Genomic DNA, 56246 nt, shown 5'->3' with positions numbered 1-56246 from the left:
GCGCTACGCCGACCTGAAGAACCAGATCCAGCAGGCCGCCGCCGACTACGCGCGCGACGTCAAGGCCCGCACCTTCCCGGGCGAGGCCGAGACTTACTACGCCAAGAAGGGCTAGGGCCGCTTGTCTCGTTGAGGCCGCTCCGCCCCGTTGCGGCTGACCCAGACACGCTATAGGTTCGCCGCCTCGGCGAGCCCGCTCGCCTTTGGTTTTCATCTATGGCGTCAATCTCGGAGCAATCCGGCGTTGCCGCCACCGGGCGCAGTTCTCGCCCCTATCGGAGCCTCGTTCGTGGTCGATGTGTTTGACGAGGTCGAAGAGCAACTGCGCTCCGACCGCTACAAGTCCCTCGCGCTGAAGTCGCTGCCTTGGCTGGGCGTGCTGGCGGCCGTGGCGATTCTCGCCGTCGGCGCCTGGTGGGGCTGGACCCATTATCAGGAAGGCCAGATCGCCAAGGCTTCAGAAGCCTACCAGGCGGCGCTGGAGAGCGAGCAAAAGATCGGCCCGGTCAAGGCGTTCCCGGCCTTCGAGGCGATCTCCAAGACCGGCCCGGCCGTTTACAAGACCCTGGCCCTGATCGAGATGGGCGGGGCGCGCCTTGAAGAGAACAAGACCCCCGAAGCGGTGGTCTATTTCGACCAGGCGGCCAAGCTTGCGCCCAATCCCATCCTGGCCGACCTGGCCGGCCTCAATTCCGCCTTGGCGCTCCTCGACACGGCTTCCTACAAGGATGTCGAGGCGAGGCTGACCCCGTTGATGGGCGAGAAGAGTCCCTATCGCGTTCAGGCGAAGGAAGCGCTGGCGTTCGCCAAGCTGCAGGCTGGTGATCTGGCCGGCGCACGGGCTGACTTCAGCGTGCTTTCCAACTCGCTGGACAACCCGTCGGACGAGGTCCGCCAGCGCGCCCAGGGCGCGATCGCGATGATCGATTCCGGTTCGGCCAAGAATCTCGCCGCCGTCGTCAAGGCCGCCAAGGCCTTGCCGCCGTCGGCCCTGCAGGCGCCGCCCGCCGGCCTTCCCGCCGCCCTCAATTCCGCCCAATGAGCCGCCGCACCATGACTTCAAAGCGTTCCCTGCTTCTCGCCGCGCTGCTGACGACCGCGGTGTCGGTCGCCGGCTGCTCGACGATTTCCAAGATCAATCCGTTCGACAAGAAGGAGGCCAACAAGACCCTGGCCACCCAAGGTCAACGGATTTCGGTCATCGCCTTCGACCAGAAGGTCGAGCCGGCCGAAGCGCTGAAGGGCTCCGATTTCTTCCTGCCCGAAGCAAAGGTGCAGGCCGACTGGCCCCTGCCGGGCGGCAACGCCGAGCAGTCGGTCGAACACGTGGCCGCCGCGGCCAATTTCGACATTGCCTGGCGCAAGGGTTTTGGCCAGAAGGCCAACAGGAAATTCCACGTCACCGCGCCGCCCGTGGCCGCCGACGGCAAGATCTTCGTGATGGACGGCGAGGCCACCGTCGTGGCCATGGACGCCCGCAGCGGCGCGACCGTCTGGCGCAAGGACCTACGTCCCGCCAAGGCGCCGGGCAAGAAGCGCGGCATGTTCGGCTTCGGCGGCTCGGGCGATCGCACCGGCTTTGGCGGCGGCGTCGCCTATGCCGGCGGGAAGCTCTACGTCTCGTCCGGCTTCCGCTTCGTGGCCCAACTGGACGCCGCGAGCGGCGCCGAGGGCTGGCGCCAGGAAACCAGCACTCCCGTCCACTCGGCGCCGACCGTCTCTGACGGCCGGGTGTTCGTTACCTCGACCGACAACGAGCTCCTGACCTTCAATGCCGCCGACGGCGCGCCGGGCTGGACCTATCAAGCCCTGATCGAACCGGCGCGGATCCTGTCCGCCTCGAGCCCGGCGGTCAGCGGCGACACCGTCGTGGCTGGCTTCGCCTCGGGCGAACTGGTGGCCCTGCGCACGACCAACGGCAACGACCTGTGGAGCGAGGCGCTCAGCCGCGCCAGCCGCACCAACGCCCTGTCGGAAATCCGCGACATCGCCGGTCGTCCGGTGATCTTCAAGGGCGACGTCTTCGCCGTCAGCCATTCGGGCGTCTTCGCCGCCACCGACCTTCGCACCGGCCAAGCCCGCTGGACCCTGCCCGTAACCGCCATCACCACCCCCTGGGCGGCCGGCGACGTGGTCTTCGTGGTCGACAAGGCCGGACAGGTGATCTGCGTGTCGCGGGAAGCCGGTCAAGTCTATTGGATCCGCGACCTCAACAACACCGACAAGCTGTCCAAGCGGCAAAAGAAGAAGCGCGCCAAGCATCCGCTGCTGTGGTCGACGCCGATCCTCGCGTCGGGCCGCCTGATCACCGTGTCGAGCGAGGGCGAGGCCGTGGCGTTGAACCCCAAGACCGGCGAGACGCTGAAGACCCTGAAGATCGGCCAATCGGTGCTGCTGGGTCCGATCGCCATGGGCGACGCCGTCTATCTGGCGACCGACGAAGCCAATCTGATCGCTATCCGCTAGACGTTTCGGGCGTCGCCCGAAGCCACAATTCAAGCTGCGCGAACCCGGGCTGGTGCTTACCAGTCCGGGTTTGTCGCTTTTGTCCCCGAAATCGACTAATCACACTCCATGCCTTTGAAACTCGCCATCGTCGGCCGCCCCAATGTGGGCAAGTCGACCCTGTTCAACCGTCTGGCCGGCCGCAAGCTGGCCCTGGTCGATGACCAGCCCGGCGTCACCCGCGACCGCCGGTTCGCCCACGGACGCCTTGGCGACCTGGACCTCGAGCTGATCGACACCGCCGGCTTCGAGGATGTCACCGACGAGAGCCTGGAGGCGCGGATGCGCGCCCAGACCGAGCTGGCGATCGACGAGGCCGACGTCTCTCTGCTGGTGTTCGACGCCCGCGAGGGCCTGACGCCGCTGGACAAGACCTTCGCCGAGATCCTGCGCAAGCGGAACAAGCCGGTGCTGGTCGCGGCCAACAAGTCCGAGGGCAAGGCCGGCGACCACGGCGCGGCTGAGGCCAACAGCCTGGGCCTGGGCGAGCCGATCCAGATCTCGGGCGAGCATGGCGAAGGCATGGCCGAGCTCTATGCCGCCCTGATCGCCATCGCCCCCGAGGAACTGCAGGGCGAGCACGAGGAACTGGGCGACGACAAGCCGATCAAGATCGCCATCGTCGGCCGTCCCAACGCCGGCAAGTCGACCCTCATCAACCGCCTGATCGGCGAGCAGCGGCTGTTGACCGGCCCCGAGGCCGGGATCACCCGCGACTCCATCTCGGTGGATTGGGACTGGGGCGGCCGCAAGGTCCGTCTCGTCGACACCGCCGGCCTGCGCAAGAAGGCCAAGGTCAACGAGAAGCTGGAAAAGCTCTCGACCGGCGACACCATCCGCTCGATCACCTTCGCCGAGGTCGTCCTGCTGATCATGGACGCCACCCACCCCTTCGAGACTCAGGACCTGCAGATCGCCGACCTGGCCGAGCGGGAAGGGCGCTGCGTCGTCTTCGTGCTGGCCAAGTGGGATCTGGTCGAGGACCAGGCCGCCACTCTGAAGGGCTTCGTCGAACACGCCGAACGCATGCTGCCACAGCTGCGCGGCACGCCGGTGGTGGCCCTGTCGGGCGAGACCGGCAAGGGCGTCGAAAAGCTGATGCCGGCCGTGCTGAAGAGCCACAAGGATTGGTCGACCAAGGTCAAGACCCGCGACCTCAACGACTGGCTGCAGATGGCCATGCAGCGTCACCCGCCGCCCAGCGTCGGCGGCAAGCGGATCAAGCCGAAATACATGGCCCAGATCAAGGCGCGCCCGCCCACCTTTGTGCTGTTCTCCAGCCGCGCCGACCAGATGCCCGAGCAGTATCGGCGTTATCTGATCAACAGCCTGCGCGAAAGCTTCGACCTGCCCGGCGTGCCGCTGCGCATCACCATCAAGTCAGGCGCCAATCCCTACGCCGAGGGCGAGGCCAAGGGCCACTCCGGCAAGGGCAAGCGCGAGTTCGAACGCAAGGAGCGCGAGGCCGAACGCATCAAGGCGTCGCGCAACACCGTCAAGAAGTCGGTCCGCCTGGCCGAGGCCGCGGCGGCCGCGGCCGGCGTCGAGTTCGAGCCTGGCCATCAGGAGGCCACCCCGACCAAAGCGGCCGTCCGGATCGCCAGGAAGGCTGGGCCCACCGTGACCAGAACCGCCAAGCCAATCGTTCCGACCAAGGCCGCGCCTGCGGTCGAGCCCGGCAAGGCGGCGGTCAAGTCGGTCAAGAAGCTGGGCCCCAAGGCCCAAAAGAAGTCCGAGACCCCGAGCTACAAGGTTGGCTTCAAGGCGGCTGGCGGCAAGGCGGCGGGTCCGCGCCGTCCGGTGGCCGGTTCGCGCACCGTGCGGGGCAACAAGGCGCCGCCCAAGGGGCGCTAAAATCGTTCCTCGATCGCCGATCGCGATCGACTTCAGGTGGCGCTTCCCCTGACAGCTTGGCTATAGTTGCCGTGTCAGGGGGAGTGGTTACATGTTTCTTGCCGCCGTAGGGTTCGCCGCCGCGCTGAACCAGGCCGACGCCGTCGCTGGCGCGGCGCCGATCGCCAAGCTTTCCAGCCGTATCTGCAGCGCGCCGACGCCGCCGCAAACCATCCGGCCCACCTTGCCGCCTATTCCGAAACTGCCGTCCTGCGTTAATGAGGCCAAGGGCACGCACACCTGTCGGAAAGGCGAACTCGATCGCTACAATGCCAGCATGAAGGCCCGAAACCGCGCGATGGACGAATTCATCGGCGCGGTGAACGGCTATACGGGCCTGCTCAACCAGTACACCCTGGCGGCCAACGAATACGCCCGGTGCGAGATCAGCGAGATCCGCAAGGCCGATGAATAGAGGCGATCACCAAGCGCGTCAGCAACCTCTCAGACGATTGTGCATCGCCGTCGCGGCGATCGACGCCTCGCCCTGGGCCGTGGTGATCTGGTTTAGGCCGCGCACCATATCTCCAGCCGCGTAAAGGCCGGGGATCGAGGTTTGCTGGTGTTCATCGACTACCAGCCGTCCCGACTCGTCGTGGTGGGCGCCGATCGCCAAGGCCAGGCCCGTACGCGGCGTGATACCCAAGGCGGTGTAGAGGGCGTCGAACTCCAGACGAACGCTGTCGGAGAAGCAGAGGGCGCGTGGGCGGTCGATCTGCAGTTCGACGCTCTCGATCGGGGTTTCGACGATCGTGATGTCCGCGCGCGCCAACCGATCACGCTCGTCCGCCGTCAGGGCGTCAGGCGCGCCCACATGGATCAGGGTAAGTTGGTCGGCATAGGTTTGAAGGAACAAGGCCTCCCGCGCGCCCAAGCCGTCGCCGCCGATCACGCCCACGCGCTTGCCGATCACTTCGAAGCCGTCGCAGATGGGGCAGGTGCGGAGCAAGGTTTGGCGCACGGCGCGTTCGACGCCAGGCAGGGCCGGCTCGTTGTCCTCGACGCCGCATGCCAGCAGGACGGTGGGCGACAGCACGGTTTCGCCGTCAATCGACAGGCTGAAGCCTTCGCCGGTCGATGAAAGGGCGTCCACGGTCCCCGACCGGATCTGCGCCCCGTAACGCACAGCATGCCGGCGTTGCAACTCCAGCAAATCCAGGCCGGAAACGCCTTCGGGAAAGCCCGGATGATTGTGGGTCTCGGGGATTCAGGCGGCCCGGCTGTCGCCGCCATCGATGACCAGGACCTGGCGGCGGAACCGAGCCATGTAGAGCGCTGCGGTCAGGCCAGCCGGACCCGCCCCGACGATCACGGCGTCATATGAGGTCTGGCTCATGGGTGGGCGACGGACAGCGAAGGGCAATTCGTCATTGCGGGTCTCCAGCGCCCATAGACGCGCAAGCCCCCCCTGAGGTTGCGTGAAGGGTCTCGCAAAGCGCGCCTTATCCGATGCTGGCCGATTCCTGACCGCGCGCCTTGAACACCACGACGCCTCCGGGCGGCTCCCGGTCGGCGCGAGCCATCTCGACGATCAGCGGCGCGAGGGTGTCGGGGGCCGGCACGCTAAGTGGATCCTCGCCGGGGAAGGCGCCGGCCCGCATGCGGGTGCGCATGGCGCCCGGATCGACGCAGAGGGCGCGGACCGTGGTGTTCTCCATTTCGTCGTTGTAGCAGCCGACAATGGCCTCAAGTCCGGCCTTGGACGCCGCGTAGCCGCCCCAGAAGGCGCGGTGGCTCTTGGCGACGCTGCTGGTGATGAAGATCGCGCGGCCGGCGTCGGCGCGGCGCAACAAGGGGTCCATGGCCCGGATCAGCCGCCAGTTGGCGGTCAGGTTGGTGGCCATGATCATGTCCCAGCCCTTGGGGTCCAGATGGCCCACGGGCGTCAGGGCGCCCAGCACCCCGGCGGCGCCGACCAGGATGTCCAGCTTGCCGAAGCGCGTTTGAAGGGCCGCGGCCAGCTGGTCCAGGCCATCGGCCTCGCGCAGGTCCAGCGGGACTAGCGTGGCGTGTTCGCCGGTGGCGGCGAAGATCGTGTCGTCCAGGGCTTCCAATGCGCCCTGGGTGCGGCCCAGGGCGATGACATGGGCGCCGGCCTTGGCCAGGCCGACGGCGATGGCTTCGCCGATGCCGCGCGTGGCGCCGGTGACGAGGGCGATGCGGCCGGCCAGCGGCGTTGCGGATTCGGACTTCATGAGCGGGTTCTAGTGGCTAAGGCGACGGATTGGAACCGCTGTCAGGCCTCGTCCGCCGGTCGCGCGCCATAGTGCTGGGCGATGACCGAGCAGGCCATCAGCTGGATCTGGTGGAAGATCATCAGCGGCAGCACCAGTATGCCGGCCGTGGCGCCGGGAAACAGGATGCCGGCCATCGGAACGCCACTGGCCAGGCTTTTCTTGGAGCCGCAAAACACGATGGCCACTTCGTCAGCCTTGGAAAAGCCCAGGGCCTTGGCGCCGAACACCGTGGCGGCCATGACGATGGCCAGAAGCACCGCGCAGACGGCCAGCAGCAGAAACAGCTCTGGGATCGACACAATTTTCCAGATGCCGCCAACCACCGCCGCGCTGAAGGCCGAATAGACGACCAGCAGGATCGAACCGCGATCCACCTTGCCGACGATGGCCTTGTGCCGTTCGATCCACGGGCCCACCCACGGTCGCAGCAGTTGGCCGATCACGAACGGCAACAGCAGTTGCACGACGATCGATACGATGGAGTCCAGCCCGCCGCCGGTGTCCCCGTGGGCATGGATCAGCAAGGCCACCAGCACCGGCGTCAGGAATATGCCCAACAGGTTCGAGGCCGAGGCGGCGCAGACGGCGGCGGCCACATTGCCCCGGCCGATCGAGGTGAAGGCGATCGACGACTGCACGGTCGAGGGCAGGCAGCACAGGAATAACATGCCGGTCGAGAGGGTGGGGGACAGCACGCCCGACCTGGCGATCAACAGGCCCAGGAGCGGGAACAGCACGAAGGTGAAGGCCAGGATCAGCAGGTGCAGCCGCCAGTGGATCATGCCCGCCACCACAGCCTCGCGCGACAGCTTGGCGCCGTGCAGGAAGAACAGCAGGGCGATGGCGATCTTGACGATCCAGCCGAGGATCACGGCCAATTCGCCGCGCACCGGAATGATCGAGGCCAGGATCACCATGCTGACCAGCAGCAGGATGTAGGGGTCGATCTTCAGCTTGGCGAGGAGGTCTTTGAACAAGCGCAGCATCCTAGCGGCGACGCCCTGCGTCCTTCGAGGCCGCTGCGCGGCGCCTCAGGATGAGGGATTCAAGATTTGGCTCAACGTTCCTCGTCCTGAGGTGCGAGCCATCGGCGAGCCTCGAAGGACGCAGGGCCTAGGCGCTGACCAGAAGCGACAACTGACGGTCAACCTGGTCGTTGCGGCCCTCGGCGATCTCGCGGTCGGTCAGGCGCGTGGGATAGTCGCCGGTGAAATAGTGGTCGGTGAACTGCGGGCGGGCGGGGTCACGAGGACCGGCCTCCAGCGCTTGATAAAGGCCATCGACCGACAGGAAGCCGAGGCTGTCCACTTCCAGGAACCGGGCCATCTCTTCCAGCGACTTGTTGGCCGCCAGCAGTTGGTCGCGCTCGGGCATGTCGATGCCATAGAAGTCAGGCCACTTGATCGGCGGGCTGGCCGAGCGGAGGTGGACCTCCTTGGCGCCGGCCTCGCGGACCATGCGGACGATCTTCAGCGAGGTTGTGCCGCGCACGATCGAGTCGTCGATCAGGATCACGCGCTTGCCTTCCAGCACGGCGCGGTTGGGGCTGTGCTTCATGCGCACGCCCAGTTCGCGCACGCCCTGGGTGGGCTGGATGAAGGTGCGGCCCACATAGTGGTTGCGGATGATGCCCAAGTCGAAGGGCAATCCGCTCTGCTGGGCGTAGCCGATGGCGGCGGGCACGCCGCTGTCGGGCACCGGCACCACGACGTCGGCCTCGATGCCGGTCTCGATGGCCAGGCGCTGGCCCATGCGCTTGCGCACGTCATAGACCGAGCGACCGTTGACCACGCTGTCGGGGCGGGCGAAATAGACATATTCGAACACGCAGGGGCGAGCTGGCAGGCTGTTGAACGGCTTGGTCGACTTCACCCCGGTCTCGGAGATGACCACCATCTCGCCGTGCTCGACGTCGCGCACGAAACGGGCGCCGATCATGTCGAGGGCGCAGGTCTCGGAGGCCAGAACCGGCTTGCCGTCGAGATCGCCCAGGACCAGCGGGCGGATGCCCAGCGGGTCGCGCACGCCGATCATCTTCTTGTTGGTGATGGCGACCAGAGCATAACCGCCCTCGATCTGGGCGACGGCGTCGATGAAGCGATCCACGATGCGAGCCTTCCGCGAGCGGGCAATCAGGTGGAGGATCACCTCGCTATCGCTGGTCGACTGGAAGATGGCGCCTTCCTGCACCAGCCGCTCGCGCAGGGTCAGGAAGTTGGTCAGGTTGCCGTTGTGGGCGATGGCCACGCCGCCGGTCTCGAGATCGGCGAACATTGGCTGGACATTGCGGATGCCGCTGCCGCCGGCCGTGGAATAGCGGGTATGGCCGATGGCCATACTTCCTGGCAGACGCTCCACCAGGTCATTGCCGGTAAAGGCGTCGCCCACATGGCCCATATGCCGTTCGGTGTGGAAGCGCTGGCCGTCGAAGGCGGCGATGCCGCAGGCTTCCTGGCCGCGATGCTGCAGGGCGTGCAGTCCCAGGGCGGTGATGGCGGCGGCGTCGCGAACGCCATAAACGCCAAAAACCCCGCATTCGAGACGCAGGGTGTCGTCCTCCGGGTCACGCCAAGGGGCGGAGGAAAAGCGGTCGGTCGACTGGCCGAAAGACGTCATCGCGATTTCTCCACCAGCTCGTCGACGGAGCGACGCTGGGTTCTATCATAGCCTGGTTCGCCCGGCTTGGGTTCGGACGGTTTGTCGCTGGCGCCATCATGGACGGCGTCCTCGATGGCGGGCGCCAGTTTTCCGGCAAGGCCGGCGCCCTTGGGGGCAAAGACCTTCAGCACCTTGGCGCTGGCCGTAGATAGGGGGTAGAGCGCCGATTTCGAGACCCAGGCGGGAATGCGGTCGGGCGGTGTGGCCATGTTAAACACCAGATTGAACACCCCCAGCACCACCAGGCCCCGGATCAGGCCGAACGCCATGCCCATCAGCCGGTCCAGGGTTCCCAGCGCGCCGTCGGCGTGCAGCGTCCGGCTGATCGAGGCGCCCAGTAGCCGCAGCAGGATGAAGGCGATGACGAAGGTGACCAGGATGGCGGCCGCCGTGGCCGCCCAGTCGGGGTCCATCAGGCCACGAAACAGCGGTCCGGTGATCCGCAGCCCCAGCAGGGCGACCAGCGCGGCGATGATGAACGACAGGGCCGAGGTCAGCTCGCGGGAGGCGCCGCGCGCGAAGCCCACGATGGCCGAGACCAGCAGGATCAGGCCGAAGATGATGTCGAAAGGCGTCACGTCAGCTGACCCCAGATTTCGTCGCCGATCCGCCGCACCGCGTCGGCCAGTCGCGACACGCCGGCCACCGGCAGGGCGCCGCCGCCTTCGGGCAGGCCCGACAACGGACCCAGGGCTCGACCAAAGCCGAGTTTCGCGGCTTCTTTCAAACGCGTCTCCATACGGCTCACGGGCCGCACCTCACCGGAAAGACTGACCTCGCCGAACACGACGCAGTCCTGCGGCAGGGCGATGTCCAGGGCCGAGGAGGCCAGGGCCGCCGCCGCCGCCAGGTCCGCCGCGGGCTCGGTGATCCGCAAGCCCCCAGCGACGTTCAGATAGACGTCCTTGTTGCCAAAACCAAGTCCGCATCGGCTTTCTAGCACGGCCAGCACCATGGCCAGGCGCCCGGAATCCCATCCGACCACCGCGCGTCGCGGTGTTCCGTACGCGGAGGGCGCGACCAGGGCCTGGAACTCCACCAACACGGGTCGCGAGCCCTCGATGCCGGCGAATACCGCCGCCCCCGCCGCCCGCTCGCCGCCCTCGTTGAGGAACAGGGCCGAGGGGTTTTTGACCTCGCGCAGGCCCGAATCGCCCATCTCGAACACGCCGATCTCGTCGGTGGCCCCGAACCGGTTCTTGGCCCCGCGCAGGATGCGGAACGGATAGCCGCGCTCGCCCTCGAAGCTGAGCACCGCGTCGACCAGATGCTCGACCACGCGCGGCCCGGCGATCTGGCCGTCCTTGGTGACGTGGCCGACCAACAGGATGGCCACGCCCTTTTTCTTGGCAAGGCGCACCAGTTCTTGGGCGCAGGCCCGCACCTGGGTCACCGTGCCGGGACCGGCCTCGTGGGCGTCGCTCCACATGGTCTGGATCGAGTCGATGACCACCAGGTCGAAATTGTCGCGCTTCAGTCCGTCGAGGATGTCACGCAGGCTGCTCTCGGCGGCGAGCTTCACATCGGCATGGGCCAGGCCCATGCGCTCGGCGCGGCCCCGGATCTGGGCCACGGCCTCTTCGCCGGAGATATAGGCGCAGGACGCGCCGCGCATCGAGGCCTTGGCCACCACCTCCAGCAACAGGGTGGACTTCCCCACTCCGGGGTCGCCGCCGATCAGGATGGCCGAGCCCGGCACCACGCCGCCGCCGCACACCCTGTCGAACTCGTCGACCCCGGTGATGATGCGGGGTGGGGCGGGGGTGTCGCTTTCCAGGCCGGTGAACTGCAAACCGCGCGCGCGGCTGGCCTTGGTGACCGACAAGGCCCCTGGGGCGCGAGCGCCGGTTTCCTCGACTAGAGTGTTCCAGCCCTGACAGGCCGAGCATTGCCCCGACCACTTGGTCGTGACCGCGCCGCAGGACTGGCAGGCATAGACGGCGCCGTCTCGGGCCATGGGGTCTCCTGATTCGCGCGTGACTGGAGAGTACAGGGTGCCGGGGCGATGCGCCAAAGCCGGACGTGGCATTCTGCGCCGGTGTCACGGACCAATGTTCTCAGCGACGCAAGGCCGATGGCGCATAGGGCTCACCCTCCCCAAAACTCTCTTCATCCCGGCGAAGGCCGGGATCCAAGCCGAATTTGGCGGTTTCGTTCTGAATCAACGGTTGGCGCAGCTTGGGTCCCGGCCTTCGCCGGGATGAGGGGATGAGGGGGGTGTTGGAGCGAAAGCTTCAACCGCCCTTCACGACCCGCCGCGCCCGGGGCGCGATGCGGGTGAGCAGCTCATAGGCCGTGGTGCCCGCCGCCGCCGCCGCGTCGTCGACCAGGCGGTCGGGGCCGATGATCTGCATCATCGCACCCGGCCTTGCCGCGTCGCAATCGGTGATGTCGACGGCGATCAGGTCCATGGAGACCCGGCCCAGCATCGGCCGCAGGGCGCCGTCGAACCACATCGCCCCGCGCGGATGGGCGGCGCGGGGCACGCCGTCGGCGTAGCCGGCCGCCAGTATGGCGACGCGGGTGGTCTCGGTGGCGGTGAAGGCCGCGCCATAGCCGATGCTCTCGCCGCGCGGCACGACCCGCGCCTGCAGGATCGGCGCTTCCAGGGTGGCCACGGCCTTGATCCGGGCGTCGGGCAGGTCGCGCGGGCCGCCGCCATAGAGGCTGATCCCGGGACGCGCCTGATCGAACTGGTAGTCGCCGCCCAGGAAGATCCCGCCGGAATTGGCCAGGCTGCGACGGGCGTTGGGGAACAGGGCCGCCGCCTCGGTGAAGCGGGATAGCTGCCGGGCGTTCAAAGCATGGTCCGGCTCGCTGGCGCAGGCCAGGTGGCTGATCACGAGGGTGAGGTTGACGTGCTTGAGGCGGTCCATGGCCCCGGTCAGCACGACGGCCTCCTCCGGACGCAGGCCCAGGCGGTTCATGCCGGTGTCGATGTGCAGGGCGGCGTCCAGCACTCGGCCGCGCGCATGGCTATTCCAAGCCTCGATCTGCGGCAGGCTGTTGAGCACCGGCGTCAGGCGCGCGGCCTCGATGGCCGGGGCCGCGCCGGGCGTCACGCCGTCGAGCAGGTAGATCGTGGCGTCCCGATCACCCAAACTCGCGCGCAAGGCCAGGCCCTCCGACAGCCGGGCGACATAGAAGCTCCGCGCGCCTTCGTCCCACAGCCGGCCCGCCACCAAGGCCGCGCCCAGTCCGTAGCCGTCGGCCTTGACCGCCGGCGCGATCTCGGCCCCGCCCGCCGCGGCCTTGAGCACGGCGTGGTTGGACGCCAGGGCGTCGAGGTCGAGGGTGAGCAGGCTGGTTTCGGTCACGGGGCAGGGCGTAACCGAGGCCGCCGTCCAAGGCCAGTGGAGATCGCGCTCAATGGTGGAGCAGAAACTGTGTCGCCAGGTTCTCCACACCGCTGGCCAGGATCTGGACGCCGATGCACAGCAATAGAAAGGCGACCAGACGCGACATCACCCGAGCACCAGAGACGCCAAGCAGGGCCATGACGCGGTCCGAGGCCCGATACAGCAGCCAGATCGACAAGGCGATCGCCACGGCCGCCAGGCTCGCGCCCAGGAAAAATGGCACCACGGTGTGTCCGCCGGCCGGCCTCTGGGAAGACAGGGCGATGGCCACGGCGATCGAGCCTGGTCCGGTGGTGAACGGCATGGTCAGGGGGAAGAAGGCGATGTCCTCGGCGCGTTGCTGGGCCGGCGCGGCGTCGCCGCTCTTGCGGTCCTCGTAGTCTTCTGGATCCATCAACAGGCCCCAGGCGCGGATCGCCACGACCAGCCCGCCAGCCACCCGCAGAGCGCCCAGGCTGACACCGAAGAAGTTGAGGATATAGCCGCCCAGTAGCAGCGAGCCGAGCAGGATGGCCAGGGCGTAGACCGCGATCTTGGCGGCCAGGGCGTGGCGCTCGGCCGGCGTGCGATGGCTGAGCACCTGGTGGAAGATCAACGAGGCGCCGACCGGATTGACGATCGAGAACAGCGCCGGGAAGGCCAGCAGGAAGGCGCCTGCCACGGTGTCCAGGGGCAGGGGGTGGAAGTCCATCGATCAGCCTCGCGATGTGAACGGCGCGACCCTGACCCGTGTTTGTCCGTCAGGTCAAACCTCAGCGCGCCCCTATTCCTCGCTGCCGCTGCGGTGCTGGTGGAAATAGTGGTCGCGGGCCAGATTGCCAAAGCGGGTGGTGTCGCTGTTGAACGACAGGCGCACGGTCCCGATCGGGCCGTGCCGCTGCTTGGCGATGATCACCTCGGCCAAGCCCTGCAGGCGGTCCATGTCCTCCTGCCATTGCAGGTGCTCGGGCGTGCCTTCGCGGGGCTCGGCGCGGCCGACATAGTAACTCTCGCGATAGACGAACCAGACCATGTCGGCGTCCTGCTCGATCGAGCCCGATTCCCGAAGGTCGGAGAGCTGGGGCCGCTTGTCCTCACGGTTCTCGACCTGGCGAGATAGCTGCGACAAGGCGATCACCGGGCAGGCAAGTTCCTTGGCCAAGGCCTTGAGACCCATGGTGATCTGGCTGACTTCCTGAACCCGGTTGGCGTTGGCGCCCAGGTCCGAGCCGGTGACCAGCTGCAGGTAATCGACCACCACCAGGTCCAGGCCCACCTGGCGTTTCAGGCGACGGGCCCTAGCGGTCAGCTTGGCGATCGAGATGCCGCCGGTGGCGTCGATATAGAGCGGCGCCTCCTGCAGCTCGATGGCCGCGTCGCGCACCCGGCCAAACTCCGAGGCGTCGATCTCGCCCTTGCGCAGCCGGTCGCCCGACACGCCCGAGGCGTCGGCCAGCATCCGCAACGCCAGCTGCTCGGCGCTCATTTCCAGCGAGAAGAAGGCGACGACGCCGCCGCTGACCGTCTTCTTGCTGCCGTCTGGCTGGGGTTCCCAGGCATATTTGCGGGCGATGTTGAAGGCGATGTTGGTGGCCAGCGCCGTCTTGCCCATCGAAGGGCGGCCAGCCAGCACCACGAGGTCGGAGGGGTGCAGACCGCCGATCTTCTGGTCCAGGTCGATCAGGTCACAAGCCAGGCCCGACATGCCGCCGTCGCGGCTGTAGGCCTCGGCGGTCATCTCGACCGCGCCGCGCAGGGCGTCACCGAAGCTGACGAAACCGGAGCTGGCCACGCCGCTTTCGGCCAGGGTGTAGAGCTGCTGCTCGGCCGCCTCGATCTGGTCACGGGCCGGAAGCTGCACCTCGCCATGGCCGTGGGCGGTCGTCGAGATCGTCCCGCCGATGCGAATCAGGTCGCGGCGCAGGGCCAGGTCGAACACCGCCCGCGCATAGTCGCCGACATTGGCGGCGGGGGGCGCGCGATCGACGAGGTCGGCCAGATAGCGCAGGCCGCCCAGTTCCTCGAAGGCCGGGTCCTTCTTGAACTCGTCGGCCAGCAGGATCGGCTCGGCCAGTTGGCCCTTGCGAATGTGGGTCTCGATCGCGCCGAACAGCCGGGCGTGGAAGGGCTCGTAGAAGTGACGGCCCTGCAGGCTGTCGGTCAGGCGCTCATAGGCGGCGTTGTCGTACAGCAGCACGCCCAGCAGCGCCTGCTCGGCCTCCAGATTGTGCGGCGCGACAGCGACGATGATCTCGCCCATCGGAGAGAACGGGCGGAGGTCTAGAGCGGGGACGAGCGACATGGGAACAGGTTAACGCGGAGCCTTCCCTCGCACACGGTCCGCATGGCCGACGGCGACAGATGAACGGGGATGTTTTGTGTATGTTCTGCGCCCGGCTTACGACAGACCCGGACGCATGAGAAAGGCGCGGAGATCGCTCTCCGCGCCTTATGGATTGACCCTAGGTCAGCCTACCAGCTGTAGCTGAGGCGGCCATAGACCAGTCGCCCGTTGAAGCCATAGGGCGAGAAGTTGCTGTAGGGCCCCGCACCGCTGGTGTTGAGATTGGGCGGCACCTGGTTGGTGTAGGAGTCGAACAGATTGTCGGCGCCCACCGAGGCCGTCAACCCGATCGGGAAGGTGTAACGGGCTTCGGCGTCGATGACGCCGCTCTTGCCGGTATGCCAGTCGGTGCTGCCGTCATTGGCGGTGCCGGGGGCCAGCACGTCGCCATAGAAGGTCGAGCGCAGGGTCGCTCCCCACTGGTTCTTGCTCCAGTCGCCCTGCAGGGTGACCTTCTGGCGCGGCGTGCCCTTTTCGAAGCGCAGGGTGGCTTGGCGGGCGAACAGCGATTGCGGCTTGGCCAGAGTGGTGGTGACCGGCGTCTTGTCGACGCTGAAGTCGTTGAGATTGCCCGCCAGGGTCAGGTCGAACGTGCCGGCCTGTTCGTCATTGATCCGGTAACGCGCCACCACGTCGATCCCCTGGGTCGAGGTGTCGACGCCGTTGATGAAGATCCGGGCTGCGGTCGTGCCATAGCGCGCGAGCAGGGCGCCGATCTGGGCGGCGTTGGGGTTGGACGCGCTGGCAGCGTTCGAGAACAGTTCCGACAGCACGATGCGGTCACGCACGTCGATCTTGTAGCTGTCGATCGTCAGCTCGAAGGCGCCCTTGCGATAGACCGCGCCGAGCGAATAGTTGGTCGATTTCTCGGCCTCAAGCGGCTTGCCGCCCAGCGCCAGGCCCACCGGGCTGACCGACGGATAGGTGCCGGATTCGAACGGCACCAACACCGTGCCGCCGCCGCCCGGCAGAGCCTGGGCCACATAGGTGATCGAGGTGGCGGTGTAGTACTGCTGCTGGAGGCTCGGGGCGCGGAAGCCGGTCGAGACCCCGCCGCGCAGCGCGAAGGCGGGGGTAAAGTCATAGCGCGCCGTGAACTTGCCCGTCGTGCTGGAGCCAAAGTCCGAATAGTCCTCGTAGCGGCCCGCGACGCCAACGGTCAGCTTGTCGGCGACCTTGCCTTCCAGGTCGATATAGACCCCGACCTCGTGGCGATCGACATCGACAGCGTTGCTCGGCGCGAAGCCGGTGAAGCCGCGTGAGCCGAAGGCCAGAGTCGGCGAGACCGTACCGCGGGCATAGGAAGCGACCTCGCCTGCATTGATCTGGAAGCCTTCGCGGCGGGCTTCCAGACCAAAGGCGACGTTCAGCGGAGCGGCCAGGCCCACCTCGACCTCGCGGCTGGCGTCCAGGCCGAAGGTCAACTGGTCATAGGTCAGGCCGCCGGCCTTGAAGCTGTGCGGCGAGGTCGGGCCATAGGACGGGTTGATCGTGTTCTCGACACCAAAGTCGATGTCGTTGCGGCCATAGACCAGGTTGGTGTCGATCTTGAAGCTGCCCAGTTCGCCGCGCAGGCCGCCGGCTGCCGTGACGTCCTCGGTGTCGGTGGTCACCAGCGGCAGGTAGCCGCTCGGATAGACCGACGGGATGTTCTGGCTGGCGTCGGTGGGCAGGCGGAAGCTGGCGGCGGAGTTGGCGTCGCGCTGCTGATAACCATACCAGCCATAGGCTTCCCAGCCGGCCGCCAGGGGCTTGGCGGCGTTCAGATAGACCGAGACGTCCTCGGTCTTCGGATCGCCGGTGCGGCCGGTGACGCGGGCGGGACTGACGCGCGGGTCGAAATCGGCGCGATTGGTCGGGTCGAGGTCGCGGTACTGGGCCGAGACGGTCAGGAAGCCGTCGCTGCCCAGCTTGAAGCCCTGCCAGCCAGACACGGTGGCCGAGGCGCCGTCGGTGATGTCGCGCTTGCCGCCGTAGAACCCATTCAGCTGGGTCACGTACTCGCCGTAGGTAACGGTTAGGCCGCCGCCGTGATCGGCCTCGCGCAGGCGCAGATTGACGACGCCGGCGATGGCGTCCGAACCGTATTGGGCCGAGGCGCCGTCGCGCAGCACCTCGATACGGTCGATGGCGCTAGTGGGGATGGCGTTCAGATCGACGGCGGCCGAGCCGCGCCCGACCGAGCCGTTGACATTGATCAGGGCCGAGGTGTGACGGCGCGCGCCGTTGACCAGCACCAGGGTCTGGTCGGGACCCATGCCGCGCAGCACCACGGGACGGATGGCGTCGGTGCCGTCGGTGTTGGACGGTCGCGGGAAGGTGATTGAAGGCACGGTGGCGGCCAGGGCGGTGGCGATGTCGGTGGCGCCGCGCTGTTGCAGGGCCTTGGCGGTGACCACATCGACGGGCGCCAAGGTGTCGAGGCGCGAACGGCCAGTGGTGCGGGTGCCGGTGACGACCACCTCTTCGACTGCGGTCTGTTCATCCGGGTTCGGCGCCGTGGATTGGGCGTGGGCGACGCCGGCGAAAGCGGCCACGGACGTGGCGGTCAACAGGAAGCTCTTGAAACGCATGACAGTATTCCCCTCTGGAAGCTCCGGGGGCGTCTCGCGCCTTTTTTCCCGAGGCGGGGAGTTCAGTCTCCCCTGGCTAGAGGATGGGTATCGCGGCGTTCGCCTACAAGCTGAGCATTTCTATGTAATTGCACAGAAAAAAACGGCGCGGATTGCTCCGCGCCGTTTTTCAGGTTTCTCAAGGCGCTACGAGCCGATCAGGACTCGTAGTGGTCGCCTTCGAACGAACCGGCGCCACCGGCGGCCATGTCCGAAGCGGCTTCGGCCTCAGCGGCGCGATCCTCTTCGAACTGGGCGGCGACGACGTTTTCGCCGCGCGCTTGGCGATCGGCTTCATCCTGGCTGCGCGCGATGTTGAGGGTAACCGTGATGGTCACCTCGGCGTGCAGCTTCACCTTCACTTCGTGAAGACCCAGGTTCTTGATCGGCTTGTCGAGGACGATCATCGAGCGATCGATCTTGCCGCCGCCGCCCTTGATGGCGTCGGCGACGTCGCGACCCGCGACCGAACCGTACAGCTGGCCGCTTTCGCCGGCTTGACGGATCATCACATAGGTCGTGCCGTCCAGACCTTCGCCGGCCTTGCCGGCGTTTTCGCGGTTCTTGACGTTGCGAGCTTCGATTTCAGCGCGCTGAACCTCGAAGTTCTTCAGGTTGGCCGAGTTGGCGCGCAGCGCCTTGGAACGCGGCAGCAGGAAGTTACGGGCGAAGCCGTCCTTCACCGTGACCACGTCGCCGAGGACGCCAGTGCCTTCGACGCGTTCGAGCAGGATAACTTTCATCGTGGTGTCTCCCTTACTTCACGACGTAGGGGAGCAGAGCCAGGAAGCGGGCGCGCTTGATGGCCTTGGCCAGTTCGCGTTGCTTCTTGGCCGACACCGCGGTGATGCGCGACGGCACGATCTTGCCGCGTTCGGAAACGTAACGCTGCAGCAGCTTCACGTCCTTGTAGTCGATCTTCGGCGCGTTGGCGCCCGAGAACGGGCAGACCTTGCGGCGGCGGAAGAACGGGCGGCGGGCGCCGGCGCCGGCGGCCGGAGCGGCGGCTTCGGGAGCGGTTGTATCGGTCATGATCTCTCTTCTCCCTTACGCGGCCGGCGCGAATTCGTCGCGCGGGCGCTCGGTGCGCTCGCCACGTTCGCGGTCGCGACGGGCCAGAACCGGCGACAGTTCCAGGTCCAGCTCTTCGACGCGGATGGTCATGAAGCGCAGCACGTCTTCATTGATCAGCAGCTGACGTTCCATCTCCTTGACGGCCGCAGCCGGAGCGTCGATGGCGAGCAGGGAATAGTGGCCCTTGCGGTTCTTCTTGATGCGATAGGTGAGGTTACGCAGGCCCCAGTATTCGATCTTGGCGATGTGACCGCCATTTTCTTCCAGGAGGGCCTTGAGTTGCTCATTCAGAGCTTCGGCCTGTTGCGGCGAGATATCCTGCCGCGCGATGACCACGTGTTCGTAGAACGACATGTTTTCCTTCTTCCGGCTTGGACAGCGGCGTGAGCGACGGCGGAAGTCCGTCGATCACGATGGATCCTGCATGCCGAGCGGGAAATCCCGACCCATAGGGCTGCGTGCAAGACCGCCATCCGTGAGAGGGCGCGCTATTACAGGAAAGCCGGCGGATAGGCAAGGAAGCCGTTGGTCGCCCGGTTTAAAGGCCGTCGTGGCAATATCATACAAACGTGCAGCCTGGCCCCTTCGGTCTGGTGCTAGCGCGTGGTATCGGGCGAACATGGGGTTTCGACCGTCTTCCTTGATCATGGCAGTAGCGGTCGCCCTGGCCGCCGCCGCGCCGGCTGTGGCGGGCGACGTGGTGAGAAAGCCCGACCTGTCGGTCTGGGGCAATGACGGCCACTTTCAGGGCTATTCGGCCGCCTTGCCGCTGGATCTGTCAACCGACGCCGAGAACGCTCGGGTGATCGCCAAGGTGGCTGGCGCGATCGATGACCCGACCTACAATCTCGACCTCAATCTCAGCCAGAAGCCCGACGAGCACGGCCAAGCCAATCGGTCGCTCTCGGCCGGCGCTTCGTGGAACGCGCGCGAAGCGGCGATCCGCTCGTCTCTGGCGCGATCGTTCGGCTTCGGCATTCTGCCCAAGACCAACTATGTGCGGCTGTCGATGGACATGAACGCCACCCAGCCGGTGTATCTACGGGGCCGCACGCCGGTGACCCGGGCCAGTCTTCGCTCCGAACTGACCTTGGATGGCCGGCCGGTGGCCTCCATCGCCGTGGGCGGCGGCACGATGGGCGAGGAGGGCTTCGACGTCAGCCTGACCCGGCCTTTCGACATCCCCGCCGAATTCACCGTCAGCCTGCGCGCCGCCGACGAGCGGGTCCAGGACGGCCGGGTGATGGTCAAGCTGGTCCGGACGACCTGGTAGGGTCCGGTACCGAGCGCGCCGGACCGAAGTCCGACGCTCCCAATGCTACTTCTTGGCCGCCTTGTAGGCCTTAACGGCGTCCATGGTCTGGGTGACGTGGCCGGCGAAATTGCCGTCGCTATAGGCCATCAGGATCTTGCCGTTCGGCGCGATGACGTAGGAGGTCCGGTTTGACAGGCCGCCCGGCATCGGCACGCCGACCGCCTTCAAGCCCACGTCGTAGGACTTGATCAGGCCGTTGGGGGCGGCGGCCACCGCGAACTTGTCGCGGCAGTGTTCCTTGGAAAAGTCCTTGATGCGGTCGACGGCGCCGGCCGTGACACCGATCACCGTGGCGCCCAGCTTTTCGAATTCCGGCGTCGCCTCGGCGAACTCATGGGCCTCGGCCGTGCAGCCCGAGGTGTAGGCGGCGGGGAAGAAATAGAGGACCACGGGGCCCTTCTTCAGCGCCTTGGACAGGGTGAAGTTGAAATCCTTGCCGGCCAGGGCGGCGGGCGCGGTAAAGTCAGGCGCCTTGGCGCCGACCTTGAGGGCGGCCAGGGCGGGCGAGGCGGCGACCAAGGCGCCGCAGAGGGCGAGGCTGGCGAACAGGCGTTGCATGCTTTGGGCTCCAGAGACCTTAGACCACCCGAGCTACGGGTCGGACGGCAATTTGGACGCCCTGCAACGGAAAGCAAGAGAAGTCGGCGACCGCTGTCTCGCTTGCCCGTCGGCGGGCTTTCCCCTAACCCTCCGCGCCTGCAATCTATAAAAGAGAGGCGCGAGCTTCCATGAGCATCGCTTTCATCTTCCCCGGCCAGGGCAGCCAGACGGTCGGCATGGGCGCCGACCTGGCCCAGGCCTTCGCCTCCGCCCGCGAGGTCTTCCAGGAGGTCGACGACGCCCTTGGCCAGAAGCTGTTCAAGCTGATGGTCGAGGGGCCTGAGACCGACCTGACCCTGACCGAGAACGCCCAGCCGGCCCTGATGGCGGTCAGCCTGGCTGTCGCCCGCGTGCTGGAGAAGGAATTTGGCGTCGGCGTCGATCGCGCCGCCTTCGTGGCCGGTCACAGCCTGGGCGAATACAGCGCCCTGGCCGCCGCGGGCGCGATCACCCTGTCCGATACGGCCCGCCTGCTGAAGCTGCGCGGCCAGGCCATGCAGCGCGCCGTGCCGGTGGGCGAGGGGGCCATGGCCTCCTTGATCGGTCCCAAGACCGACCTGGCCCTGGCGGAAGCCGCCGCGGCGGCCGGCTCTGAAGTCGGCGTCTGCGTCGTGGCCAATGACAACAACAACGGCAATGTGGTGATCTCCGGCGAGAAGGCCGCCGTGGACAAGGCCATTGAGAAGGCCAAGGAACTGGGCGCGCGGGCCATTCCGCTGAACGTCTCGGCGCCGTTCCACTGCCCGTTGATGCGGCCCGCCGCCGACGAGATGGAGGAGGCCCTGGCCAACACCCTGATCGTCGCGCCCCGTGCGCCGCTGGTGGCCAATATCACCGCCTCGCCGGTCCATGATCCCGATGTCATCCGCCGTCTGCTGGTCGAGCAGATCACGGGCCGGGTACGCTGGCGCGAGAGCATGACCTGGCTAGCGGGCGAGGGCGGCGTCACCCGTTTCGCCGAGGCCGGGGCCGGCAAGGTGTTGTCGGGAATGGCCAAGCGGATCGCTCCGGATGCGCAAGCCGTTCCCCTGAACAGCCCGGCCGACCTCGAAGCCTTCGCAAAGTCGCTCTAGACCAGGAAATCAGATCATGTTCGATCTCACGGGCAAGACCGCCCTTGTCACCGGCGCCACGGGCGGCATCGGCGGCGCCATCGCCAAGGCTCTGCATGAGCAGGGCGCCCATGTCGTTCTGTCTGGCACGCGCGAATCAGCTTTGTCGGAGCTGGCCGCCCAGTTCGGCGAGCGCGTGTCGTTCGTCGCCGCGAATCTGTCGGACGCCGCCGCCGTCGATGGCCTGGTCGCCAAGGCCGAGGAGGCCGCCGGCGCGCCGCTCGACATCCTGATCGCCAACGCCGGGATCACCCGCGACGGCCTCCTGGTGCGGATGAAGGACGAGGACTGGGACACCGTGATCAAGGTGAACCTGGAAGGCTATTTCCGCCTGTCACGCGCCGCCGCCAAGGGCATGATGAAGCGCCGCGCGGGCCGGATCATCGGCATCACCTCGATCGTCGGCGTCACCGGCAATCCCGGCCAGACCAACTACGCCGCCTCCAAGGCCGGCATGATCGGCTTCTCCAAGGCTTTGGCCCAGGAACTGGCCAGCCGAGGCGTCACGGTCAATTGCGTGGCCCCCGGCTTTATCGCCAGCCCGATGACCGACGCCCTCAACGACGCCCAGAAGATGAGCATTCTGTCGACGATTCCGGCCGGTCGTCTGGGCGAGGGGAGCGATATCGCGGCGGCGTGCGTTTATCTCGCCAGTGACCAGGGCGGCTATGTCACGGGTCAGACCTTGCACGTCAACGGCGGCATGGCCATGATCTGACCAAGTCGTCTTTCCGGGGTTTCACGCCTTTCCGCTTTGAAAGGCCCAGGCCCTGATTTCTAAAGAGTACAGCCGCTAGTCACCCGAAAAAGAACGTGATAGGCGGTGGCCCGACAATTCCCGTGGGGGGTTAGGTTCGCCGAAACCGCCTGCGGAACTGCAAGATTTAAAACGAGGGACTAACAGAATGTCCGACATTCTCGAGCGCGTGCGCAAGATCGTCATCGAGCACCTGGATGCCGACCCGGAAAAGGTCACCGAGAAGGCCAGCTTCATCGACGACTTGGGCGCCGACAGCCTCGACAACGTCGAGCTGGTGATGGCTTTCGAAGAAGAATTCGACATCGAAATTCCGGATGACGCCGCCGAGCACATCCAGACCGTCGGTGACGCCGTGAAGTTCATCACGGAAAAGACCGGCGCCTAAGGCGTCGGGTTCGCAAGGCTCGCGAACAGGACTATCAACCGCCGCGTCGCACGGGCCCTTGCCATCGTGCGCGCGGCGGTTTTCGTATGTGGCCGAGATTCGCGAGCCGGGGGGCGCTGGATTTGTCCGAAATCCCCATATGTCCGCGATGCGAAGGTTGGGAGTGATCCATGCGTAGAGTCGTCGTCACCGGGCTTGGCCTTCTGACCCCTCTGGGTCAGGGCGTCGATGTGACCTGGAAGAATATCCTGGCCGGCAAGTCTGGCGCCAACAGGATCTCGGCCTTTGATCCGACCGAATACGCCTGCCAGGTGGCCTGCGAGGTCCCGCGCGTCGATGGCCGCGGCGGCGGCGGCCCGGATGTCGAGGGGGCCTTCAATCCCGACCTGACGATGAGCCCGCGCGATCAGAAGCGCGTCGACGACTTCATTCTGTACGGGATCGCTGCGGCGGACGAGGCCGTGAAGGACTCCGGCTGGGTCCCGGAAACCGACGAGGACAAGTATCGCACCGGCGTGATCATGGGTTCCGGCATTGGCGGCCTGTCGACCATCGCCGACACCGCCCTGGAACTGGAAGCCAAGGGCCCGCGCCGGATCAGCCCGTTCTTCATCTCCTCGGCTCTGATCAACCTGATCTCGGGCCAAGTCTCGATCCGTTATGGCTTCAAGGGTCCCAACCACTCGGTGGTTACGGCCTGCGCCACGGGCGCCCACGCCATCGGGGACGCCTGCCGCCTGATAAAGTATGGCGACGCCGACGTGATGGTGGCTGGCGGCGCCGAGGCGGCCGTCTGCAAGGTCGGCATGGCCGGCTTCATCGCTTGCCGCGCCGTTTCCACCGATTTCAATGACACCCCTGAGAAGGCCTCGCGTCCCTACGACAAGGATCGCGACGGCTTCGTGATGGGCGAGGGCGCTGGCGCCCTGGTGCTTGAAGAATACGAACACGCCAAGGCGCGCGGCGCCAAGATCTATGCCGAGGTCATCGGCTATGGCCTGTCGGGCGACGCCTATCATATCACCGCCCCGGCCGAGGACGGCGACGGCGGCTTCCGCGCCCTGTCGGCGGCGGTCAAGGACGCGGGCCTGCAGCCTTCGGACATCGACTATATCAACGCCCACGGCACCTCCACCATGGCCGACGGCATCGAGGCCGGCGCGGTCGAGCGGTTCCTGGGCGATCACGCCAAGAACGTGGTGATGTCGTCGACCAAGTCGATGACCGGCCACCTGCTGGGCGCGGCCGGCGCCATCGAGGGGATCTTTTCGATCCTGGCCATCCGCGACCAGATCGCGCCGCCGACCATCAACCTGGATAACCCGAACGTGACGGTCGCGATGAACCTGGCGCCCAACAAGGCCGTGCCGATGAAGATCGAGGTGGCGGTGTCCAACAGCTTCGGCTTTGGCGGCACCAACGCCTCCGTCGTGTTCCGCAAAGTCTCGTGAGCCGCAAGCCCGCACCGCTCCGCAAGGCCCCCGCGCCGCGCAAGGCCCCCAAGAAGACCGGGGCGCGCCGGCGCGAGACCGCCTCAATCGGCCGCCGCCTGATCGCCATGGGCGTGGGCGGGCTGACCATACTGGGCGTCGTCGCCATGCTGGCCGTGTTGGGTGGCCTGTGGGTTTATCAGGGTCCGGGTCCCGCCGCCAAGTCGGGTGAGGCGACCAATGTCGTCCTGCGGCGCGGCGCCAGCCTGCCAGAGATCGCCTCGACCCTTGAACAGGCGGGCGTGATCCGCTCGTCCTCGCTGTTCCTGACCGCCGCCCAGACCACCGGCGCGGCGCGACGCTTGAAGGCCGGTGAGTACGAATTTCCGACCCACGCCTCGCTGCGCGAGGTGCTGGCCAAGATCCGCGACGGCAAGATCGTCCGCCACCACGTGACCGTCGCTGAGGGCCTGACCTCCGACATGGTGGTCGACATCCTGATGCGCGCCCCGGAACTGACAGGCACCGTGCCTACCCCGCCGGAGGGCTCGATCCTGCCCGAGACTTACCAAGTCGTGCGCGGCGAGGACCGGGCGGCGGTGCTGCAGCGGATGATGGACGACCGCGACGCCTTGCTCGACAAGCTGTGGGCCGACCGCCAGCCGGGCCTGCCCTTCGCGACCAAGGACCAGGCCGTGACCATGGCCTCGATCGTCGAAAAGGAAACCGGCCTGGCCAGCGAGCGCCCGCACGTGGCGGCGGTGTTCATCAACCGCCTGCGCCAGGGCGTCCGCCTGGGTAGCGACCCGACGATCATCTATGGCCTGACCCGCGGACGGCCGCTGGGCCGGGGCATCCTGCTGTCTGAACTGCAACGCCAGACTCCCTACAACACCTATCTGATCGACGGCCTGCCGCCGACCCCGATCGCCAATCCTGGCAAGGCCGCCCTGGCCGCCGTGCTCAATCCGATGAACAGCGACGACCTCTACTTCGTCGCCGACGGCACGGGCGGGCACGTGTTCGCCTCGACCTATGAGGAACACGAGCGCAATGTCGCCAAATGGCGCCAGGTGGAGCGGTCGAAAGCGGCCGCCACACCCCAGAAGACGCCGCTGAGCGGAGGCTAGGATGGCGCTATCGGGCATGACCGGCTTCGCCCGCGTCGAGGGCGCGCACGGGGCCTGGTCGTGGGCGGTGGAGGCGCGCAGCGTCAACGGCCGCAATCTGGAGACCCGGTTTCGGGGCCCGCCGGGCTTCGAGAGCCTCGACAAGGCCGCCCGCGACGGCGCCCAGGCCCGGTTTCAGCGCGGCCAACTGACCGTGAACCTGCAGGCCAAGCGCGCCGAGACCGCTGGGACCACCCAGGTCAATGTCGAGGTGCTGGAGCGGTATCTGAAGGCCGGCGGTCCCTATGTCGCCACCGGCATGGTCGGCAAGCCGTCACTGGACGGATTGTTGGCGCTGCGCGGGGTCATTGACGCTCGCGAAGAGGAAGACGCCGCCGAGGACCGCGCCATGGTCGAGGCCGCCATGGCCGCATCGATCGGCCAGGCCCTGGACGGCCTGAAGGCCGCGCGGCTGGAGGAGGGCGCCGCCCTGACCCCGATCCTGGCCGGCGCCGTCGATCGCATCGACAACCTGACCAGCCTGGCAGATCAGGAGGCCGCCGGCCAACCGGCGGTGCTCAAGGAGCGCTACGCCCGGCGCCTGACCGACCTGATCGGCGAATCGGCCTCCGAAGAGCGCATCGTCCAGGAAGCCGCAGCCATGGCGATCAAGGCCGACGTCCGCGAGGAGCTCGACCGCCTGGCCAGCCACGTGGTCGCCGCCCGCGCCCTGATGAACGGCGAGGCCGCCGCCGGCCGCCGCCTGGACTTCCTCAGCCAGGAATTCATGCGCGAGGCCAACACCCTGTGCAGCAAGTCGGCGCTGACGGCGCTGACCACGCATGGTCTCGATCTGAAGGCGACGATCGAGCAATTCCGAGAACAGGTCCAGAATGTCGAATAACCCGCACGGACGCACGCGCGGCCTGCTGCTGATGGTCGTGGCCCCCTCGGGCGTCGGCAAGACCTCGCTGACCCGCCGCCTGGTCGCCGACCACAACGACCTTCACCTGTCGATCAGCGCCACCACCCGCGACGCGCGGCCGGGCGAGCACGACGGGCGCGACTATCACTTCGTCACCCAAGGTGCGTTCCAGGTGATGATCCAGGACGACGCCTTCCTGGAATGGGCCGAGGTTTACGGCAACCACTATGGCAGCCCGCGCGGCCCGATCATGGACGCCTTGGAGCGCGGCGAGAGCGTGTTGTTCGACATCGACTTCCAGGGCGCGATGAAGGTCCACGCCCAACTGCCGGACGACTCGGTGCTGATCTATGTGTTGCCGCCGTCCCTGGCCGAGATGAGCCGCCGCCTGCACGCCCGCAGCCAGGACAGCGAAGAGGTGATCGCCAAGCGCCTGGCGCGCGCCAAGGACGAGGTCGCCGACTGGCAGCGCTTCGACTATGTGATCCTCAACGAGGACTTCGACCGCGCCTATTCCGACCTCGCCCACATCTACCACGCCGAACGCCAGAAGCGCGTTCGCAACCCGTGGATCGGCGGGCTGGTGGCGGATCTGCTGAAGGAAGAGATTTAGAGTAACCAGTTCGATCATCGGGATCGCCGATTGTCATGGGCTGGCCGTCCGGCCTAGCGCGGAAACGGGACGCCCGCCTCTGACGGCGCTCGCAACTTGCGGTGCGACAAGCCAAATCTAACCAGCCCTCGCGGAGTCGCGCTCCGCGCGATCCTTGATGATGGTCAGCACGTTCTCTTCGACGTCCCCCATCAAGAATTCACCCCACAGCTTGGCGTACAGGTTGACGTGGGTCTTGGCGACGTAGCGGGTCGTCAAGGTAAGTCGCGTCGTGTTGGCCGAGACTGTCCGCAGGACATAATCGCCGGAGTCGATCTTCAGGAACTGGCCATCCGGCGCGATATGCTTGTCGGTGTAATCTTGGACCGTGCTGTTAGTGAAATTGAAACGCCACCCAAGCTTGCGACCCGGCTCCCAGGCGACAATGTGTTCCTGGAAGTTGACATGCTCGCCCCAGTAGGCTGTCCGGACCGCGCCCACGCCGGTCCCGACGACGACGGAATCCCGGGGGCGCGGCATGCCGATGATGTTGTGGGTTATCGTCCAGCGTCCCTCCTGCGCGCCAATGTCGCGACTGGAGACGGCATAGCGCCAGATCTCCTCCGGAGCCGCCTTCACCAGGACGCTGCGGGTGAGCGTGACCGTTTCGTGCGGAATGGGTATCTGCGCCTCCAGCAGCGCCGCGACCAGCGGGATGATCAGGAAGCTGGACTCCAGGGCGCGACCTCGACGCCCGCGCTGTGAGCGCATCGCAAACGCCCCGGCCCAGCCGCTGGCCAGCCAGACCGGCGACAGCATCACCAGGCAGATCACACCCTCGTGCAATAGGAAGATCGAGGCCAAGCAAACCATGGCGCAGAGCGCGAGCGGAACTTGCCAGTAGAAGTTCGATGACCGGGTCTGATCGGGATCGCCGATGTAGCAGATCAGGGCGCAGAGCAGGGCGGGCAGCAGAGCCAAAAACCAGAGACTGGCGAACCAGGCTGATCCGGAGCGCGAGGCCGAGAGCAAGAGGAAGGCGCTGAGCGCGAGAACGAGCGCCAGCGCGAAGCCGGAGAGAAGGCGACGATTCAGGCGTCCGCGGGCGTTCGTGGCCGATGGTGGCTGCTCAGTCATGACATCCTCGTTCATTCTTATCGGTTAGTTCTGTATCGAGAGAAATGTGCAGGCAAAACCATGATCAGGGTCTGCGGTCCTTGCCGCCGACGAATTTCAACAGGCCCACGACCTTGGACCCCATGCGGATCAACCGCATCAAGGTATCGGGCGGCACGTCGAGCATCTGCTGATACCAAGCGTCGACCGTGTTGACGAAAGCGTGCATCCGCTTCAGCCGCGCCTTGACCTCGGGGCTGATGCCGGAGCCCTGCGTGTCGACGCCAGCCACCGCTTCGTTGATCGCGGCCACCATCGGATCGATCTCACGAGCCTTGCGCCCTTGAGCGACCTTTGTGGCCATCTGCCAGAGGTCGGTTTCGGCCTGATAGTGGTCGCGTCGGTCTCCAAGGACCGGAACCCTGTGGATCAGTTTCCAGGCCAACAGTTCCTTGAGGCTGTTGGAGACGTTGGAGCGCGCAAGGCCCAGCGTTAGGGCGATTTCTTCGGCGGTCAGCGGGTTCTCGCTGAGAAAGAGCAAGGCCTGGATCTGGGCCACCGAGCGGTTCACGCCCCATTGCCCGCCCAAATCCCCCCAGCGGAGCACGATCTGCTCCACGGCGAGAGGAAGCGATCTGTCATTCATTTCTGTCATAACAGAATTAAGTGACGAGACGATCGAAGAGTCAAGAGCCTTGCGCCGCGATCCGCGCGGCCGCCGCCTTCCCGCGGGCCAGCTTATGAGCCCGCCACCACCACCCGCGCCAGCGCCTGAAACCCCTCGACCGGGATCGTCTCGGCCCGCGCGTCCGGATTGATCCCGGCTTTCTCGCACAGCGCCGCGCCGCCCAGGCCCTTGAGGCTGGAGCGCAGCATCTTGCGGCGTTGGCCGAAGGCGGCGGCGGTGACCTTCTCGAGGGCGGCGACCATGGCCTTGTCCGGCGCGGGCGTCAGCGGGACCAGCCTCACCACGGCCGAGGCCACCTTGGGCGGCGGGGTGAAGGCGCGGGCCGGCAGGTCCATGATGACCTTGGCGGTGCAGACGGTCTGGGAGACCACGGCCAGGCGGCCATAGGCGTCGTCGTCGACGGCGGCGGCGATGCGGTCGGCGACTTCCTTCTGGAACATCAGGGTCATCGACAGCGGGCGAAACGGGCCGGTCAGCCAGTTGATCAGCAGCGGCGTGCCAACATTATAGGGCAGGTTGCTGACCACATGGGCCGAACCGCCGGCGATGACGGCCATGTCGACCTTCAGGGCGTCTCCCTGGACGATCTCCAGCCGGCCGTCGGCGGCGACGGCTAGGTCTTCCAGAAGCGGGATGAAGCGCTTGTCCATTTCCACCGCGATCACCCGCGCGCCGGTTTCCAGCAAGGCGCGCGTCAGGCCGCCCGGACCGGGACCGACCTCGATCACCGTGTCGCCTTCGCCCACCCCGGCCAGGCGGGCGATCTTGCGGGTGATGTTGAGGTCCAGCAGGAAGTGCTGGCCAAAGCTCTTGTTGGCCAACAGGTCATGCTCGGCGAGGACCTCGCGGAGCGGCGGCAGATCGGCGAGGGACATGGTCTTGGGAACTCAGGCGGCGGCGCGGCGGGCGGCGATCTCGGCGGCCAGGCGAATGGCGGCGATCAGGCTGTCGGCCCGGGCCAGGCCCCGACCGGCGATGTCGAAACCCGTACCATGGTCGGGCGAGGTGCGCACGATCGGCAGGCCCAGGGTGATGTTCACGCCGGCCCAGAAGTCGAGCATCTTGACCGGGATCAGGGCCTGGTCGTGATACATGCACAACACTGCGTCGTAGGTCGCGCGGGCCTCGGCGTGGAACAGGCTGTCGGCCGGGGCCGGTCCTCTGACGTCGATGCCCAGTTCGCGCAGCACGCGGACCGCCGGTTCGATGACCGCGGCCTCCTCGCCGCCCAAGGCGCCGCCTTCGCCCGCGTGAGGGTTCAGGGCCGCGACGGCAAGGCGCGGCGCCTGGATACCGAAATCCTTGCGCAAGGCCGCGACGGTGACCACGGCGGCGTTGACGATCAACTCGACAGTCAGCGCGGCGGGCACCGCAGACAGCGGCTTGTGGATGGTCACCAGAGTGGCGCGCAGGTCGCGGACGGCCAGCATCATGATCGGCCCGTGCGGCGGCTTCTGCTCGCCGACATGGGTCAGCTCGGCGAGGAATTCAGTGTGGCCCGGAAAGGCGAAGCCGGCGTCATAGAGCGGCGCCTTGGCGATCGGCGCGGTCACCAGGCCCGTTACCGCGCCCGACAGGGCCAAGCCGGCGCCGGTCTCGATCCAGCGGATGACCTGGGCGGCATGGGCGCTGGAGGGCTTGCCCGAGACCACGGGCGCCTGGAGCGGAATGTCGAGGACGGGAAGGGCCTGGGCGAACACCCGGACCGCCTCGGCGGGTCCGGTCACCGCACGGACCTTGACCCCGCCGCCGGCCGAGGCCAGCAGTTGAGCATCACCCACCACCATGAACGGCGGTCCATCCTGGCGCAGCGCCGCCCAGGCCTTGGCGATGATTTCCGGGCCGATGCCGGCCGGATCGCCTGCGCTCAGGGCGAGGGCGGCCGTCTTCACCGGGTCTCGATGGTGGCCTGATTGCGCAGGTCGCGCAGATAACGTTTGGAGATCAGCGCAAGCTGCTGACCGCGCAGACGATTTTCGATCTGATCGTGGGTCGGGGCCTGGGCGCCCGACTGGCGCTTGCCGCACACCGCGATCAGGTGCAGGCCGGCGTCGGTGCGGATCGGATCGGACAGTTGGCCAACCTTGAGCGTGGTGGCGGCCTGCTGGAAGGCGGGGGCCAGGTCGGCGATCTCGGCTTCGCCCAGGTCGCCGGCCACGACGCCCTCGACCTTGCCGGCCGTGGCTTCCAGGGTCTGGCAATTGGCGATCTGCGGCTTCAAGGCCATCAGGGTCCGGTTGGCGGCGTCGATCTGGTCCTGGGTGGCGTCCTTGGCCAGCGGAACGGCGATCTGCTTGAGATCGACCAGGGCCGCCTTCGCGCCCGAGCGCTTCTCACGCAGATAAATGATGTAGACGCCATCGCGCACCGGGATCGGGGCCGACATCTGACCGGGACGCAGCTGCTCGAGCGCGGCGTCGACCTCGGGCGGCATCTCGCCCGGGCTGATCCAGCCAGCGTCGCCGCCATTGGCCGCGGTCGGCGAGGCCGAGAACTGGCGGGCTACGGCCGGGAAAGGCGCGCCCTGCTGCATCTGGGTGACCAGTTGCTTGGCGCCGTTCTGCGCCGTCTCCATGCCGCCGACCCGGACGGCGTCGATGAACACTTCACTGACCTGATATTGTGGCTTGCTGGCGGCCTCGGCCTGACGGCGCTCGAAGGCCTTGATCTGGCCGTCGCCGATCCGCAGGCGCGAGCCGTAGCGACCGCTGATCCAGGCCTGCCAGCTGCTGTCAGCGCGGATCTGGGCTTTCCAGGTCTCCACGCCGACGCCCTGAGCCGCCAACTGCTGGGCCAGTTGGGCCCCGGTCATGTTGTTGCCCTTGGCGATGTCCTCGATCTGCTCGTCGACTTCCTTGTCGGTCGATATGATCGTGATCTTCTGCGCCTTCTCGACCCGATGCAGTTCCTGCATCTGGACGTGTTCGTCGATCAGGGAGCGCAAGGCTTCCTGCTCGAGTTGGGGCAGATTCTCCTGGGTCGGCTGCAGGCCCGAGGTCACCATCAGCAGACGCATGCGCTGCATCAGGTCGTAGCTGGAGACGATGTCGTCATTGACGACCGCCGCCACGCTCTCCGACAGCGGATTGACGGGCGGCGCGGGCGCGGCTTGAGTCGCAGGAGCCTGGACTGCGGGCACGGCGTCTTGCGCCAGGGCCGGCAGGCCGAGGCTCGCCACGGTCAAGGCGAGGATGGAAGCGGTGCAGACCGCCAGTTTCGTCACGCTACGCGCAGACCGCATCGGTATTGTCGTTCCTCTAGACGCGTCCAAAGGAAGGCGCGCGTTTTACCGCGCGTCCCCCGACGCGATGACGTTTAATTGGCTTTACCTTGTGTCGCCCAATGTGGCGAGCGTTAGGCGCAGCATGACGGATTCATCCGACTTCAGGCGCAGGCCCGTGGCCGTCTGAGTGTAGCGATCTTCGTTCTGATAGATCACATCGATACGGATGCAATCGTCTTTGTAGTAGACGCCCAGGTCGCGGCGGGTCCAAGACCACTGGCTTTCAGACTCGGGCTGACCAAAAGCGCGTGCGTCCTGATAAGACAGACGGCCCAGGGCTGTCACGCCCCAGTTCTTCCAAACTGTATAGTCAATATTGAAGTCCAGGTTCTCTTGGCGCAGGCCCGAGGTATCCCTGTTGTCACGCAGATAGCGGAGTGACGTGTAGCCACGCGCCGATGATGCGTCGATGCCGCCCTCGATGCGGTTGAGCTTTCCGGTGTCGTTGTCGAAGCGCGCGCGGCTGAAGGCCGTCACGCCCCGGATCGGCGTTATGCTGCCCGCGACGATCCAATCGGAGGCCTTCTGATCGAGCCCGGCGCGGGTAGGCAGCAGGGGATCGACCTTCGTCCGCAGGCTGCGACCGATCAGCAGATTGCCGCTGCGGCCGTCGGCGAGATCAACCGTGGCCCGGCCGCCAATGTTCATCCGCTTGCCGCCTTCATAGAGGTCGAAACCCGGCGACTTGTTGACGTCGAACAGGTTGGTCTCGTCGAGCTCGAAGTTGGTGCTGTCCTCGTTGAAATAGATCGGCGCACCCAAGGCGTCGCGAGCAACCACGATGGGAACCCGTGAGCTGTTGGATCCCGCAGCGAACTGAACCAGGGGTTCGAGGACTATGCTGCCGCCGCCTTTCAGGCTGCGGTACAACGGGAGACTCAGATCCAGGCCCGCCACGCCAAGGGCGCGGCGATAGTTGATGCTTGAAATGTCGCCGGCGACAAGCGCCGCGCTCGGCAGAAAGACGTCGCTGACCCGGTAGGCGTCGCCTCGCGCCTGGGCGAACGGCTGGATGCGCACGCCGGGGCCCGTCACAATGCTGGCCCGCCAGTCGCCTTGGAAAGAGCCGCGGATGCTATCTACGCCGTCTTGGCCTTTATAATCATTGCCGGGGGCGATGAAATTATAGGGCGGTTCGCCGAATTGCGACTCCGAGCGGGTCAGGGCCACGCCCGAGCCCTGCACCCGCAGGCGCCCGCCCAGGACGTGTGATTCAGGCTCCCAACGCCCCTCGATCAAGGGCCCGATCGTCGGGAAGGCTCCGCTGTTTTCGAACTTGTTGCCCAGACCTGTCGAAGGGTCCAGACCGCCCACGCGGAGGCCCTGCATCGAGATCACCGATGCGGAGAAATAGGACCGCTTGTCCTGGCGCTTCGTGTAAAGTTGCGACATCAGGCGATGGTCGTCGCCGGTGAACATGCCGCGCTGCTGGTAGACGTCGTTGACGTCGTAATCGTCGAAGATCAGCGGATCTGACGCCCGTTCGGCCGTGAAACCCCACTTCCACTTTTCGTCGACGTCGAACTGGCCCTTGGCCAGGATGTAGCTTTTGGCGGTCGCTTCGCCGAAGCGGTGGCCGTGATTGTCGAAGTCCTTTTCGTAGGTCCCACCGGCCCGAACCTCGACCGCGCCGGAATAGAAGCGCTTGCGATAATTCAGGTTCACGAAAGGGTTGATTTTCCCATTGATCTGAGGACTTACGATCAGATCCTGAGACGGCGACAGCACCAGGAGATAGGGCTGGGTATACGAAACGCCGCGCCGCTTGGAGACCCCGATCTTGGGCGTCAGAAAGCCCGAGCTACGCTCGGTCTGAGGATCGGGATGCCAGAACACCGGCAGGTACATGAGCGGTGCGCCGAACACCCGGATGGTCGCGCCATGATAATAGACCAGATGGCGGTTCTTATCCTGCACAACCTTGTCGGCCTCTATGCTCCAGGTAGGCTTCGGCTTGGCCGCGCATATCTCGCACGGGGTATAGATCGCCTTGTTGAGCTCGGTGATCTGCTCATTGCGACGAATGGCGGTGTCGGCGGCGATCTTGATGTTCTTGTCCAGGCGAGCCGAGAAGCCTTGGGCGAAGCCGGCCTTCAGTTCCTTGTCCATCGTCATGTCGTCGGCGAACTGGGCCGTGCCGTCGGCATTGATCAGAGTGACGTGGCCGTGGGCGGTCACCACCTCGGACTTGGTGTCGTAGACCACCTCGTCGGCGCGCAGCGTGCGGCCCTGGTAGCGCGCCTCGACGTCGCCCTTGGCGATCATCTTCTGATTGACGTCGTCGCGGATCAGGAGGTCGGACTCCAGATAGTAGCCGCCGTCCCCCAGGCCGTCGTCAACGGCTGGCGACGGCGCGGGCGCGGCGGGAATCGTGGCGAACGATTGCTGCGCGAACGCCGCGCCGGACAGCACCAGCCATGCGGCGCCAGCCAGCAGGACCGCGCGGCCCTTCTCGTTCGCCCCCCAGCGAAGCTCCATCATCAACGACCTCGATCCCGGTGACACAGACTCAACCATCCTCGGTATAGCAAAGCAGCGTCAAACCCGCCAAAAACGCGACCAAGGGCGGCGTCCAGGCGGCCATGGCGGGCGTCAACACAGCCGCCTTGCCCAAAGCGCCGCATAACTCGTTAAAGAAGAAGAAACCAAACCCCAAGGTCACGCCAGCGCCGGCCAGGCCCGCGAGACCACCCAGCCGCATCAACCGCAGCGAAAACGCGGCCGCCAGCACCGACATCGCCACGAACAGCAGCGGCGTGGCCAGCACCTGATGCAGGCGCAGGCGCAGCGAGACCGACGAGAAGCCGGCCGCATCGGTGCGCCTGATGGTCTCGGGCAGGCGCCATATGGCGATCGCCTGGGGGTTGTTGAACCGCTCGGAGGCCGAGCGGTCGTCGAGGTTCGACGGCACGGTCTGGCTGTCGGAACGGATAGCCCCCGTACCCGGCGCGGCCTCGCGCACGCCCGTCAGCTGCCAAAAACCGGGCTCGAGCTTGGCCTCTGCCGCTTCCATGCGCCGCGAGAACTGCAGACTGCCATTGGGCGCGATCTTGTAGATGAAGAACGACACGCCGCGCAGGCGCACGGCGCCGTCTGCGGCTTGGTCGCGGGCCCTGGCGCGTATGACGATCTGGGTCTTGTCGTCACCCTGACGAAGCCACAGCCCCTTGGGCGCTGACTTCAGGTAGTTTTCCATCATCGCGTTGCGCGAGGTTTCGAATTGCGCGCTCATCGCCGAGGTCAGCGGATTGAGCAGGGTGACGGTCAGCAGGCCCATCACGAAGGCGGCGACGGCGGCGGGCATGATGAACCGCCAGGCCGAGACCCCCGCCGCGCGCATGGCGATCAACTCGCTGCGCCGGTTCAGGCCGACGAAGGCCGACAGCGTGCCAAACAGGAAGATGAACGGCGTCAACACCAGGATCGTCGCCGGGGCCTGCAGAACCGTCAGGAAAAGAAGCTGGACAAAACTGACATCGGCCCGGCTGCCGACGTTCTTGGAGATATCGACGAAGGCGATCAGCATCACCAGCGTGCCGACCACCGCCAGCGCGCCGGCCAGGGCGCCCAGGGTCTTTTTGAGCACATAGCGCTCGATGATCCCGACGCCGATCATCGCGCCCCCAAGGGTGTCATGAGGTCATGATGGCCGATGGCGATATAGCGATTGACCTTTTGGCGGAAAATTTGGGCCAATCCCCACCAGATGGCGCCCAGCGGCACGGCGTATTGCAGCAGATTGAGCCAGACGTCGTTGTCGCAGGCGGCCTTGACGCCAAAGCCCAGGATCTGGACCACGGCCGCCGCAGCGCCGACTGCGGCGATCCGCTTGCCATAGCCCATCCGGCTGAACGGCCCGCCGATCACCGCCGCCAGGGCCATGGACATCATGGCGAGGTTGTAGAGCGGGCTGGCCAGCCGCCAGTGGCCTTCCGACAGCAGCTTCACGCGGTTGTGCTGTTCCCACTCCTGGGTCAGGTCGGGGAAGAACAGCTCGTGCGGATAGCGGTCGCCGATCTTGTAGTGCAGCAGCTCGTCGCTCTGGAACAGCGCGCTGAGGTCAAAGGTGTATTCGTCCCAGGACAGGTATTGCAGCACGCCGGCGCTGGAGAATTCCTGATTGGAGCCCTTGCGCAGGATCAGCACCGGCAAGCCCTTGCGCTGGACGATCACGCCTTCGCGGGCCGTGTAGGTGATCGCGCCGCCGTTGGCCTTTTCCTGGTGGATGAACAGGTTGTGGATGACCTCGTCGCGGTCGATCGTCTGGGCGTAGACAGTCAAGCCGGGACCGGGCTCGGTGAACTCGCCCGGACGGACCAAGGTCGAGGCGAGATCGGACTTGATGTCGAAGAAGGTCTCGCGAATCGCCCGTGAGCTCCAGGGCGCGACCCATAGGCTCATGCCCAGCGAGATCAGGGTGGCCACTACGGCCAGGCGGACCGCCGGCGAAATCACCCGCCAGCGACTCATGCCGCCCGCGAAGCAGACGACGATTTCCTGCTCGGTGTGCAGCCGGTTCAGCGCCACCAGGGTGGCCACGAACAGCGCGATCGGCAGGATCATGCCCAGCAGCTGGGGCAGGGCCAGGGCGATGATCTTGAAGAACACCATCGCCGTCTGGCGCTGTTCGATCAGCACGTCGAATTCCGACAGGCTGCGGGCCAGCAAGGCGAGCGCGATCAAGGCCAACGTCGCCAGTAGCGTCGGACCGAGGAACTGGCGGAAAAGATAGCGTTCGATCAGGCGCATCGACGACGGATAACGGGGAAAGCGGAGTCGCGCGGCGAACCCCCGGAAGGGCTTCCTTCTACACGGCGTGTTCGCATGCGCACAACCGCTCAAGTCAGGCCGCAAAGTGGCCATCCCCAACATTGGGGGGAGAGCCTCGCCGCCGACCTCGTCGATTGGTCCTTTTCTTCGTGTCTGGTTTGCGCCAATCCAACGGGTGGAAGGTCCTCCAAGGGCTCCACAGGTTTGCAGGAGCGCGTCATGCGTATCGAGTTCGTCCCCGCCGACACCCTGGCCGGCGCCAACGCCGCCCTCGCGGTCCTGGCCTATGAGGCCGCCGCCCTGTCGCCCGAGGCCAAGGCCGTCAACGAGGCCAGCCACGGCGCCCTGGCGCGCGCCGTGGCCGGCGGCCGGTTCACCGGCGCCAAGGGCCAGAGCCTCGACCTCGTCGCGCCCGCCGGCCTGGAGGCCGCGCGCGTTGTGTTGATCGGCGTCGACGGCGACGGCGCGGTCGAGCCGGAGACGATCGAACTCGCCGCCGCCCATGCCTTCAAGGCCGTGGCGACCTCGGGAGTCACTGAACTGGTCTTGAAGCTGGGCAACGACGCCGAGACCGCCGCCCGCGCCGCCTTCGGCGTCAAGCTGGCGGCCTACCGGTTCGACAGATACCGCACCACCGAGAAGGCCGAGAAGAAGCCCTCGGTGACCGTGGTCAAGATCGCCGCCGCCGACCCCGCCAAGGCTCAGAAGGCCTTCGTCGCTCTGGAAGCCGTGGCCGACGGCATACTGTTCGCGCGCGACCTGGTGTCCGAGCCGGCCAATATCCTGCATCCCGAGGAATTCGCGGCCCGCGTCAAGGGTCTCGAGCGACTGGGCCTGGAGGTCGAGATCCTCGGCGAGGCGCAGATGGCCGAGCTGGGCATGGGATCCTTGCTCGGCGTCGGCCAGGGCAGCGTCCGCGAGAGCCAGCTGGCGGTGATCAAGTGGTACGGCGCGGCCGACAAGTCGGCCCAGCCCATCGCCTTCGTCGGCAAGGGCGTCTGTTTCGACACCGGCGGCATCTCGATCAAGGGCGCCGAGGGCATGGAGGACATGAAGTGGGACATGGGCGGCGCCGCTGCGGTGTCCGGCCTCATGCACGCCTTGGCCGGCCGCAAGGCCAGGGTCAACGCCATTGGCATACTGGGCCTGGTCGAGAACATGCCCGACGGCAACGCCCAGCGTCCTGGCGATGTGGTCACCTCGATGAGCGGCCAGACGATCGAGGTCATCAATACCGACGCCGAGGGCCGCCTCGTGCTGGCCGACGCGCTCTGGTACTGCCAGGAGCGCTTCAAGCCAAAGTTCATGATCGACCTGGCCACCCTGACCGGGGCGATCATCATTTCTCTGGGTCATGACTTGGGCGGTTTGTTCAGCAATAACGACGGCTTGTCGGAAAAACTTCTGGCCGCCGGCAAGGCCGAGCGCGAGCCGCTGTGGCGCATGCCGATGCCCGCCGCCTATGAGAAGCAGATCGAGAGCCCGATCGCCGACCTGAAGAACATCGGGGGACGCCCGGCCGGTTCCATAACCGCGGCCCTGTTCCTGCAGAAGTTCGTCAACGGTGTGCCGTGGGCGCATCTGGACATCGCCTCGGTGGCCTGGCGCAAGCCCTCGACCGATCCGACCGTGCCGGACGGCGCCGTCGGCTTCGGCGTTCGGCTGCTGAACCGGCTGGTCGCGGACGCCTACGAGGCCTAGCCCCTTGACCGCCGCGCCCTGCGACATCTGGTTCTACCACCTGGAGCGCACCGCGACGGAGCAGGTGCTGCCCGAGCTGCTGGAAAAGACCCTGGGGCGCGGCTGGCGGGCGCTGGTGCGCGGTGGCGATCCGGCGCGGTTGCGGGCGCTGGACGCTCACCTGTGGACCTTCAGGGACGACAGCTTCCTGCCCCACGGGCTGGACGACGAGCCGATGGCCGACCGCCAGCCGGTGCTGCTGACCGACAAGCTCGACAACCCGAACGGTGGTCAGGCGTTGTTCCTGCTCGACGGCGCCGAGCCAGGCGATCTGACGGGGTTCGAGCGGTGTATCCTGCTATTCGACGGCCGCGACGAGGAAGCCCTGCGTTTGGCGCGGGGTCGATGGAAAGCTTTCAAGGGCGCGGGCCACCCCGTGTCCTACTGGCGCCAAGGCGCCGAACGGGGATGGGAGAAACAGGCATGAAGCGTTTCCTGCTGGCGGGCGCCGTCTTGGTGCTGGCCTCGTGCTCCAGCGCGCCCGAACCTGCGCCGATGCCGCCGCCGTCTACGCCGACCGCCCCGCCGGCCATCGCCTTGCCCGCGGGCCCGACGGCCGAGAAGGACCAGTGCGGCGTCAAGGAGGCCCAGGCCTTCGTTGGCAAGAACCGCACGTCGCTGCCCGCGCCGGTCGATCCCTCGCGCTGGCGCGTGGCCTGCACCACCTGCCCAGTGACCATGGACTACCGCGCCGACCGGCTGAACATCCTGTTCAATCCCGACACCGGCGTGGTGCAGCAGGTGAAGTGCGGCTAGAGCGTTTCCCGACCTGACTGCGTCAGGCCGTGAGCTCTAATCTTTTGTTTTGGCGCATTTTTCTTCACGCGAACCGGAACCACTTCGCTCGAAAAATGCTCTAGGCCGCGCCGTCTAGTGATGATGGGCGGCGGCGACGTCCAATTCCCGCAACCGCCGCCGCCAACGGGGGTCGCGCTCTTCCGTCAAGCCGAAAATCTGCAGGAACCCGACCACCGCCATCGGCGGTGGCGGAGCGCGGGGCGCGGCTAGCACGGCCAGCGGCGCGGGCGGCGCCGTGGCCTGAACCATCAGCGGCGCCACCATCCAGCGCTCTGGCCAGGCCATGACTTCAACGCCGGGATGAGCGCGCAGGTGAGGACAGTGCTCCAGCGAGCGCTTGACGCAGGCGTCGTGCAGCGGGGCAATCGAGCCGGCGTCGATCATGATCTGATCGTTGGGCAGGGCGGCCGGCAAGGCCCCGTCCAGACCCTTGGCGCGCAGCAGGCCGGCAGGGACCCGCTTGGCGATCTGGGTCCAGCGGTCGCCGGACGCCGTGGGCTGGCCACACATCGGGCACAGCATCTTGGCGACCGTCTCGCGCTGGCGGCGAAAGTGGTTCATCGAATATTGCGGTCGGCCCAGGCCGGGCCGCTCGGCCTGGCAAATGGCCAGGCGGCCGCCGATGCTGGGGCAGGGGCGAACGCCCAGGTCTTCCTCGTCGCTCCAACTGGTCACCCAAGGCACATCGACCCCGACCTTCAACCTGGATTCTTGAGCGGGCATGGAGCGTCTCGTCACGAACGGTCCAGCCATTATCGACCAGGTTCGGTGCGGACGTAAGCCCTTGACGCGCTAACGGGTTCCGACGCCCGGGAACAAGGCCGGCTCGCCATCGAACACGCCCAGATAACCCAGCTCGCCCAGCAGCGGCGTGACCGTGTCGGCATAGTCGCCAGAGGGCTGCGAGGCGTGGAGGGGCAGGGTAGCAGGGCGGCCGGTTTGATCCTGCAGGCGATAAACGGTCCACTGCTTGCCCTTGGGCGCCGGGGCGCCGGCGCTCAGATAGCGGTGCTCCCAACCCACCAGGGCTGGCTTGCGACCGATCTCGACATCGAACGGCCGGTCCCTGAACGCCAGGTCCATGTCCAGCCGCATGGCCTCGGCCAGCCGCTGATCCAGCCATTCGCCGAACGCCAGAAGCACCGACGCGGCCGACAGGCCTTCGGGGTTGGCGACGATGTGGTTACGGGAGGCGGGTCCTGAACTCATGGGAACAGGGGTAGCGGCATCCTGTCACAGAAGGCCTAAAGGACGTGGTTTAACTGTGTTTACCACATTGAGTTGAACCCTCTCCCCTCTGGGAGAGGGTTTCTTTCTTCTATCGCCCTAGCCCTGCGCCTCGGCCAGTTCTTCGGCCAGGCCCATCCAGGTCGCCTCGGCGTCCGTCAGCTTGGTCTTCGCCGCATCCAGCCGCTTGGTGAGCTCGGCGACCTTGGCCGGGTTCTTGTAGAGTTGTGGGTCGGCCAGTTGCGCCTCGAGCTCGCCGAGCTGGCGCGTGGTACGGGTGACGACCTGTTCGGCGGCTTCGATCTTGCGCTTCAGCGGTTCGATGGCGACGGTCTTCTTGGCGGGCGTCGCGGCGGCGGCGGGCGCAGCCTTGGCCTCCTCGCGGGCCACTTGGCTGGGCTTCACCGACTGCTTGGCGCGGTCGAGCACGAACTTGGCGTATTCGTCCATGTCGCCGTCGAAGGGCTTCACGGTGCCATCGGCGGCCAGCCACAGGCGGTCGGCGACCAGCTCCATCAAGGATCGGTCGTGGGTGATCAGGATCACCGCGCCCTCGTAGTCGTTCAAGGCGTCCAGCAGGGCGCGGCGGCTGTCGATGTCCAGGTGGTTGGTCGGTTCATCGAGGATCAGCATGTGCGGCGCGTCCATCGCCACCATGTTGAGGAGCAGCCGGGCCCGCTCGCCGCCCGACAGGTTGGCCACCGTGGTCTCCTGCTTCTCGAAGCCGAGGCCAAACTGGGCCAGTTTCGAGCGGCGCGAGCTTTCCGAGGCGTCCGGCAAGGCCCGGCGGATGATCTCCAGCGGGGTGTCGTCGGGGTCCATCGCCTCGATCTGGTGCTGGTGGAACCAGCCGACCTTCATCTTGCGGTCGCGGTGAAGTTCGCCCGACTGAATCTTCAGCGCCCCGGCGATCATCTTGGCGAAGGTCGACTTGCCCGCGCCATTGACGCCCAGCAGGCCGATCCGGTCGTCCAGATCCATGCGCAGGTTGAGGTTCTTGAGGATCGGACGCTCGGCCTCGTAGCCGACATAGGCATGTTCCAGCCGGATCAGCGGCGGAGCCAGAGGGCGGGGCGGCGAGGGCAGGGTGAAGGGCGCGACGCGCTCCTCGATCGTGGTGGCCACCGGCTGCATCTTGGCCAGGCGCTTCATGCGAGACTGCGCCTGGGCAGCCTTGGAGGCCTTGGCTTTGAAGCGGTCGACGAAGGCTTGCAGGTGGGCGCGCTCGGCGTCCTGCTTGGCCTTGGCCGACAACTGCAGGCGGGCCTTCTCGGCGCGGCGTTCCTCGAAGTCGTCGTAGCCGCCGGTGTAGAGCTCCAGCTTGCCGCCGGCCAGGTGCAGCATGTGGGTGCAGCTGTTGTTGAGCAGCTCGCGGTCGTGGCTGACGATCAGGGCGGTATGCGGGTACTTCTGGAGCCTGGCTTCAAGCCACAGGGCGCCTTCCAGGTCGAGATAGTTGGTCGGCTCATCGAGCAGCAGCATGTCGGGCTCGGCGAACAGCGCCGCGGCCAGGGCCACGCGCATGCGCCAGCCGCCGGAGAACTCGGCCATCGGCCGGGCCAGGTCTTCTTGGGAAAAGCCCAGGCCTACCAGGATTTCCGAAGCCTTGGCGGGCGCGGCGTCGGCGTCGATCTCAATCAACCGGGCCCAGATCTCGCCCATGTCCTCGGGTTCGGCGGTGTCCAGGCTGGTCAACAGCTTGTGGCGCTCCTCGTCGGCCTCCAGAACGGTCTCCAGCAGGGTGAAGGGGGTGGCCGGGTGCTCCTGGTCGACCGAGCCGATCCGCGCGCTCTTGGGCAGGCTGATCTCGTCCTCGCTGGCCTGCAGCTGGCCGAGGATCAGCTTGAACAGCGTGGACTTGCCCACGCCGTTGCGCCCGATCAGGCCAACCTTGGCGCCGGGGGGCAGACTCACGCTGGCGTGGTCGAAGAACTTCCGACCCCAGGCGATGAAGGTCAGGTCTTTGATCTGGAGCATATGATTTGAAGGTACGCGGCGGGTTGGCGGGGAGGGAGCGCCCGGCTATAAGCCCGCAACCTCCCAATCCACAAACTTTCTGTGTGAGATAATTCGGACCATGACCGAACGCACCTTCTCGATCATCAAGCCTGACGCCACGCGTCGCAACCTGACGGGCAAGATCAACGCCGTCATCGAAGAGGCCGGTCTGCGCATCGTGGCCCAGCGCCGCGTCAAGCTGACCGACGCTCAAGCCAAGACGTTTTATGAAGTCCACGCCGAGCGCCCGTTCTACGGCGAACTGGTCGAGCAGATGACCGCCGAGCCGGTCGTCGTCCAGGTGCTGGAAGGCGAAAACGCCGTCCTGAAGTACCGCGAAGTGATGGGCGCCACCAACCCGGACAATGCCGACGAAGGCACGATCCGCAAGCTGTTCGCCCTGTCGATCGGCGAGAACTCGGTCCACGGTTCGGACAGCCAGGAGAACGCGGCGATCGAGATTGCCCAGTTCTTCAAGGACGAAGACATCGTCGGCTAAGGCTTTCAGCCTCGGCGAGGTTCGCCGGTCCAAGCGATACGGGAAAGCGGCGCGGCCTATGGTCGCGCCGCTTTTCGTATGCGCGCACACACGCGGTCGCGTATAAAAGTCGCCTCTCGCTCTCCCGCGCCGTTTGGGGAGCGTGAAGGCGGAGAGTAGACACGTGAGTGAAAACAGCGAGCAGATGGATCATCTGCTCAACACGCCCGATCTCGCCAACGTGCTGGAGAGTGACGGCTTCCGGCAATTTCTGGATCAGGCGCCGATCGCGATCGCCGTCTCCGAATTGCACCCTGTCGAACGCATCGTCTATGCGAATCTGGAGTTCGAGCGGCTGAGTAGCCACTTGAGCGCGGACCTTGAAGGCAAGTCCTGGGGCGCCTTGCTGGGGCGCTCGGCGAAATCGGACGACGACGACGCGCTCGGTAGAGCTGTGGTCGAGGATCAGGACTATATCGGCGTCTTTTCGTTCACCCACGGCGATGGCGGGCAGGCCGTCGACGCCTGGTCGAACATCATCCTGGACGACTCCGGTGCCCCGGTGTTTCGCATGCTGGCGCTGGTGGCCGCCACCGGCCGCGATTCCATCGAACAGCGCATACTCGACAAGGATGTCTTGCTGCGCGAACTGCAGCATCGGGTAGCCAATAATCTGCAAATGATCACGGCGCTGATCCGCATCGAGGCGCGCAATGCGCCCGAGGACGCCCAGGACGAGCGCTTCAGCCGGCTCGCGGGCCGCGTCGAAGCGTTGGGCCTGCTCTACCGCGCCCTGTCAGAGGAAGGTTTGGCGGAGACCGTCGATCTGGGGGTGTATCTCAGCGAGATCGCCTCGGCGGTGATGCGGGCGCACGCGGTCGAAGGCATCCATCTGGACCTCCAGGTCGACACCTGGCCAGTCTCGATCAACGTCGCGATGCCGACGGGCCTCGTTGTCAATGAACTGCTGACCAACGCGCTGAAGCACGCTTTCAAGAACCGCGACGGCGGCACGATCAGCTTGCACAGTCTCGTGGACCACGAAGGATGCAGGGTGGTGGTCTCCGACGACGGCGATGGCCTGGAGCCGGGCTATGTCTGGCCCCGGCCTGGCAAGCTCAGCAACATGATCGTTCAGTCCTTGCGCCAGAACGCGAACGCTCGGGTCGAGGTTGACGCCGCGCCCAACGGCGGCATGCGCGTCACCATGGTGTTCAGCCGAGCCGACGCCTTGCCAGCGATGGCCACCGCGACGGCTTCCTCCAGCCCGTCCCGATCACGGGACTAGACGCCGGCAAGATCCCGGCAGAAGGCCGCCACGACCGCCGCATAGAGCTGGTGCTCCTGTTCCAGCACGCGATCACTGAGGCTGTGGTCGGTGTCGCCCGGCAGGATCGACACGCGGGCCTGGCCCAGGACGGGACCCTCGTCGACGCCGGCGGTGACCAGATGGACCGTGCAGCCGGCCTCGACCTCGCCGGCCTGAAGGGCGCGGCCGTGCGTGTCCAGGCCGGGATATTTCGGCAGCAGGGAGGGGTGGATGTTGAGCATCCGGCCTTCCCAGGCGTTCACGAGGAACGGGGTCAGGATGCGCATGTAGCCGGCCAGGGCCACGACCTGGATCTCGCGCGCACGCAAGACGGCGTTGATGGCGCGTTCGTGCGCCTCGCGATCCTTGGCAAACTCGCGCTGGTCGATGGCGATCGCCTCGACGCCGGCCGCCTGGGCCGTGGCCAGTCCGCCAGCCTCGGGCTTGTTGGACACCACCAGGACGATCTCGAACGGACAGGCGGGGTCCCGGGCGGCGCGGACCAGGGCCTCCATGTTGGACCCTCGGCCGGAGATCAGGACGGCGACCTTGGTTTTCGTCATCAGTGTGTCCCAATCCTTCTCCCCTTGCGGGAGAAGGAAGCTAGGCTTGAACAAGCTGCCCGCAGACAAACGCGTCCTCGTCCGCGTTGAGCAACGCCGCCAGCACCGGCTCGGCGTCGGACGCGGCGACGATCAGGATGAAGCCCACCCCGCAGTTGAAGGTCCGGCGCAGCTCGTGGTCTGAAATGCCGCCCTCGCGCTGCAGCCAGTCGAAGACCGGCGGCAGGGGCCAGGCGCTCCAGTCGAACAGCGGGACCAGGCCCTCGGCGATACAGCGCGGCGGGTTCTCGATCAGGCCGCCGCCGGTGATGTGGGCGCCGCCCTTGACGCGGCCCGACTGCAGCAGGGGCAGGATCGACTTCACATAGATGCGGGTCGGGGCCATCAGGGCCTCGGCCAGGGTCTTGCCCTCCCCGCCAGGAACGGGGAACGGGCAGGGCGCGTCCCAGGCCAGGCCCGAGCGCTCGACCACCCGGCGCACCAGGCTGTAGCCGTTGGAGTGCGGGCCCGACGAGCCGATGCCGATGATCAGGTCGCCGGCCCGTTGCTTGTCCAGCTTGGGCAACACGTCGTCGCGATCGACCGCCCCCACCGAGAAGCCGGCCAGGTCATATTCGCCGTCGCTGTACATGCCCGGCATCTCCGCCGTTTCGCCGCCCACCAAGGCCGCGCCGGCCAGCTTGCAGCCCTCGGCGATGCCGGCCACCACGCTCTTGGCGACCTCGAGGTCCAGCTTGCCGGTGGCGTAGTAGTCGAGGAACAGCAGAGGCTCAGCGCCTTGGGCCAGCAGGTCGTTGACGCACATGGCCACCAGGTCGATCCCGACCGTGGCGTGCATCTTGGCGTCGATGGCGATGCGCAGCTTGGTGCCGACCCCGTCGGTGGTTGAGACCAGCAGCGGGTCGTCATAGCCGGCGGCCCTAAGGTCGAACAGCGCGCCAAAACCGCCCAGGCTCCCGTCGGCGCCGGGCCGGCGGGTGGCCTTGGCCAGGGGCTTGATGGCCTCGACCAAGGCAGCGCCTGCGTCGATGTCCACGCCGGCCTGGGCGTAGGTTAGGCCGTTCTGCTGGTCGCTCATGGGTTCGCTCTGGGTCGAGGTTGGCCCAAAGGGCCAATTTGGAAAGGAATATTGCCGCTCACCCCAAGCTTGTGCTTGCAGACTCGGGGGTGCGCGAGGCTATTAGCAGCCGATGACGACGATCACCACCACCGCCGCGCTGGCGGAGTTCTGTAATGAGTTGAAGGGCGCCCCCTTCATCGCCGTGGACACCGAGTTCATGCGCGAAACCACTTACTGGCCCAAGCTGTGCTTGATCCAGGTGGCCTCTCCGGAAACCGAGGCGTGTATCGACCCGCTGGCCGAGGGCCTTGACCTCTCGCCCTTGCTCGACATCCTGCGCGATCCCGCAGTGATGAAGGTCTTCCACGCGGCCCGCCAAGACGTCGAGATCTTCAACAATCTGGGCGCCATGCCCACGCCGCTGTTCGACACTCAGGTGGCTGGCATGGCTGCGGGCTTTGGCGAGCAGATCGCCTATGACGCCCTGGTGCGCCAGATGCTGAAGATCGAGCTCGACAAGTCCAGCCGCTTCACCGACTGGGCCCGGCGTCCACTGAGCGACGCCCAGCTGACCTATGCCGTCGCCGACGTGACGCACCTGGCCACTCTGTTCCCGATCCTGCGCGACCGCCTCGACAATGCCGGCCGCCTGGCCTGGGTTGAAGAGGAGATGAAGGCGCTGAACGATCCGGCGGCCTATGACGTCGATCCCGAAAAAGCCTGGCGTCGCCTGCGTCCGCGCAAGACCGCCCCGAAATATCTCGCCGTGTTCAAGGCCGTCGCGGCCTGGCGCGAGCGCACCGCCCAGACCCGCGACCAGCCGCGCGGCCGGATCCTGAAGGATGAGGCCATCGACGAACTGGCCACCCAGGCCCCGACCTCGCTGGAGGGGCTCAATACCCTGCGCAGCGTACCCAAGGGTTTTGGCGGCTCCAAGTTCGGCCCCGACCTGCTGGCCGCGATCAAGGCGGCCTTGGCCGATCCCGAGGGCTACGCTCCGGTTCTCGACAAGGCCGGCCCGCCGCCGCCCGCCTCGGCCGGCGCCGTCGTCGAACTGCTGAAGGTTCTGCTGAAGGCCCGCGCCGAGGAAGCCGGCGTGGCCTCCAAGCTGATCGCCACCGTCTCGGACCTGGAAAAGATCGCCGCCGACGACGAGGCCAACACCCCGGCCCTGCAAGGCTGGCGGCTGGAGGCCTTTGGGTCCGACGCCCTGAAGATCAAACGCGGCGAACTGGCCCTGGTGCTGGACGGCGCGCGCGTGCGGGTCGTGGAAGTGCGCCGGGCGCCGAAAGCGGACCTGTAAGCCTGCGCTGAGTCGTATTTACCACAGCCCTTCACGCCGCCTTCATTGGCCCGGCGCGAGGGTGCTGGTGCAATGAAGATTTCTCAGATTTCGTCGGCGGGCGCGGGTCAGCCCGCCGCTATCGATTTCCCGGGCGGCGCGTGGGCGGCCGCCGCTGCGCTCAATGACACGACCGGCGCGGCCAGCCTTGACCAACAGCTGGGCGCCTATCACGCGCTGTCGAACCGCTGGGCGGCAGCGAGCCATGGCGAGCGCGCGGCCCTGGGCCAGGCTCTCACCGAGTCGCCCTTCGCCAAGACCGTGCAGTCGGCTCTCAACACTTTCACCCGCGCCGCCTGGGCCGGGTCCGGCGCCGCGCCGCCTGCGCCGCAGCGGCAGGCCAAGGCTGCGTTCGAGGGCCTGTCGGAAACCGACCAGACGATCGTCGCGTCTCTGCAGGTCGGCGTGCAAGGCTCGCCCCCGCCCGCCTCGGTGGACGACTATCGCGCGCGGCTGCAGAGCGACCTCGACGCCGCCCAGACGACCGACGCACGCCCGCAGGACACCGTCACGCTATCGGCCGAGGCCCTGGCGCGCCTGGCCGGCGGGAACGCGGCCGACCCGACTCCGGTCCCCGCAGACGCCACGCCGGAAATGGCCGTGGCGCTCGCGGCCTACGGCAAGGCCGCGCGCTAGGCGTCGATCCGACCTGGCCGGCGTGTTGTCTACAGCGCCAGGATCTTCAGCTTCATCCCCAGCAGCGTCGCCAGGGTGTTGGCCCGCTTGGCGGTCTGTTCGCCCAGCAGCAGGTCGGCATAGCCGGGCTCGGCGGCCAAGGTCAGGTCGCCCCGGTGGATCGTCAGGCGCGATCGGGCCAGCAAGGGGGCGCTGCGGCCCGACAGGTCGCAGCCCAGGCGGATGGCCGCGCCCAAGGCTCTGGCGCGCTTCAGGCGAACCGGCGAAAGCAGGCGCTCCAGCACGCCTATCTCCGGCGGGTTGAAGGCCGTGGCGTGGCGGGCGAAGGCGGCGGCGGCCAGGAAGGCGCGCTCGGCGTGGGTCTGGCCGGCGATCGGCGCGCGCAGCACCTGCTCGAACACCAGGTCGGCGCGGTGGTCCGGGTGGAGGCGCGCGCCCAGGTCGGCCAGGCGGCAGGCGGATGAGATCAGAACCCGGTCGCGCACGTCGCCAAAACACGGCGGCAGCTCGGCGAGGGCGGGGGACAGCCAAGTATCCAGCGCCGCGCCCAGCTCGTCGGCCAGGCCCTGCCGAGCGCCCAGCGAAGCGCAGCCTTCGATCAGAGGGTCTAGCCGGCGCACGCCGGGCGGCATGGCCTCGAACAGCAGGCCTTCGCGTACGCCATAGGCGGAGATTTCGATGTGCTTGAAATCCAGGCTCTCGATCAGTTGCTCCAGCACCACGGCGGCATAGGGCAGGGTTTCCGAGCGCTTCTTGCTCATGCCCTCGATGCGGTCGAGCGAGCTGCGCGACTGGTGCGCGACCAGGCGGGCGGCGTCGAGCGCCTCGCTGCGGCTGATGCTGTACTGGTGGACCATGTGCAGCGGATAGTCGCTAAGCCGCATGTGCAGCAAGGCGAGGTTTCGCCAGGCGCCGCCGACCGCGTGGAAGGTGTCGGTCTTGAAGGCCTGGGCCACCGGGGCCAGGCGCTGGGCGGTCAGCTTGCGCACCCGCTCCAGGTCGAAGCCGTCGCTGAGGCCCAGGCTGAACGGGCCCAGCGGCAGGGTGACGCCCAGACCCGCGCCGGTCGGCTCCAGCCGGATCAGCTCCAGGCTGGCGCCGCCCAGGTCGCCGACCACGCCGGTGGCGTCGGGGGCGCCCGCCAGCACGCCCAGGGCGGCGTAGCGGGCCTCTTCCTCGCCCGACAGCACCCGCATGGTCAGGCCCGTCTCGGCCTGGACCAGCCCGACGAAGGCCGCGCCGTCCTTGGCCTCGCGCACGGCGGCGGTGGCGACGACGAAGGTCTCGGCGGGCTTGACGGCTTCGAGCACGGCGCGGAAGCGCTTCAGCGCCGCGAGGGTCTGTGCCATGCCCTCGGGGTGCAGCCGGCCGCCGACGCCCAGGTCACGGCCCAGCCCCGCCAACACCTTCTCGTTGAAGACGGTCCAGATGGCGCGGCCTTCCAGTCGATACACCACCAGGCGCACCGAGTTGGACCCGATATCGATAACGGCCGCGTCGCGCGGCGCCGCAAAAGGCATGGGAGGGGTTTAGCCTATTGGACGGGGAGGGAAAGGTGGCATGGGCAAAAAGCTCGCGCCGCTCCCCAGGGGATCGACGACTAGGACGCGGGGGGCTTGGCGGTCTTGAACGGAACCAGCGGCACGGGATCGTTCAAGGTTTTTCGGCAGGCCCGCAAACGCCAGCCGGCCTCGCCCTTCTGGTAATAACAGGCGCCGAAGCTGGTCGGGTGGCCGTTCGCCCGCCGTCCGCCCTTGGTCATGGCGTAGCCGTGGTCGGGGCTGATCAGCAGATGCTCGATCGGCTTGGCGCGGACTGGGCAGCGGCCCCAGGAGTGACCGTGGCTCAAGACCTGCCAGCCGGGCCCGTAGATCGTCCCCGACTTGAACAGGGCGCGCTCACCCGCCTTGGCCCAGGCCAGGTCATAGGCGTCGCCGACCTGGCTGTCGCCGGGCACGCCGGGCAGGGCGAAGATCGCGCAAATCCGCGCCTGCTCGGCGGGCTTGGGTCCGCAGGAGGCGAGGGTCAGGGCGGCGAGGACAACGAGAACTCGCCTCAAGAACGGCGCGGTCCGACGTGGTCGAAGGCCTGCGGCAGGTCCTTCACCTTGTGGCCGCGGCCCGACAGGCTGGGATTGGTCATGAAATACTCGTGGGCCGAGAAGGCGCCCTTGCGATCCCAGGCGGGGTCGCGGGTGTAACGTCCTTCAGCATCGAGGGTCCAGCTCTGGGCCTCGTCATTGAGGTTGGCGACCATGATCTGGTTAAGGATCTGCTGGTGCACGGTGGGGTTCTCGACCGGCACCAGGCTCTCGACCCGGCGGTCCAGGTTACGCGGCATCCAGTCGGCCGAGCTGATGAACACCCGGGTCTGCGGGCTCGGCATGGCCCCGCCATTGGCGAAGGCGACGATGCGGCTGTGCTCCAGGAAGCGGCCGACGATGCTCTTGACACGGATGTTCTCCGACAGACCCTTGATGCCCGGCCGCAGGCAGCAGATGCCGCGCACCACCAGGTCGATCTGCACCCCGGCCTGGCTGGCGCTGTAGAGGGCGTCGATGATCTGCGGATCGACCACGGCGTTCATCTTGGCCCAGATCGCCGCCGGCCTGCCTTCGCGAGCGTTGTGGGCCTCGTGGGCGATCATTCGCAGCAAATCCGGCTTCAGCGTCTCAGGCGAGAAGCTCAGCTTCTCCAGCCCGTGCGGCTGGGCGTAGCCGGTGATGAAGTTGAACAGCTTGCCGCCGTCGCGCCCCAGGGCCGGGTCGCAGGTGAACAGCGAAAGGTCGGTATAGACCCGCGCCGTCTGCGGATGGTAATTGCCGGTGCCGAAGTGGCAATAGGTGCGCAGGGCGTCGCCCTCGCGCCGCACCACCACCGACAGCTTGGCGTGGGTCTTCCAGTCGACGAAGCCGAACACCACGTGCACGCCGGCCCGCTCCAGGTCGCGCGCCCATTTCAGGTTATTCTCTTCGTCAAACCGCGCCTTGATCTCGACCAGGGCCGTGACGTTCTTGCCGTTGTCGGCCGCCTCGATCAGGGCCGCGACGATCGGACTGTCCTTGGACGTCCGATACAGGGTCTGCTTGATGGCCAGCACGCTAGGATCGCGGGCCGCCTGGCGGATGAACTGCACCACCACGTCGAAGCTCTCGAACGGGTGGTGAACCAGGATGTCCTTCTCGCGGATCGCCGCGAAACAGTCGCCGCCATGGTCGCGCACGCGCTCGGGGAAGCGGGCGTTGTAGGGCTTGAACTTCAGGTCCGGACGGTCGGGCGGGATCAGTTCGGCCATCTGGGCCAGGCCCAGCTTGCCGTCGACCATGATCACGTCCTCGGGCGCGGCGCGCAGGCCCTCGATGATGAAGTCGCGCAAGTCCTCGGGCATGGTGGTCTGGATCTTGACCCGCACCACGCGCCCCAGCCGCCGCCTCTTCAGTCGCGCCTCGAACTCGCGCACCAGGTCCTCGGCCTCTTCCTCGATTTCCAGGTCGCTGTCGCGGATCAGGCGGAACAGGCCCCGACCCTCGACCTCGTAGCCGGGGAACAGGTGACCGAGGAACAGGATGATGAAGCTTTCCAGGGCGACGATCCGCCGCTCGCGCTTGCGGGTCTTGGTCCCGGCTGCCTGGCTCAGCTCCCAGAACCGCTGCACCTGGCTGGGCACCGGCACCAAAGCATAGAGGTGCTTGTCGTCGGCGATCCGCCGCAGCTTGAGCGCAAGGCAAAAGCCGAGGTTGGGGATGAACGGGAACGGGTGGGCCGGGTCGATGGCCAGGGGCGTCAGCACCGGGAACATCCGCGACAGGAACAGCTCCTCGGCCCGCTCGCGGTCAGCGTCCTCGATGTCCTTGGCGTCCAGCAGCTTGAGACCCTCGTCCCACAGCTGGATGCGCAGGTCGCGCCAGATCCGCTGGTGCTCGGCCATCAGCTCGGCGGCTGCGGTGTTGATCCGCGACAGCTGCTCGCCCGGCGTCAGCCCGTCCTGGCTGACCACCCGCACGCCCTCGCGCACCTGGCCCTTCAGGCCGGCCACCCGGACCATGTAGAACTCGTCCAGGTTATTGGCCGAGATCGACAGGAACCGCAGCCGCTCCAGCAGCGGATGGCGGCGATTGGCGCTCTCCTCCAGCACCCGCTCATTGAAGGCCAGCCACGAGGTCTCGCGGTTGAAGAACCGCTCGGGCGAGGCCAGCAGATCCTCGTCCAGCCGCAACCCCGCGAGGTCCGGCGCGGCCGGGGTCGGCGCGGCGGGCAGGTCGAGGGCGACGGCGTCGGTCATGGGGGGCTCCGGTTACTGTGTACAGAGTGAAGGAGGGTGGTGACAGGAGCAAGACATTGGCGACGGTGGCTCACCCGCTTGCCCCCTACGGACCGCTTCGCGGTCGTCTTCCCCCATAGGGGGAAGAGCTCAGTCGCCGGCGCCGTACTTAAGGCTCCGCCCCCTGTGGGGGCGGACAGACCGCGAAGCGGTCAGGTGGGGGCAAGTGAGTGAGCCTCAGTCCTCGTCACCCGGAACATCCCCAAAATCCAGCACCGCCAGCGCCAGCGCCTTGTTCACCTCACGCCCCTGATCACTGGCCGCCTCGTCCAACGCCGCCACCGCCGCCAGGGCCGCCGGCGCGGAGCGGGGCAGTCTCGCCATCAGATACGGATAAAGATCCGCCGCTGGCCGGATGCCCGCCGCCTCGAAGCCGCGCCGCAGCACCGCCGCCAGCACCAGGTCGTCGGGTTCCTCGATCCGGGCCACGCTCAGCGCGTTGAGCCGCGAGCGCAGGTCGGGCACGCCGGCCTCCCAGGCCACGGGCGCCAGGCGGCCGGTCAGGAGCAAGCTGCCGCCGTCGACCCCGGCCATGTTGATCAGGTGGAACAGGGTCTCGTCGTCGACCAGGTCGCCCTCCGCCCGGCGATCGACATCCTCGACCAGCAACGGCCGGCCGCGCAGGGCCGCCAGGTCGAGCGGCTCGCCGCCCCCGATGGTGTTTGGGGAGGCCGCCGCGATCACCACGGCCCCGCAGCGCCGCGCCCAGTCGCGCGCCAGGTGCGTCTTGCCCGTCCCCGCCGGCCCCACCAGGGCCAGCCGCCCCTCGGGCCAGCCCGGCCAGCCGTCCAGCGCCGCCAGGGCCTGGCCATTGGTCGGCGACGCCGCGAACGACTCCCGGTCCCAGCGAGGCGGGGCGGTCAGCGGCAGTCGCAACTGTCGGGGCAAGGCGGCGTCCGGTTGGGGTTTACTCTGGTGGCGGACATATAGGGCGCGTTGTCGGGGAGGGCGAGGTGCGGGGGTGGTTTGGCTGGGGATGAGGGGCGGGGAGGTGTGGATGGGAGGGAGATTAACATCATCAGCGCTGGAGTAAGACCGCGCCCTCGCCTAGGTTGTGTAGCTCACAGAGCCTATAAGTCGGGCCATATGGAACGGCGGAATTCGCATATTATGTGGCGAAAGAAGAAAACTAAATTGGGGAAGAGATGCCTGCACCTGTACTTGCTATTTTGAACATGAAGGGCGGGGTCGGAAAGACAACAATTTCCGCTCATATGCCGCGTGAAATATTTACTGCCAAAGGAAAGTCTATACTTCTGGTTGATCTTGACCCTCAGTACAATCTAAGCCAGCAATTGCTCGAACCTAGCAGCTATGATGCAGCAATAGGTAAGGGAATGTCAGCCCTAAGGATGTTTGAGCCTGCGCCTGTTTCAGACTTTTTCGACATAAACGTAAACGGCAATGATCCACCTCCGACCAAAGATATATCAGTTATGTTGAGATATTTTATTCAGAAGCCAGAAATTACTATATCAATAGTTCCTGGAACATTTGAGCTGACAAAATATAGTTTTATAGCAGATCATGCCAAATTGGGTCACGCCAGAGAGTATTTTAAACGCGCCATTAGTGCCGCTCGGAATCACTTTGACCTCGTTGTCCTTGACATGAATCCGAGCTCTTCATTTTTGACCTTTTGTGGGCTGTCCGTAGCGACCGACATCCTCTCTCCGGTCCGCCCGGACAAATTTTCTGTTTTAGGGCTGGAGCTTGTCAAGAAGCTGATCGATCATCCGTCGGTTGGTGGAAAGCCCAACATGCATATCGTAATGAATGGCGTGAAGCGGTCAGAGGGAATTACGCAGACAGAAAAAGATATCAGAAGTGCGGAGTTCTTCAAAGACAGGCTTCTTGCAAGTCGCGTCTATCATTCTGGCGTACTATCTGCGAGGGCAGATTATACGGGATTTATCCAGGATAGGAAGGTTTCAAATAAGAAATTGGTCAGCTCTGATCTTAGATCGGTTGGATTAGAGATTGCTGGAAGGATAGGGCTATGATTCAAAGTCCTCTAGAAAGATTACTTGTTCTGGCTGCAGCGTCCGAGATGAGCGCGTCAGAATTCAAAAATGTGGTGAGCATTGTTCAATCTGTTCCAGCGGCAGATATTGAGAGCCTGTATAGGCAAATCAGAAATAGAATTCGACACCTAGACATTATACTTGAAGATGATGATAGAGGGCTCTCTCATATCTCGCCGATCAGCCGCGATATCGTTGAACTTATTCGCGATGCTGCGATTCCTCCACGCGAAGCGGCTGAGCGGATACGATTTGAGCTTCTCAATGCCGAGATGGAGGGTAGCGGCAAAATTACTCCCTTCAACCAGAAGGAGGGGCTAGCTCGCTGGCTGGAACGGGTAAGCAAGGCTGTGGGAGGCGGAGCATTACTCAATGCCGCTATCGCTGCGCTAGACTCCGCAGATCGGAATGAGCGCGGTTGGACCCTTAATAGGTCATGACCGTCTTTTCTGAAATCGCCGCCCGAGTTGCCGCAAATTTGGAGGGACTGGAGGACGCGCTGGGTGAATTTTCCGCAAGCCTTCCCCTTTCCAAAGAGTGGATCCAGAGGGAGGTGCCTCTCGCTTCTTCAAATCCTGCAAACCCTCTATTGAGCGGAACGAAGATTGCGCTTCTTGAAGCCGGCGCCGCCTGGGCGATTGGTGCCAACCGCGGAGCAGCGTCATCGATTAGGGCTTACATAGAAAATGCCTTTGCATGGCTTTATTACAAAGACCACCCAGTTGAGTTCCGTGTAGTTGACATCGGCCGATCCGAACTGACCATGCCTAAGGGGGTGCAATCATACTTAAAGCAAGTCGATGGTGGATTTGAAAAATCCTATTCGGTTTTGGCGAAATGCTCAATGCGAGGAATGGAAAATGAATATTTCTATTCTAACGTTTCGCAATTTCTTCATGCTCACCCCGCATTTTCGTCACTGGCAATAAAGATTGAAGAATATGCGATCTCATCGCCTAGAGATATGTCGTTCTTGAAAATATGTAGGAACGTAGACGAGTTCATTTCGGACAATTTTACAGCTTATTACAGATCATCTTGGGATGATGTTCCCGGAATAGTTCAAAAAGACGTCAGCAGTCGTTTGGATAAGAAATTAAAGGAATTTTTATCGATCGTTTAGGGGGGGGGCAGTTTGTGATCTCTGAAACCGATCGTAAAGACCTCGCCGCCTGGCGCGCCCGCATCACCCGCCCCGCCGGCCCCCTCGGCGCGGCGTCGCGCGCCGTCCAGCGGCGGATCAACACCCTCATCCCGGTGAAGGTCCACGCCGCCATCACCGCCGCCATGTCGGGGATGACCAAGGCGATCCTGACCGGGGCCGACTTCACCACGGCGTCGCCGCTCCAGAACGCCAGCCTGGAGGACCGCGAGGCCAAGGTCGTGGCCGCCATCGACGGCTGGAAGACCGCCGCGGGGGCCGAGGGCGGGGCGGCGGGGCTGGGCGGGTTCGCCCTGGCCCTGGCCGATTTCCCGCTGCTGATGAGCTTCAAGTTCAAGCTGCTGGCGCAGATCGCCGCCCTCTACGGCCATGACGGCCGCGTGCTGAGCGAGCGGCTCTACATGCTGCATATCTTCGAGCTGGCCTTTTCGGACGTCGAGCACCGGATCAAGGTGCTGGCGGCCATGGACGACTGGGACGCAGCCGAGCATCCCGCAGACCTGAAGGGCTTCGACTGGCGGTCGTTCCAGCAGCAGTATCGCGACCACATCGACCTGGCCAAGTTGGCCCAGATGCTGCCCGTGGTCGGCGCGCCGGTCGGGGCCGTGGTCAACTGGCGGCTGACGGCGCATCTGGGGAAGACGGCGATGATGGCCTACCGGATGCGGTGGCTGGCCTCTGAAAACCCTCTCCCAGAGGGCTAGCAGATTCACACATGTCTGAGGGCGGCCTGTAAGTTAGCCAGGGTCCAGCCGCATTTGCGGTCCTGGAGGCTGCGCCAACCGCGTAGCATGACGATGGGGCCGGGCTTGCCGTAGTAGCCGGTCCAGCCGCCCAGTCGGG

The 56246-nt window shown here is 66.2% G+C and carries 56 protein-coding genes (1 of these 56 running past the window's edge); 24 read left to right on the top strand and 32 right to left on the bottom strand.

Going from position 1 to position 56246, the window contains the following annotated elements:
* The 5 genes from panB to ACP696_RS14535 all read left to right on the top strand — a co-directional run.
* A protein-coding gene (gene panB, locus ACP696_RS14555; RefSeq protein ID WP_426011380.1) for a 3-methyl-2-oxobutanoate hydroxymethyltransferase crosses the window boundary here: on the top strand, window positions 1-115 show its final stretch. Its footprint begins 713 nt before the window's first position; the window shows 115 of its 828 coding nt (coding positions 714-828); the start codon falls outside the window, past its left edge; the stop codon is at window positions 113-115.
* A 174-nt stretch (window positions 116-289) separates the two neighbouring features.
* Window positions 290-1042, top strand: coding sequence for a tetratricopeptide repeat protein (locus ACP696_RS14550; RefSeq protein ID WP_426029631.1), 753 nt, complete (start codon window positions 290-292; stop codon window positions 1040-1042).
* An 11-nt stretch (window positions 1043-1053) separates the two neighbouring features.
* Window positions 1054-2466, top strand: a complete 1413-nt coding sequence (locus ACP696_RS14545; RefSeq protein WP_426029630.1) for a PQQ-binding-like beta-propeller repeat protein — start codon at window positions 1054-1056, stop codon at window positions 2464-2466.
* A 108-nt stretch (window positions 2467-2574) separates the two neighbouring features.
* A complete protein-coding gene (der, locus tag ACP696_RS14540) occupies window positions 2575-4359 on the top strand; it encodes a ribosome biogenesis GTPase Der (protein ID WP_426011383.1) in 1785 nt (594 codons plus the stop codon).
* A gap of 91 nt (window positions 4360-4450) precedes the next feature.
* On the top strand, window positions 4451-4813 hold the full coding sequence (locus tag ACP696_RS14535) for a hypothetical protein (protein ID WP_426043953.1): 363 nt from the start codon (window positions 4451-4453) through the stop codon (window positions 4811-4813).
* 18 nt (window positions 4814-4831) lie between these two features.
* Here the strand turns inward: ACP696_RS14535 and ACP696_RS14530 are convergent, their stop codons facing one another.
* The 14 genes from ACP696_RS14530 to rpsF all read right to left on the bottom strand — a co-directional run bounded on the left by ACP696_RS14530 (window position 4832) and on the right by rpsF (window position 19015).
* Window positions 4832-5491, bottom strand: a complete 660-nt coding sequence (locus tag ACP696_RS14530) for an NAD(P)/FAD-dependent oxidoreductase (RefSeq protein ID WP_426043952.1) — start codon at window positions 5489-5491, stop codon at window positions 4832-4834.
* Between the two features lie 114 nt (window positions 5492-5605).
* Window positions 5606-5734, bottom strand: a complete 129-nt coding sequence (locus tag ACP696_RS14525; protein ID WP_426043951.1) for an FAD-dependent oxidoreductase — start codon at window positions 5732-5734, stop codon at window positions 5606-5608.
* Between the two features lie 106 nt (window positions 5735-5840).
* Window positions 5841-6593 carry an SDR family NAD(P)-dependent oxidoreductase gene (locus ACP696_RS14520; RefSeq protein WP_426043950.1) on the bottom strand — a complete coding sequence of 251 codons (753 nt, stop codon included), beginning with the start codon at window positions 6591-6593 and terminating at the stop codon, window positions 5841-5843.
* Window positions 6594-6634: 41 nt separating this feature from the next.
* A complete protein-coding gene (locus tag ACP696_RS14515; protein WP_426043949.1) occupies window positions 6635-7621 on the bottom strand; it encodes a bile acid:sodium symporter family protein in 987 nt (328 codons plus the stop codon).
* A gap of 127 nt (window positions 7622-7748) precedes the next feature.
* Entirely contained in the window at window positions 7749-9251 is a 1503-nt protein-coding gene (gene purF, locus ACP696_RS14510; RefSeq protein WP_426011388.1) for an amidophosphoribosyltransferase, read from the bottom strand.
* Window positions 9248-9871, bottom strand: a complete 624-nt coding sequence (locus tag ACP696_RS14505) for a CvpA family protein (protein ID WP_426011389.1) — start codon at window positions 9869-9871, stop codon at window positions 9248-9250. Before ACP696_RS14505 ends, purF begins: the two co-directional genes overlap by 4 nt.
* Window positions 9868-11250 (bottom strand): DNA repair protein RadA, encoded by a 1383-nt coding sequence (radA, locus tag ACP696_RS14500; RefSeq protein WP_426011390.1) that lies wholly within the window; start codon window positions 11248-11250, stop codon window positions 9868-9870. The genes ACP696_RS14505 and radA overlap by 4 nt, the downstream gene beginning before the upstream one ends.
* A 277-nt stretch (window positions 11251-11527) precedes the next feature.
* Window positions 11528-12610 (bottom strand): alanine racemase, encoded by a 1083-nt coding sequence (gene alr, locus ACP696_RS14495; RefSeq protein WP_426043948.1) that lies wholly within the window; start codon window positions 12608-12610, stop codon window positions 11528-11530.
* Window positions 12611-12659: 49 nt separating this feature from the next.
* Window positions 12660-13343 (bottom strand): MarC family protein, encoded by a 684-nt coding sequence (locus tag ACP696_RS14490; RefSeq protein ID WP_426011393.1) that lies wholly within the window; start codon window positions 13341-13343, stop codon window positions 12660-12662.
* A gap of 72 nt (window positions 13344-13415) precedes the next feature.
* Window positions 13416-14933 (bottom strand): replicative DNA helicase, encoded by a 1518-nt coding sequence (locus tag ACP696_RS14485; RefSeq protein WP_426043947.1) that lies wholly within the window; start codon window positions 14931-14933, stop codon window positions 13416-13418.
* Window positions 14934-15103: 170 nt separating this feature from the next.
* On the bottom strand, window positions 15104-17548 hold the full coding sequence (locus tag ACP696_RS14480) for a TonB-dependent receptor plug domain-containing protein (RefSeq protein ID WP_426029623.1): 2445 nt from the start codon (window positions 17546-17548) through the stop codon (window positions 15104-15106).
* A gap of 197 nt (window positions 17549-17745) precedes the next feature.
* Entirely contained in the window at window positions 17746-18330 is a 585-nt protein-coding gene (gene rplI, locus ACP696_RS14475; RefSeq protein WP_426011396.1) for a 50S ribosomal protein L9, read from the bottom strand.
* A 13-nt stretch (window positions 18331-18343) separates the two neighbouring features.
* Window positions 18344-18619: a 30S ribosomal protein S18 gene (gene rpsR, locus ACP696_RS14470; protein WP_426011397.1), complete on the bottom strand. Its 276-nt coding sequence runs from the start codon at window positions 18617-18619 to the stop codon at window positions 18344-18346.
* Between the two features lie 15 nt (window positions 18620-18634).
* Window positions 18635-19015, bottom strand: coding sequence for a 30S ribosomal protein S6 (gene rpsF / locus ACP696_RS14465; RefSeq protein ID WP_426011398.1), 381 nt, complete (start codon window positions 19013-19015; stop codon window positions 18635-18637).
* A gap of 265 nt (window positions 19016-19280) precedes the next feature.
* Between rpsF and ACP696_RS14460 the strand changes: the two genes are divergently transcribed.
* Entirely contained in the window at window positions 19281-19934 is a 654-nt protein-coding gene (locus tag ACP696_RS14460) for a hypothetical protein (protein WP_426043946.1), read from the top strand.
* A gap of 45 nt (window positions 19935-19979) precedes the next feature.
* Here ACP696_RS14460 and ACP696_RS14455 read toward each other — a convergent pair whose 3' ends face one another.
* Window positions 19980-20534 (bottom strand): peroxiredoxin, encoded by a 555-nt coding sequence (locus ACP696_RS14455; RefSeq protein ID WP_426043945.1) that lies wholly within the window; start codon window positions 20532-20534, stop codon window positions 19980-19982.
* 170 nt (window positions 20535-20704) lie between these two features.
* Here ACP696_RS14455 and fabD point away from each other — a divergent pair, with 170 nt between their 5' ends.
* From fabD to gmk, 7 genes are all read left to right on the top strand, one after another.
* Window positions 20705-21649 carry an ACP S-malonyltransferase gene (gene fabD / locus ACP696_RS14450; protein ID WP_426043944.1) on the top strand — a complete coding sequence of 315 codons (945 nt, stop codon included), beginning with the start codon at window positions 20705-20707 and terminating at the stop codon, window positions 21647-21649.
* 16 nt (window positions 21650-21665) lie between these two features.
* Window positions 21666-22406 carry a 3-oxoacyl-[acyl-carrier-protein] reductase gene (gene fabG / locus ACP696_RS14445; protein WP_426011402.1) on the top strand — a complete coding sequence of 247 codons (741 nt, stop codon included), beginning with the start codon at window positions 21666-21668 and terminating at the stop codon, window positions 22404-22406.
* Between the two features lie 187 nt (window positions 22407-22593).
* Window positions 22594-22833, top strand: coding sequence for an acyl carrier protein (locus tag ACP696_RS14440; protein ID WP_007672577.1), 240 nt, complete (start codon window positions 22594-22596; stop codon window positions 22831-22833).
* A 170-nt stretch (window positions 22834-23003) separates the two neighbouring features.
* Window positions 23004-24284 (top strand): beta-ketoacyl-ACP synthase II, encoded by a 1281-nt coding sequence (gene fabF, locus ACP696_RS14435; RefSeq protein ID WP_426011403.1) that lies wholly within the window; start codon window positions 23004-23006, stop codon window positions 24282-24284.
* Window positions 24281-25393 carry an endolytic transglycosylase MltG gene (gene mltG, locus ACP696_RS14430; RefSeq protein ID WP_426011404.1) on the top strand — a complete coding sequence of 371 codons (1113 nt, stop codon included), beginning with the start codon at window positions 24281-24283 and terminating at the stop codon, window positions 25391-25393. The genes fabF and mltG overlap by 4 nt, the downstream gene beginning before the upstream one ends.
* Window position 25394: 1 nt before the next feature.
* Window positions 25395-26276, top strand: a complete 882-nt coding sequence (locus ACP696_RS14425) for a YicC/YloC family endoribonuclease (protein ID WP_426011405.1) — start codon at window positions 25395-25397, stop codon at window positions 26274-26276.
* Window positions 26266-26910 carry a guanylate kinase gene (gmk, locus tag ACP696_RS14420; protein WP_426011406.1) on the top strand — a complete coding sequence of 215 codons (645 nt, stop codon included), beginning with the start codon at window positions 26266-26268 and terminating at the stop codon, window positions 26908-26910. The genes ACP696_RS14425 and gmk overlap by 11 nt, the downstream gene beginning before the upstream one ends.
* Window positions 26911-27027: 117 nt before the next feature.
* On the opposite strand, the gene ACP696_RS14415 is transcribed toward gmk, so the two are convergent.
* From ACP696_RS14415 to lptF, 8 genes are all read right to left on the bottom strand, one after another.
* The gene (locus tag ACP696_RS14415) at window positions 27028-28026 is read right to left on the bottom strand and encodes an SRPBCC family protein (protein ID WP_426011407.1); all 999 of its coding nucleotides are present in this window, start codon (window positions 28024-28026) and stop codon (window positions 27028-27030) included.
* 64 nt (window positions 28027-28090) lie between these two features.
* Entirely contained in the window at window positions 28091-28612 is a 522-nt protein-coding gene (locus tag ACP696_RS14410; RefSeq protein WP_426011408.1) for a GbsR/MarR family transcriptional regulator, read from the bottom strand.
* 131 nt (window positions 28613-28743) lie between these two features.
* The gene (gene rsmA, locus ACP696_RS14405) at window positions 28744-29568 is read right to left on the bottom strand and encodes a 16S rRNA (adenine(1518)-N(6)/adenine(1519)-N(6))-dimethyltransferase RsmA (protein WP_426011409.1); all 825 of its coding nucleotides are present in this window, start codon (window positions 29566-29568) and stop codon (window positions 28744-28746) included.
* A 12-nt stretch (window positions 29569-29580) separates the two neighbouring features.
* Entirely contained in the window at window positions 29581-30585 is a 1005-nt protein-coding gene (gene pdxA, locus ACP696_RS14400; RefSeq protein ID WP_426011410.1) for a 4-hydroxythreonine-4-phosphate dehydrogenase PdxA, read from the bottom strand.
* Window positions 30582-31934 carry a peptidylprolyl isomerase gene (locus tag ACP696_RS14395; RefSeq protein WP_426011411.1) on the bottom strand — a complete coding sequence of 451 codons (1353 nt, stop codon included), beginning with the start codon at window positions 31932-31934 and terminating at the stop codon, window positions 30582-30584. The genes pdxA and ACP696_RS14395 overlap by 4 nt, the downstream gene beginning before the upstream one ends.
* 84 nt (window positions 31935-32018) lie before the next feature.
* Window positions 32019-34457: an LPS-assembly protein LptD gene (locus ACP696_RS14390; RefSeq protein ID WP_426029611.1), complete on the bottom strand. Its 2439-nt coding sequence runs from the start codon at window positions 34455-34457 to the stop codon at window positions 32019-32021.
* A gap of 28 nt (window positions 34458-34485) precedes the next feature.
* Window positions 34486-35592, bottom strand: coding sequence for an LPS export ABC transporter permease LptG (gene lptG / locus ACP696_RS14385; protein ID WP_426011413.1), 1107 nt, complete (start codon window positions 35590-35592; stop codon window positions 34486-34488).
* Entirely contained in the window at window positions 35589-36725 is a 1137-nt protein-coding gene (lptF, locus tag ACP696_RS14380) for an LPS export ABC transporter permease LptF (RefSeq protein WP_426011414.1), read from the bottom strand. The genes lptG and lptF overlap by 4 nt, the downstream gene beginning before the upstream one ends.
* A gap of 240 nt (window positions 36726-36965) precedes the next feature.
* On the opposite strand from lptF, the gene ACP696_RS14375 reads away from it, so the two are divergent.
* The 3 genes from ACP696_RS14375 to ACP696_RS14365 are packed head-to-tail and all read left to right on the top strand — an operon-like array spanning window position 36966 to window position 39242.
* Window positions 36966-38447 carry a leucyl aminopeptidase gene (locus ACP696_RS14375; protein ID WP_426011415.1) on the top strand — a complete coding sequence of 494 codons (1482 nt, stop codon included), beginning with the start codon at window positions 36966-36968 and terminating at the stop codon, window positions 38445-38447.
* A 4-nt stretch (window positions 38448-38451) separates the two neighbouring features.
* Window positions 38452-38913 (top strand): DNA polymerase III subunit chi, encoded by a 462-nt coding sequence (locus tag ACP696_RS14370; protein WP_426011416.1) that lies wholly within the window; start codon window positions 38452-38454, stop codon window positions 38911-38913.
* Window positions 38910-39242 (top strand): peptidase inhibitor I78, encoded by a 333-nt coding sequence (locus tag ACP696_RS14365; protein ID WP_426011417.1) that lies wholly within the window; start codon window positions 38910-38912, stop codon window positions 39240-39242. The genes ACP696_RS14370 and ACP696_RS14365 overlap by 4 nt, the downstream gene beginning before the upstream one ends.
* Window positions 39243-39356: 114 nt before the next feature.
* Here the strand turns inward: ACP696_RS14365 and ACP696_RS14360 are convergent, their stop codons facing one another.
* The 3 genes from ACP696_RS14360 to ACP696_RS14350 all read right to left on the bottom strand — a co-directional run bounded on the left by ACP696_RS14360 (window position 39357) and on the right by ACP696_RS14350 (window position 42488).
* A complete protein-coding gene (locus ACP696_RS14360) occupies window positions 39357-40007 on the bottom strand; it encodes a hypothetical protein (RefSeq protein WP_426011418.1) in 651 nt (216 codons plus the stop codon).
* A 69-nt stretch (window positions 40008-40076) separates the two neighbouring features.
* Window positions 40077-40493, bottom strand: coding sequence for a hypothetical protein (locus tag ACP696_RS14355; RefSeq protein WP_426011419.1), 417 nt, complete (start codon window positions 40491-40493; stop codon window positions 40077-40079).
* Window positions 40494-40610: 117 nt separating this feature from the next.
* The gene (locus ACP696_RS14350; protein WP_426043943.1) at window positions 40611-42488 is read right to left on the bottom strand and encodes an ABC-F family ATP-binding cassette domain-containing protein; all 1878 of its coding nucleotides are present in this window, start codon (window positions 42486-42488) and stop codon (window positions 40611-40613) included.
* Between the two features lie 100 nt (window positions 42489-42588).
* Here ACP696_RS14350 and ndk point away from each other — a divergent pair, with 100 nt between their 5' ends.
* Together ndk and ACP696_RS14340 are read left to right on the top strand one after the other, a co-directional pair.
* Window positions 42589-43008: a nucleoside-diphosphate kinase gene (gene ndk / locus ACP696_RS14345; RefSeq protein ID WP_426011421.1), complete on the top strand. Its 420-nt coding sequence runs from the start codon at window positions 42589-42591 to the stop codon at window positions 43006-43008.
* A gap of 163 nt (window positions 43009-43171) precedes the next feature.
* Window positions 43172-44275, top strand: coding sequence for a sensor histidine kinase (locus tag ACP696_RS14340; RefSeq protein WP_426043942.1), 1104 nt, complete (start codon window positions 43172-43174; stop codon window positions 44273-44275).
* On the opposite strand, the gene purN is transcribed toward ACP696_RS14340, so the two are convergent.
* A complete protein-coding gene (purN, locus tag ACP696_RS14335; protein ID WP_426043941.1) occupies window positions 44272-44859 on the bottom strand; it encodes a phosphoribosylglycinamide formyltransferase in 588 nt (195 codons plus the stop codon). The genes ACP696_RS14340 and purN overlap by 4 nt on opposite strands.
* Window positions 44860-44899: 40 nt before the next feature.
* Window positions 44900-45937: a phosphoribosylformylglycinamidine cyclo-ligase gene (gene purM, locus ACP696_RS14330; protein WP_426029605.1), complete on the bottom strand. Its 1038-nt coding sequence runs from the start codon at window positions 45935-45937 to the stop codon at window positions 44900-44902.
* Window positions 45938-46049: 112 nt separating this feature from the next.
* On the opposite strand from purM, the gene rnd reads away from it, so the two are divergent.
* Window positions 46050-47222 carry a ribonuclease D gene (gene rnd, locus ACP696_RS14325; protein WP_426011425.1) on the top strand — a complete coding sequence of 391 codons (1173 nt, stop codon included), beginning with the start codon at window positions 46050-46052 and terminating at the stop codon, window positions 47220-47222.
* Window positions 47223-47294: 72 nt separating this feature from the next.
* Window positions 47295-47897, top strand: coding sequence for a hypothetical protein (locus tag ACP696_RS14320; RefSeq protein WP_426011426.1), 603 nt, complete (start codon window positions 47295-47297; stop codon window positions 47895-47897).
* Window positions 47898-47926: 29 nt separating this feature from the next.
* Here ACP696_RS14320 and ACP696_RS14315 read toward each other — a convergent pair whose 3' ends face one another.
* The 4 genes from ACP696_RS14315 to ACP696_RS14300 form a co-directional block, all read right to left on the bottom strand.
* Entirely contained in the window at window positions 47927-49417 is a 1491-nt protein-coding gene (locus ACP696_RS14315) for a Ppx/GppA family phosphatase (RefSeq protein WP_426029603.1), read from the bottom strand.
* Between the two features lie 80 nt (window positions 49418-49497).
* A complete protein-coding gene (locus ACP696_RS14310; RefSeq protein ID WP_426043940.1) occupies window positions 49498-49956 on the bottom strand; it encodes a hypothetical protein in 459 nt (152 codons plus the stop codon).
* On the bottom strand, window positions 49953-52178 hold the full coding sequence (locus ACP696_RS14305) for an RNA degradosome polyphosphate kinase (protein WP_426043939.1): 2226 nt from the start codon (window positions 52176-52178) through the stop codon (window positions 49953-49955). The genes ACP696_RS14310 and ACP696_RS14305 overlap by 4 nt, the downstream gene beginning before the upstream one ends.
* Before the next feature lie 216 nt (window positions 52179-52394).
* Window positions 52395-53105 carry a chromosomal replication initiator DnaA gene (locus ACP696_RS14300; RefSeq protein WP_426011430.1) on the bottom strand — a complete coding sequence of 237 codons (711 nt, stop codon included), beginning with the start codon at window positions 53103-53105 and terminating at the stop codon, window positions 52395-52397.
* A 257-nt stretch (window positions 53106-53362) separates the two neighbouring features.
* Between ACP696_RS14300 and ACP696_RS14295 the strand changes: the two genes are divergently transcribed.
* From ACP696_RS14295 to ACP696_RS14280, 4 genes are read left to right on the top strand one after another with little or no spacing between them, the layout of a single operon-like run.
* The gene (locus ACP696_RS14295) at window positions 53363-54220 is read left to right on the top strand and encodes a ParA family protein (RefSeq protein WP_426011431.1); all 858 of its coding nucleotides are present in this window, start codon (window positions 53363-53365) and stop codon (window positions 54218-54220) included.
* A complete protein-coding gene (locus ACP696_RS14290) occupies window positions 54217-54681 on the top strand; it encodes a hypothetical protein (protein WP_426011432.1) in 465 nt (154 codons plus the stop codon). The genes ACP696_RS14295 and ACP696_RS14290 overlap by 4 nt, the downstream gene beginning before the upstream one ends.
* On the top strand, window positions 54678-55364 hold the full coding sequence (locus ACP696_RS14285) for a hypothetical protein (RefSeq protein WP_426011433.1): 687 nt from the start codon (window positions 54678-54680) through the stop codon (window positions 55362-55364). The genes ACP696_RS14290 and ACP696_RS14285 overlap by 4 nt, the downstream gene beginning before the upstream one ends.
* A gap of 14 nt (window positions 55365-55378) precedes the next feature.
* On the top strand, window positions 55379-56107 hold the full coding sequence (locus tag ACP696_RS14280; RefSeq protein ID WP_426011434.1) for an EcsC family protein: 729 nt from the start codon (window positions 55379-55381) through the stop codon (window positions 56105-56107).
* The last annotated feature ends 139 nt before the right edge of the window (window positions 56108-56246 follow it).

The sequence above is a fragment of the Caulobacter sp. DWR3-1-2 genome (assembly GCF_049896225.1).
In the GTDB taxonomy this organism is placed as follows: Bacteria; Pseudomonadota; Alphaproteobacteria; order Caulobacterales; family Caulobacteraceae; genus Caulobacter.
This window is presented reverse-complemented; position numbering and strand designations above follow the sequence as displayed.

Excerpts from the sequence above, each read along its gene's own strand:
- fabD (WP_426043944.1), top strand. The coding sequence starts at position 20,705 with ATGAGCATCGCTTTCATCTTCCCCGGCCAGGGCAGCCAGACGGTCGGC.
- ACP696_RS14440 (WP_007672577.1), top strand. The coding sequence starts at position 22,594 with ATGTCCGACATTCTCGAGCGCGTGCGCAAGATCGTCATCGAGCACCTG.
- ACP696_RS14350 (WP_426043943.1), bottom strand. The coding sequence starts at position 42,488 with ATGCTCCAGATCAAAGACCTGACCTTCATCGCCTGGGGTCGGAAGTTC.
- ACP696_RS14425 (WP_426011405.1), top strand. The coding sequence starts at position 25,395 with ATGGCGCTATCGGGCATGACCGGCTTCGCCCGCGTCGAGGGCGCGCAC.
- fabF (WP_426011403.1), top strand. The coding sequence starts at position 23,004 with ATGCGTAGAGTCGTCGTCACCGGGCTTGGCCTTCTGACCCCTCTGGGT.
- ACP696_RS14295 (WP_426011431.1), top strand. The coding sequence starts at position 53,363 with ATGCCTGCACCTGTACTTGCTATTTTGAACATGAAGGGCGGGGTCGGA.
- der (WP_426011383.1), top strand. The coding sequence starts at position 2,575 with ATGCCTTTGAAACTCGCCATCGTCGGCCGCCCCAATGTGGGCAAGTCG.
- ACP696_RS14360 (WP_426011418.1), bottom strand. The coding sequence starts at position 40,007 with ATGCCCGCTCAAGAATCCAGGTTGAAGGTCGGGGTCGATGTGCCTTGG.
- ACP696_RS14545 (WP_426029630.1), top strand. The coding sequence starts at position 1,054 with ATGACTTCAAAGCGTTCCCTGCTTCTCGCCGCGCTGCTGACGACCGCG.
- ACP696_RS14290 (WP_426011432.1), top strand. The coding sequence starts at position 54,217 with ATGATTCAAAGTCCTCTAGAAAGATTACTTGTTCTGGCTGCAGCGTCC.
- purF (WP_426011388.1), bottom strand. The coding sequence starts at position 9,251 with ATGACGTCTTTCGGCCAGTCGACCGACCGCTTTTCCTCCGCCCCTTGG.
- ACP696_RS14520 (WP_426043950.1), bottom strand. The coding sequence starts at position 6,593 with ATGAAGTCCGAATCCGCAACGCCGCTGGCCGGCCGCATCGCCCTCGTC.
- ACP696_RS14315 (WP_426029603.1), bottom strand. The coding sequence starts at position 49,417 with ATGCCTTTTGCGGCGCCGCGCGACGCGGCCGTTATCGATATCGGGTCC.
- ACP696_RS14490 (WP_426011393.1), bottom strand. The coding sequence starts at position 13,343 with ATGGACTTCCACCCCCTGCCCCTGGACACCGTGGCAGGCGCCTTCCTG.
- radA (WP_426011390.1), bottom strand. The coding sequence starts at position 11,250 with ATGGCCCGAGACGGCGCCGTCTATGCCTGCCAGTCCTGCGGCGCGGTC.
- ACP696_RS14415 (WP_426011407.1), bottom strand. The coding sequence starts at position 28,026 with ATGACTGAGCAGCCACCATCGGCCACGAACGCCCGCGGACGCCTGAAT.
- ndk (WP_426011421.1), top strand. The coding sequence starts at position 42,589 with ATGACCGAACGCACCTTCTCGATCATCAAGCCTGACGCCACGCGTCGC.
- rplI (WP_426011396.1), bottom strand. The coding sequence starts at position 18,330 with ATGAAAGTTATCCTGCTCGAACGCGTCGAAGGCACTGGCGTCCTCGGC.
- ACP696_RS14485 (WP_426043947.1), bottom strand. The coding sequence starts at position 14,933 with ATGTCGCTCGTCCCCGCTCTAGACCTCCGCCCGTTCTCTCCGATGGGC.
- rpsR (WP_426011397.1), bottom strand. The coding sequence starts at position 18,619 with ATGACCGATACAACCGCTCCCGAAGCCGCCGCTCCGGCCGCCGGCGCC.
- rnd (WP_426011425.1), top strand. The coding sequence starts at position 46,050 with ATGACGACGATCACCACCACCGCCGCGCTGGCGGAGTTCTGTAATGAG.
- purM (WP_426029605.1), bottom strand. The coding sequence starts at position 45,937 with ATGAGCGACCAGCAGAACGGCCTAACCTACGCCCAGGCCGGCGTGGAC.
- ACP696_RS14320 (WP_426011426.1), top strand. The coding sequence starts at position 47,295 with ATGAAGATTTCTCAGATTTCGTCGGCGGGCGCGGGTCAGCCCGCCGCT.
- ACP696_RS14365 (WP_426011417.1), top strand. The coding sequence starts at position 38,910 with ATGAAGCGTTTCCTGCTGGCGGGCGCCGTCTTGGTGCTGGCCTCGTGC.
- ACP696_RS14525 (WP_426043951.1), bottom strand. The coding sequence starts at position 5,734 with ATGAGCCAGACCTCATATGACGCCGTGATCGTCGGGGCGGGTCCGGCT.
- ACP696_RS14515 (WP_426043949.1), bottom strand. The coding sequence starts at position 7,621 with ATGCTGCGCTTGTTCAAAGACCTCCTCGCCAAGCTGAAGATCGACCCC.
- gmk (WP_426011406.1), top strand. The coding sequence starts at position 26,266 with ATGTCGAATAACCCGCACGGACGCACGCGCGGCCTGCTGCTGATGGTC.
- rpsF (WP_426011398.1), bottom strand. The coding sequence starts at position 19,015 with ATGTCGTTCTACGAACACGTGGTCATCGCGCGGCAGGATATCTCGCCG.
- ACP696_RS14355 (WP_426011419.1), bottom strand. The coding sequence starts at position 40,493 with ATGAGTTCAGGACCCGCCTCCCGTAACCACATCGTCGCCAACCCCGAA.
- lptF (WP_426011414.1), bottom strand. The coding sequence starts at position 36,725 with ATGCGCCTGATCGAACGCTATCTTTTCCGCCAGTTCCTCGGTCCGACG.
- ACP696_RS14395 (WP_426011411.1), bottom strand. The coding sequence starts at position 31,934 with ATGCGGTCTGCGCGTAGCGTGACGAAACTGGCGGTCTGCACCGCTTCC.
- ACP696_RS14285 (WP_426011433.1), top strand. The coding sequence starts at position 54,678 with ATGACCGTCTTTTCTGAAATCGCCGCCCGAGTTGCCGCAAATTTGGAG.
- ACP696_RS14375 (WP_426011415.1), top strand. The coding sequence starts at position 36,966 with ATGCGTATCGAGTTCGTCCCCGCCGACACCCTGGCCGGCGCCAACGCC.
- fabG (WP_426011402.1), top strand. The coding sequence starts at position 21,666 with ATGTTCGATCTCACGGGCAAGACCGCCCTTGTCACCGGCGCCACGGGC.
- ACP696_RS14480 (WP_426029623.1), bottom strand. The coding sequence starts at position 17,548 with ATGCGTTTCAAGAGCTTCCTGTTGACCGCCACGTCCGTGGCCGCTTTC.
- ACP696_RS14305 (WP_426043939.1), bottom strand. The coding sequence starts at position 52,178 with ATGACCGACGCCGTCGCCCTCGACCTGCCCGCCGCGCCGACCCCGGCC.
- ACP696_RS14390 (WP_426029611.1), bottom strand. The coding sequence starts at position 34,457 with ATGATGGAGCTTCGCTGGGGGGCGAACGAGAAGGGCCGCGCGGTCCTG.
- ACP696_RS14455 (WP_426043945.1), bottom strand. The coding sequence starts at position 20,534 with ATGCAACGCCTGTTCGCCAGCCTCGCCCTCTGCGGCGCCTTGGTCGCC.
- lptG (WP_426011413.1), bottom strand. The coding sequence starts at position 35,592 with ATGATCGGCGTCGGGATCATCGAGCGCTATGTGCTCAAAAAGACCCTG.
- rsmA (WP_426011409.1), bottom strand. The coding sequence starts at position 29,568 with ATGTCCCTCGCCGATCTGCCGCCGCTCCGCGAGGTCCTCGCCGAGCAT.
- purN (WP_426043941.1), bottom strand. The coding sequence starts at position 44,859 with ATGACGAAAACCAAGGTCGCCGTCCTGATCTCCGGCCGAGGGTCCAAC.
- ACP696_RS14460 (WP_426043946.1), top strand. The coding sequence starts at position 19,281 with ATGGGGTTTCGACCGTCTTCCTTGATCATGGCAGTAGCGGTCGCCCTG.
- ACP696_RS14535 (WP_426043953.1), top strand. The coding sequence starts at position 4,451 with ATGTTTCTTGCCGCCGTAGGGTTCGCCGCCGCGCTGAACCAGGCCGAC.